Origin of the sequence: Flavobacterium zhairuonense (assembly GCF_004352915.1) — a bacterium.
Classification (GTDB): Bacteria; Bacteroidota; Bacteroidia; order Flavobacteriales; family Flavobacteriaceae; genus Flavobacterium; species Flavobacterium zhairuonense.
Map to the genome: position 1 here is coordinate 1 of NZ_SJSY01000065.1, position 57,671 is coordinate 57,671.

Annotated in this window: 40 protein-coding genes and 1 other RNA gene (1 of these 41 running past the window's edge); 15 read left to right on the forward strand and 26 right to left on the reverse strand. The window is 34.1% G+C overall.

The features are described from left to right. The 3 genes from EYY60_RS03530 to EYY60_RS03540 all read left to right on the forward strand — a co-directional run. On the forward strand, positions 1-3,686 hold a 3,686-nt coding region (locus tag EYY60_RS03530), incomplete at its 5' end, for a T9SS type B sorting domain-containing protein (RefSeq protein WP_132988025.1). A 154-nt stretch (positions 3,687-3,840) separates the two neighbouring features. Beyond that, entirely contained in the window at positions 3,841-4,758 is a 918-nt protein-coding gene (locus EYY60_RS03535) for a PorP/SprF family type IX secretion system membrane protein (protein WP_132988026.1), read from the forward strand. 11 nt (positions 4,759-4,769) lie between these two features. Next, the gene (locus tag EYY60_RS03540; protein ID WP_132988027.1) at positions 4,770-6,710 is read left to right on the forward strand and encodes an OmpA family protein; all 1,941 of its coding nucleotides are present in this window, start codon (positions 4,770-4,772) and stop codon (positions 6,708-6,710) included. A gap of 136 nt (positions 6,711-6,846) precedes the next feature. Here EYY60_RS03540 and EYY60_RS03545 read toward each other — a convergent pair whose 3' ends face one another. The 6 genes from EYY60_RS03545 to pyrR all read right to left on the reverse strand — a co-directional run bounded on the left by EYY60_RS03545 (position 6,847) and on the right by pyrR (position 11,421). Continuing rightward, positions 6,847-7,350 carry a CAP domain-containing protein gene (locus tag EYY60_RS03545; RefSeq protein WP_132988028.1) on the reverse strand — a complete coding sequence of 168 codons (504 nt, stop codon included), beginning with the start codon at positions 7,348-7,350 and terminating at the stop codon, positions 6,847-6,849. Between the two features lie 177 nt (positions 7,351-7,527). Further along, entirely contained in the window at positions 7,528-8,172 is a 645-nt protein-coding gene (gene pdxH, locus EYY60_RS03550) for a pyridoxamine 5'-phosphate oxidase (protein WP_132988029.1), read from the reverse strand. A 154-nt stretch (positions 8,173-8,326) separates the two neighbouring features. Continuing rightward, complete coding sequence (locus EYY60_RS03555; protein WP_132988030.1) at positions 8,327-9,232, reverse strand: ribonuclease Z; 906 nt, start codon at positions 9,230-9,232, stop codon at positions 8,327-8,329. Positions 9,233-9,336: 104 nt separating this feature from the next. Further along, positions 9,337-9,669, reverse strand: coding sequence for a ribonuclease Z (locus tag EYY60_RS03560; RefSeq protein ID WP_132988031.1), 333 nt, complete (start codon positions 9,667-9,669; stop codon positions 9,337-9,339). Positions 9,670-9,841: 172 nt separating this feature from the next. Continuing rightward, a complete protein-coding gene (locus EYY60_RS03565; RefSeq protein ID WP_132988032.1) occupies positions 9,842-10,771 on the reverse strand; it encodes an aspartate carbamoyltransferase catalytic subunit in 930 nt (309 codons plus the stop codon). Between the two features lie 110 nt (positions 10,772-10,881). Next, entirely contained in the window at positions 10,882-11,421 is a 540-nt protein-coding gene (gene pyrR / locus EYY60_RS03570) for a bifunctional pyr operon transcriptional regulator/uracil phosphoribosyltransferase PyrR (protein ID WP_008468864.1), read from the reverse strand. Positions 11,422-11,680: 259 nt separating this feature from the next. Between pyrR and EYY60_RS03575 the strand changes: the two genes are divergently transcribed. From EYY60_RS03575 to EYY60_RS22240, 3 genes are all read left to right on the forward strand, one after another. Then, positions 11,681-12,430, forward strand: coding sequence for a nucleotidyl transferase AbiEii/AbiGii toxin family protein (locus tag EYY60_RS03575; RefSeq protein ID WP_132988033.1), 750 nt, complete (start codon positions 11,681-11,683; stop codon positions 12,428-12,430). A gap of 120 nt (positions 12,431-12,550) precedes the next feature. Next, the gene (locus EYY60_RS03580; RefSeq protein ID WP_132988034.1) at positions 12,551-13,522 is read left to right on the forward strand and encodes a HEPN domain-containing protein; all 972 of its coding nucleotides are present in this window, start codon (positions 12,551-12,553) and stop codon (positions 13,520-13,522) included. A gap of 137 nt (positions 13,523-13,659) precedes the next feature. Further along, a complete protein-coding gene (locus EYY60_RS22240) occupies positions 13,660-13,833 on the forward strand; it encodes a hypothetical protein (protein ID WP_008468862.1) in 174 nt (57 codons plus the stop codon). A 202-nt stretch (positions 13,834-14,035) separates the two neighbouring features. On the opposite strand, the gene EYY60_RS03585 is transcribed toward EYY60_RS22240, so the two are convergent. From EYY60_RS03585 to EYY60_RS03630, 10 genes are all read right to left on the reverse strand, one after another. Then, positions 14,036-15,655, reverse strand: coding sequence for an ABC-F family ATP-binding cassette domain-containing protein (locus tag EYY60_RS03585; protein WP_132988035.1), 1,620 nt, complete (start codon positions 15,653-15,655; stop codon positions 14,036-14,038). Positions 15,656-15,974: 319 nt separating this feature from the next. Next, the gene (locus EYY60_RS03590; RefSeq protein WP_132988036.1) at positions 15,975-16,748 is read right to left on the reverse strand and encodes a TlpA family protein disulfide reductase; all 774 of its coding nucleotides are present in this window, start codon (positions 16,746-16,748) and stop codon (positions 15,975-15,977) included. Between the two features lie 334 nt (positions 16,749-17,082). Continuing rightward, complete coding sequence (gene chiA, locus EYY60_RS03595; RefSeq protein WP_132988037.1) at positions 17,083-21,819, reverse strand: T9SS-translocated chitinase ChiA; 4,737 nt, start codon at positions 21,817-21,819, stop codon at positions 17,083-17,085. A gap of 455 nt (positions 21,820-22,274) precedes the next feature. Further along, on the reverse strand, positions 22,275-24,341 hold the full coding sequence (locus tag EYY60_RS03600; protein ID WP_132988038.1) for a beta-N-acetylhexosaminidase: 2,067 nt from the start codon (positions 24,339-24,341) through the stop codon (positions 22,275-22,277). A gap of 136 nt (positions 24,342-24,477) precedes the next feature. After that, positions 24,478-26,415, reverse strand: a complete 1,938-nt coding sequence (gene nagB, locus EYY60_RS03605) for a glucosamine-6-phosphate deaminase (protein ID WP_132988039.1) — start codon at positions 26,413-26,415, stop codon at positions 24,478-24,480. A 119-nt stretch (positions 26,416-26,534) separates the two neighbouring features. Then, positions 26,535-28,115, reverse strand: a complete 1,581-nt coding sequence (locus tag EYY60_RS03610; RefSeq protein ID WP_132988040.1) for a RagB/SusD family nutrient uptake outer membrane protein — start codon at positions 28,113-28,115, stop codon at positions 26,535-26,537. Positions 28,116-28,271: 156 nt separating this feature from the next. After that, positions 28,272-31,310 (reverse strand): SusC/RagA family TonB-linked outer membrane protein, encoded by a 3,039-nt coding sequence (locus EYY60_RS03615; RefSeq protein WP_132988041.1) that lies wholly within the window; start codon positions 31,308-31,310, stop codon positions 28,272-28,274. Positions 31,311-31,669: 359 nt separating this feature from the next. Further along, the gene (locus EYY60_RS03620) at positions 31,670-32,692 is read right to left on the reverse strand and encodes a glycosyl hydrolase family 18 protein (RefSeq protein ID WP_132988042.1); all 1,023 of its coding nucleotides are present in this window, start codon (positions 32,690-32,692) and stop codon (positions 31,670-31,672) included. Between the two features lie 86 nt (positions 32,693-32,778). Next, entirely contained in the window at positions 32,779-34,293 is a 1,515-nt protein-coding gene (locus EYY60_RS03625) for a SusD/RagB family nutrient-binding outer membrane lipoprotein (protein ID WP_132988043.1), read from the reverse strand. Positions 34,294-34,304: 11 nt separating this feature from the next. Then, entirely contained in the window at positions 34,305-37,493 is a 3,189-nt protein-coding gene (locus EYY60_RS03630) for a SusC/RagA family TonB-linked outer membrane protein (RefSeq protein WP_132988044.1), read from the reverse strand. 521 nt (positions 37,494-38,014) lie between these two features. On the opposite strand from EYY60_RS03630, the gene EYY60_RS03635 reads away from it, so the two are divergent. The 3 genes from EYY60_RS03635 to EYY60_RS03645 all read left to right on the forward strand — a co-directional run bounded on the left by EYY60_RS03635 (position 38,015) and on the right by EYY60_RS03645 (position 41,153). Then, positions 38,015-38,809 (forward strand): sensor histidine kinase, encoded by a 795-nt coding sequence (locus EYY60_RS03635; RefSeq protein WP_235832284.1) that lies wholly within the window; start codon positions 38,015-38,017, stop codon positions 38,807-38,809. Beyond that, the gene (locus EYY60_RS03640) at positions 38,799-39,500 is read left to right on the forward strand and encodes a LytR/AlgR family response regulator transcription factor (protein ID WP_132988046.1); all 702 of its coding nucleotides are present in this window, start codon (positions 38,799-38,801) and stop codon (positions 39,498-39,500) included. Before EYY60_RS03635 ends, EYY60_RS03640 begins: the two co-directional genes overlap by 11 nt. A gap of 177 nt (positions 39,501-39,677) precedes the next feature. Then, a complete protein-coding gene (locus EYY60_RS03645) occupies positions 39,678-41,153 on the forward strand; it encodes an MFS transporter (protein WP_132988047.1) in 1,476 nt (491 codons plus the stop codon). 87 nt (positions 41,154-41,240) lie between these two features. Here EYY60_RS03645 and EYY60_RS03650 read toward each other — a convergent pair whose 3' ends face one another. From EYY60_RS03650 to ffs, 4 genes are all read right to left on the reverse strand, one after another. Further along, a complete protein-coding gene (locus EYY60_RS03650; protein WP_132988048.1) occupies positions 41,241-41,735 on the reverse strand; it encodes a hypothetical protein in 495 nt (164 codons plus the stop codon). A gap of 91 nt (positions 41,736-41,826) precedes the next feature. After that, positions 41,827-42,483 (reverse strand): fructose-6-phosphate aldolase, encoded by a 657-nt coding sequence (gene fsa / locus EYY60_RS03655; protein ID WP_132988049.1) that lies wholly within the window; start codon positions 42,481-42,483, stop codon positions 41,827-41,829. A gap of 128 nt (positions 42,484-42,611) precedes the next feature. Further along, on the reverse strand, positions 42,612-43,415 hold the full coding sequence (locus EYY60_RS03660; protein ID WP_132988050.1) for an SDR family oxidoreductase: 804 nt from the start codon (positions 43,413-43,415) through the stop codon (positions 42,612-42,614). A 188-nt stretch (positions 43,416-43,603) separates the two neighbouring features. Beyond that, positions 43,604-43,701, reverse strand: an RNA gene (gene ffs, locus EYY60_RS03665) — signal recognition particle sRNA small type. A gap of 88 nt (positions 43,702-43,789) precedes the next feature. On the opposite strand from ffs, the gene EYY60_RS03670 reads away from it, so the two are divergent. Continuing rightward, positions 43,790-44,842 carry a glutaminyl-peptide cyclotransferase gene (locus EYY60_RS03670; RefSeq protein WP_132988051.1) on the forward strand — a complete coding sequence of 351 codons (1,053 nt, stop codon included), beginning with the start codon at positions 43,790-43,792 and terminating at the stop codon, positions 44,840-44,842. Between the two features lie 92 nt (positions 44,843-44,934). Beyond that, complete coding sequence (hutI, locus tag EYY60_RS03675) at positions 44,935-46,173, forward strand: imidazolonepropionase (protein ID WP_132988052.1); 1,239 nt, start codon at positions 44,935-44,937, stop codon at positions 46,171-46,173. 76 nt (positions 46,174-46,249) lie between these two features. Here the strand turns inward: hutI and EYY60_RS03680 are convergent, their stop codons facing one another. Next, positions 46,250-47,128 (reverse strand): hypothetical protein, encoded by an 879-nt coding sequence (locus EYY60_RS03680; protein WP_132988053.1) that lies wholly within the window; start codon positions 47,126-47,128, stop codon positions 46,250-46,252. A 97-nt stretch (positions 47,129-47,225) separates the two neighbouring features. On the opposite strand from EYY60_RS03680, the gene EYY60_RS03685 reads away from it, so the two are divergent. Both EYY60_RS03685 and EYY60_RS03690 read left to right on the forward strand, forming a co-directional pair. Further along, the gene (locus EYY60_RS03685; protein WP_132988054.1) at positions 47,226-48,272 is read left to right on the forward strand and encodes a formimidoylglutamase; all 1,047 of its coding nucleotides are present in this window, start codon (positions 47,226-47,228) and stop codon (positions 48,270-48,272) included. Positions 48,273-48,397: 125 nt separating this feature from the next. Next, positions 48,398-49,645 (forward strand): DEAD/DEAH box helicase, encoded by a 1,248-nt coding sequence (locus EYY60_RS03690; RefSeq protein ID WP_132988055.1) that lies wholly within the window; start codon positions 48,398-48,400, stop codon positions 49,643-49,645. Here EYY60_RS03690 and EYY60_RS03695 read toward each other — a convergent pair. The 3 genes from EYY60_RS03695 to aroC all read right to left on the reverse strand — a co-directional run bounded on the left by EYY60_RS03695 (position 49,642) and on the right by aroC (position 54,356). After that, positions 49,642-51,819 carry a response regulator gene (locus EYY60_RS03695; RefSeq protein ID WP_235832285.1) on the reverse strand — a complete coding sequence of 726 codons (2,178 nt, stop codon included), beginning with the start codon at positions 51,817-51,819 and terminating at the stop codon, positions 49,642-49,644. The genes EYY60_RS03690 and EYY60_RS03695 overlap by 4 nt on opposite strands. Positions 51,820-51,961: 142 nt before the next feature. Continuing rightward, entirely contained in the window at positions 51,962-53,245 is a 1,284-nt protein-coding gene (locus EYY60_RS03700) for a dicarboxylate/amino acid:cation symporter (protein ID WP_132988057.1), read from the reverse strand. 52 nt (positions 53,246-53,297) lie between these two features. Next, positions 53,298-54,356 (reverse strand): chorismate synthase, encoded by a 1,059-nt coding sequence (aroC, locus tag EYY60_RS03705; protein ID WP_132988058.1) that lies wholly within the window; start codon positions 54,354-54,356, stop codon positions 53,298-53,300. A gap of 186 nt (positions 54,357-54,542) precedes the next feature. Here aroC and EYY60_RS03710 point away from each other — a divergent pair, with 186 nt between their 5' ends. Continuing rightward, positions 54,543-55,394, forward strand: a complete 852-nt coding sequence (locus EYY60_RS03710) for a UDP-2,3-diacylglucosamine diphosphatase (RefSeq protein ID WP_132988059.1) — start codon at positions 54,543-54,545, stop codon at positions 55,392-55,394. 133 nt (positions 55,395-55,527) lie between these two features. Continuing rightward, a complete protein-coding gene (locus tag EYY60_RS03715; protein ID WP_132988060.1) occupies positions 55,528-56,025 on the forward strand; it encodes a hypothetical protein in 498 nt (165 codons plus the stop codon). Between the two features lie 210 nt (positions 56,026-56,235). On the opposite strand, the gene EYY60_RS03720 is transcribed toward EYY60_RS03715, so the two are convergent. Both EYY60_RS03720 and bshA read right to left on the reverse strand, forming a co-directional pair. After that, positions 56,236-56,658: a protease complex subunit PrcB family protein gene (locus EYY60_RS03720; protein WP_132988061.1), complete on the reverse strand. Its 423-nt coding sequence runs from the start codon at positions 56,656-56,658 to the stop codon at positions 56,236-56,238. Between the two features lie 25 nt (positions 56,659-56,683). Then, positions 56,684-57,671, reverse strand: the 3' portion of a protein-coding gene (gene bshA / locus EYY60_RS03725; RefSeq protein ID WP_132988062.1) for an N-acetyl-alpha-D-glucosaminyl L-malate synthase BshA. It continues 149 nt past the right edge of the window; only the last 988 of its 1,137 coding nucleotides appear in the window; its start codon lies beyond the right edge, outside the window; its stop codon occupies positions 56,684-56,686.

The window sequence follows — 57,671 nt, forward strand, 5'->3', positions numbered from 1 at the left end:
GCAGCGATACAGAAGCTTTGGCATCGGCGCAAGCCTTATTCCCTACTGCTACTGACGCATGCGATAGTGACGTTACTAATATTGTAAAAGTAAGCGGCCAGTTTATAGCTTCTGAAGGTTGTTCAAATGCTGGAACTTATACTAATACTTGGACTATAAAAGATGATTGTGGTAATACTTCTGAAACTTTCACTCAAGTGATTACAATTCAAGATACTACTAAGCCAGTATTTAATGGTGAACTTCCATCTGATATAACAGTTTCTTGCGATGCGGTTCCAGAGCCAGCAAATATTCAGGCTACTGATAATTGTGGAGGTGGAGATCTACCAATTGTATTATCTGAAGTTAAAAGCGATATCAAAAATGAATGCGGAACTGAATATACCCTAACTCGTAAATGGACAACAAGTGACTGCAGTGGAAACACAGCTTCATTTACTCAAATCATTACAGTTAGAGACACTACTCCGCCAACAGGAACTGCTCCAGCGAATGTTGTAGACTTGCAAAGTACTGCTGAAATTCCAACTGGTAGTCCAGATGACATTACGGATGAAACTGACAATTGTAGCGGAAATGTAACCGTTACTGTAAGCGATTCTAACAATGGCGCAAGTGGTTGCGACGGAAATGCGTATATATTAACCAGAACCTATACATTGACAGATTGTGCAGGAAACAAAACAGAATTAGTTCAAACATTTACTGTTGATAACAAAGTATCTGTTTCTGGGGTTCCAACAAACGTAAGCTGTCTTGACGGAACTGACGGTTCGATTGCCGTAACTAGCAGTCCGGGTGCTACCGTTGTGATTACAAATGCTAACAATGAAGTTGTTGGAAATACTAACTTACCAGCAGGAACTTATACTCTTACTGCAACTGCTCCTGTAAACGGAGAAGGTCAGGTTTGTACAGCAACTGCTACTGTTACTATTACACAGCCAAATTATAAAGTTAAAATATCTGGTCAGATTATCAACGTAGATACTAACACTCCTATTGCGAATGTGCCGGTTACATTGATTCCTCAAGGAACCACTACTGGTCCAATTTTAATTCGCATTACTAATGCCAATGGAGAATATTCATTCTCTGGCATGGCTGCTGGAAGTTACTTAGTTCAAGTTCAAGATGCTAATTTAAATAGTGCATATCAATTATATCCTGTAGATTCAAGCTTGTTCTTTACAACTCTTGAAGAATGTAAATTCCTAGTACATGACTTCTTATATGGAAAATCAAAACTTCCAGTTTTAGGAGATTATGTTTGGTATGACACCAATAGCAACGGAATTCAGGACGAGTGGTATGATGCCAACAATGATGGCATTGTAACTAAAAATATCCCAGACAGCAATGGAGCTATTGATTATAGCTTATGGGAATGGCTTGATTTGAATGGAGATGGAAGCTATACTGGCCCTCAAAATGTAGGCGAATTAAATGCTGGAGGATTCGGAAATGATAAGAGCGCCAATGTTATTGTTGATGGTCCTAATGGATATCACGAAGAAGTAATCGTTGGAATTCAAGGTTTCTGGAGAGACAGACCAGAAAGTGAAAATCCTTACGGAGAATATAAAGTCAAACTGGTAAGAGATGCAAACTTAGATGCCGTAGCAACCGCTTTAGGAGTTACTGGATTAGTAAAAGTATTGCCATCATCAAATACAGCTAAAAAAGCTACATCTAAAACTGGCAAAGCGCAAATGCATACAGTTTGTACAACAACAAGTGCCGATGGATACATTGTAAATGTAACTCCAGAAGATTTAGTTCACTTAGATATTGACTTTGGAGTTAACTGTAAAGAATACCAAGATATTGTTGCTAATGATGATAATGGAGGTCCGTTCCCTGGAGTTAATACAACAACACCAAATGTATTGAATGTATTAACAAATGACACTCTTGAAGGACAACCAATAACAGCTTCAGATGTAGTGATTACAACAGTAACGCCAAATGAATTCTTGCAATTGAATCCTGACGGCTCTGTAGATATTCTGCCAAATGCTCCAGCTGGAACATTAACAATGGTGTATCAAATTTGTGAAGCCGATCAAACTTCAAATTGTGACACAGCAACTATAACAATTACAATTGAAGCTCCAGTTATGACTGTAACTGCAACTGCAATTTGTGTAAACGATGTTCCGTATCTTGATTATTCAGCAATACCTGTAAACTTTACACCTATAAATGGCGTAACTATTACATGGGCAGACAACAATAACAATGTGGTTACTACAATGACAAACTTACCGCTTAGCGGAAGAGTATTATGGCCAGGTGCTGTAGTAGATCAGAATGGTAATGGTATTGACTGGCCAGGATGGGTTTTCCAAGATAATAAATGGATTCAGGCTCCAGACGGATTTGAAAATCTTCGTCCGACTGCTACTGTAACAATATCTGTTAATCCAAGCGAAACGATAGTTGTAAATTATCCGCCAGCTGATCCTTACTGTATCGCAAGACCAACATTTGCAATTGTTGCCAATGACGATACTGCAGGGCCAATAAACGGTACAACTGGAGGAACAAATGTGATCAACATTTATACTAATGATACTTTAAATGGATCACCAGTAAATCCAAGCGACGTTACTTTGACTACTGTCACACCTGACCCAACGGGAGCATTAACGCTAAACCCTGACGGATCAATTACAGTAGCACCAAACACGCCTGCGGGAACTTACACATTGACCTATCAAATTTGCGAAAATGCTGATTTCGGAAACTGCGATACCGCAATTGTAACCGTGACAGTTTCTTCTTCTCCAATCGTTGCAAATGATGACAGCTATGTTGAAATTGGCTGTAACAAATTCGGACTAGTTGGAAATGTATTGAGCAATGATTTACTAAATCAGCTTCCAGCAACACTGCAGTTGGTAAACTTTAGTTTAGTACCACAAAGCGGAGAAGTTAAAACAGATCCAAACATTACTGTTGATGCTTCTGGAAATGTAAATGTTTCAAGCTTAACACCAGCCGGAACTTATACATACACCTACCAGATTTGTGAAAAACTAAATCCAAACAATTGTGATACAGGCACTATTACTATAACAGTTATTCCAAATGGTGTAACAACGCTTAGCAGTTCAGCTTGTAATGATGACTCAACATTAATCGACTTGCTTTCACTGCTTCCAGCAGAGACTCCAAGAAACGGAACTTGGGTTGACACAAACAATAGCAATGCATTACAAGGAAGCACATTGAACGCTTTTGGTTTAGCACTTGGCACTTATGCATTCGAGTACAAAATAGCCGATCAGCTTTGCCCTCGAAGCATCGTACTTAATATGGAAATCAATGATGACTGTAAAGTATTGCCATGTAAAAATATAGTGGTGCACAATGCTTTCTCTCCAAACGGAGACGGTATAAATGATGTATTTGTAATTGATGGTATTGGCGACTTGACCTGCTACCCAGGAAACACAGTCGAGATCTATAATCGTTGGGGAATATTAGTCTTTGAAACTACTGACTATAACAATACAACGAATGCGTTTGATGGAACTTCACGAGGAAGAACTACTGTTAACAAATCTGAAGGATTGCCAACAGGAACGTACTTCTACATTGTGACTTACAAATCTTTAGACGGAAATAATGTAATTCAATATAACAAAAAAGACGGATACCTATATCTTTCAAAATAAACCATATTTATAAGTTGCTGATTTTTAACTTTTTAAATCAGCAACTTACAAATATCAACAGGAAAAATTCATAAATTTGAATACTTTATTTTTTGTTTTTCCTGAGGGATTCCATTAATAATCAATAGTAAAATTGAAATAATAAATATCTACTATGAGAACAAAATTATTTTACTTCGTCATTCTGTTTGTAACTATTGCAAGTCACGCGCAGCAAGATGCTCAATATACGCAATACATGTACAACACAATAAACATAAATCCTGCTTATGCAGGTTCTCGTGGAGCCTTAAGCATTTTTGGACTATATCGTACCCAATGGGTTGGTCTTGATGGTGCACCAGAAACAAGCAGTTTCTCAATAAACACTCCTATTAACAACAGTAATTTAGGAATTGGAGGCTCACTCGTTAATGATAAAATTGGTCCAACAAATGAAAACAACATTTCTGTTGACGTTTCATATACAGTCCAAACATCAGCTAATTTCAAACTGTCATTTGGTATTAAAGGAACTGCCAATATATTCAATTTAGATGTCAACAAACTAAATCCAGAAATTTCTGGAGATCCACAATTTCAGGATCTGGACAATAAATTTTCTCCAAATGTGGGAGCGGGAGTTTATTGGCATTCTGACAAAGCTTACATTGGTTTTTCAATTCCAAACTTTATTGAAACGAATCGCTACGATGACAATGATATTGCCATTTTCAAAGACAAAATCAATTATTATTTAATGGCTGGTTATGTATTTGATTTAGACAAATACCAATACATCAAATTCAAACCAGCTGTACTTACTAAAATGGTTGAAGGTGCACCACTTCAAGTAGATCTTTCAGCGAACTTTATGTTCTTTGATAAGTTTGTTGCCGGTGTCGGTTACAGATGGAGTGCTTCATTAAGCGCCATGGTTGGGTTCCAAATCACTGACGGTCTTTATTTAGGTTACGGTTACGATCACGAAACCACAAACCTTAATAATTATAATTCAGGATCTCATGAGATATTCCTGCGTTATGAATTCTTTACTAAAAATGGTAAAATCACAACTCCTCGTTTCTTCTAAAAATAAGTACTATGAAAAATTATATTTTCCTTTGCCTAACATTTGTAAGCGTTTTTTCATTGGACAGTTATTCACAGCAGTCAAAAGTAAACGCTGGTGATAAAAAATACAATAATTACGCTTATGTTGACGCAATAAAAACGTATGAAAAAGTAGCAAACAAAGGTTATAAATCTGAAGAAATGTTCAAGAAACTTGGAAATTCTTATTACTTCAATTCAGATTTTGATGGTGCTGCTAAATGGTATGGTGAGTTGTTTGCAATGAATTCGAACATAGAACCTGAATACTACTACAGATACGCTCAGTCATTAAAATCAATAGGAGAAACTAAAAAAGCAAATAAAATTCTCGATGAATTTGATGCTAAAAACAAAAATGACAACAGGGCAAGACTGTACAAAGCAGATGTAAACTATCTGGATCAAATCAAAGCCAACTCAGGCCGATATAATATCGAAAATGCGGGAATAAATAGCAAATATTCTGATTATGGCTCATTTGTTTATAACAACAAGTTATACTTTGCATCTGCTAGAGATACCGGAAATTTTTCACAAAGAAAACACAAATGGACAGGCGAATATTTTACCAATATTTATGATGCCGATGTTGATCCTTCGACCTATACTGCTTCTAAAGTAAATAAATTCAAAAATGCTTTAAACAGTAAATTCAACGAAGCAACTCCCGTTTTTTCAAAAGATGGGAAAACTGCATACTTCACAAGAAACAATTTTGTAGATGGAAAAAAAGGAAAAGATGTTAACAAAATTACTTTAGTAAAATTATACAAAGCCACTCTTGACAGTAAAGGACAATGGACAAATATAGCACCACTTTCTTTTACAAGCGACAATTACAGCACTGCACATCCCGCGCTAAGTCCAGACGGAAAAACACTTTATTTTGCTTCTGATATGCCAGGTACAATTGGACAATCGGATATTTACAAAGTAAGTATCAACGGGGATGGAAGTTTTGGCAATCCAGAAAATTTAGGAAAAACGATAAATACCGAAGGAAAAGAAACTTTCCCATTTGTAACGGATGACAACGAAATCTATTTCGCTTCAGACGGGCATCCAGGACTTGGCGGATTAGACGTTTTTGTAGGTGATATCGATAGCGACGGAACTATCAGCAATATCCAGAATGTAGGCGCCGATGTGAATTCACCTAAAGATGATTTCGCTTATTTTATAGATTCTAAAAGCAGGCTTGGCTACTTCAGTTCCAATAAAGATGGCGGACTTGGCTCTGATGATATCTATAAATTTTTAGAAACTCGCAGCCTGAAATGCATCCAGGAATTAAGTGGTCTTATAACTGATATTGCTACAAATGAAATTTTGCCTGGAGCAAAAGTTACTTTATACGAAAATCAAGTTATCAAAAATACGACAACGGCCGATGCTACAGGATTATATAAATTTCCTGTTGATTGTAAAAAAACCTATAATGTTCGTGCTGAAAACCAAGATTATGAAACTAGAGAAGTTAGCGTAACAATTGATAAAGTAAGCGGAAAAACAGATTTACCAATTGCTCTTACCAAACGCATGTGCCGTGTAACGGTTGGTGATGATTTAGGAAAATGTTTTGGCATCAAAATGATTTATTTCGATTTGGATAAATCAAACATCAGACCTGAAGCTGCATTAGATTTAGAAAAAATATTGGCTGTATTAAACGATTATCCAGCCATGAAACTTGACATTCGTTCACACACAGACAGCCGTGCATCACATAAATACAATGAAGGTTTGTCTGATAGAAGAGCAAAATCTACTATTCAATGGTTAATCAAAAACGGCATCAAAGCCGATCGCTTAACCGGAAAAGGATATGGAGAAACGCAGCTTGTAAACAAATGTTCTGATGACGTTCCTTGTACCGAAGAAGAACATCAAATGAACAGACGAAGCGAATTTATAATTACAGCACTTTAGTTATTAGTTAGGATTACCATATTTTTAAAAAAAAGAAGCTGTCTGAAATAGACAGCTTCTTTTTTATGCAAAAAAAATCGTCACAGTTATAAAAACCGCAACGATCACTAAAAACCAACCAGTCTTAAGTTTATCTTTATATCCTAATAAAAATATTAGTATAATATTTTTTACCTGTTTTAGTATCAGTAGTAATTGCTATACCAAAATGAGTAAAATTACCTTCAATATTTTCTTTATGCCCAGGACTTTCCAACCAAGCATTTAAAGCAGCTTGAGAAGTCTTATAATTATAGGCAACATTCTCTCCTACTTTTTTTGCCCCAAGAACTTTTTCAAGATTTTCTGAACGCGCTACAAAGTCGTTATGATCAACAACATTTTTTTCAATCATATAATTGTTGTGTTCTTCGCATTTTGCAGAAATATGATTGATTGGCTCTAAAGCATTTAGACCAATACTAACACGGTAATCGTTAATCAATTTCATGGTTTCTAATTCTGAATCATTGTACGTGTAGTTCGTAATCAGAATTTCAGTTGAAGTACTGTCTTCAGTTCCCTCTGCAGTATCAGCAGAACATGCGTTCACTGCAATTAGTATTGCAATGAACGTCATGATGCGCATTATCTTCTTCATAATCATACAGTAGTTTAATGCCTAAAGGTAAATGTTGGGGCAAATCCTTTAAATTTTTATAATTTGAATAAATTGTTCCACTTTTCTTACGCCAAACGTATTCAAATTGTCGGTAAACTACAAAAATAATCGATGAAATACATTAAAATTTTAATTTAACATATAATTTTCTTACAATTAAGATGATAATCGCTCGATCTTCCATGAAAAATCAGATTGACTTGTATAACGAATTCTATCATGAAGTCTATTTGGTCTTCCTTGCCAAAATTCTACTTGTAAAGGAGTTACTAAATAACCTCCCCAATATTCGGGTCTCGGAATTTCTTTTCCTTCAAATTCTGCTTCCAATTTTTTTAAGTTTTCTTCCAAGAAAGCTCTCGACGGAATAACCTCACTTTGATTCGAAACTATTGCACCAAGCTTGCTTCCGTCCGGACGAGAACCAAAATAGCCATCTGAAATATTTTCAGAAGTTTTTTGCGCAATTCCTTTAATAATAACCTGACGCTCCATTTCCTGCCAAAAGAAAGATAAACAAACATTTGGATTATTCTCAATTGCTTTTCCTTTTTCCGAATTATAATTGGTATAAAATATAAATCCTTCTTCTGAGAATTTTTTCAAAAGAACGACACGAGATTTCGGAAAACCATCCAATCCGATTGTCGAAACCGTCATGGCATTCACTTCACCGCTTCCACCAAAATCTTCCACTTCATGAAACCAGCGGTTAAAAAGATTAATTGGATCTTCAGGAATGTTAGTTTCCAACAATTCGCTCTTTTCGTAAGATCTTCTATAGTTGCTTAAATCATTCATGACTTATTATTTTAGATTGTTGATTTTAGATTGTTGATTTTAGATTGTTGATTTTAGATTTCAGATTTTTTTTATTCAGCCTGACATCAGTATATTTAAGCTCCAAACCTTAGAACCTTAGAACCTTAGCATCTTAATATCTTAGTATCTTAGATTATAATTCAAAACTCAGGCCGTCATCTGCTAAAAGCACATTCGGAAAAACTTCCTCAGCTTCTTGTTTAAAACGTTCCAAACCATCATATCGTGTCGAATAATGCCCCAAAATTAATTGTTTAGCATTTGCTTTTAAGGCAATTCGTGCAGCTTCTTTTGCTGTTGAATGCAATGTTTTTTGCGCCAATGAAGCTTCCGATTCTAAAAAAGTAGATTCATGATACAAAACATCAACATTTTCAATAATCGGAATAACAGCTTCATGATAAACAGTATCAGAGCAAAACGCATAACTTTTTGGCGGGGCTGGATCAAAAGTCAATTTTTCGTTTTCGATTACAGTTCCATTATCCAATGTAATATCACCGCCGTTTTTTATCTTTTGATAATAAGCAACGTGAATATCGTATTTCTGAACAGCTTCAACATTCAGTTTTCTTTCATCTGGTTTTTCTTGAAACAAATAACCGTTTGTATAAACACGATGTTTCAGCGGAATTGTTTTTACTACAACTTTCTTGTCTTCAAAAACAACTTCACTTTCTTTTGATTCCAATTCATGAAAAAACAAATCATAAGTTGTCCATGATTCGGTCAATTTTAATTGAAGAAGAATTAATTCCTTAATTCCTTTCGGTCCGTAAATGTGCAAATCTGTAGTTCTTCCTAAAAGCGAAAAAGTCGAAATCGTTCCAATCAATCCATACAAATGATCGCCATGAAGATGCGAAATAAAAATGTGATTAATCTTTGAGAACTTAATCTTATTCTTTCGAAGCTGAACTTGAGTTCCTTCTCCGCAGTCAATCAAAAACAATCTGTTTTTAATTTCTAAAACCTGCGCAGTCGGATTCGTAATCGTTCTGGGAGTTGCGGCATAACAGCCAAGTATCGTTAGTTTCATTTTTGATTTTAGATTGTAGATTTTAGATTTTAGATTTTAGATTGACCAAATATTTTAGATTTAGTATTAAAAAAATCTAAAATCTAAAATCAGAACTCTAAAATCTAAAATCCTAGGTCTCTTTCGATTTCTTCCATTTCGATTATATCATGTGCTTCCAAAAGTGAAGGAACCACAACCAGTTTATCTGAAATAGCGTTAAAATCAAGATCAGTAGCCACAATTACAAATGATTTTTTTGCTTTTTTTTGTTGTTTTGAAAGCGGTAAAAAAAGCTTCAAATCATTTTCTGTCAAAGCCGAATCAGATGAAAGATCGATTATAATATTATGTTTTTCAAAAGTCTTAATTTGTTGCGTCACTTTTTCCAAGAAAGAATTTACATCTCCTTGTGTATCTTTAATGGTAACGGTATGTCCTTTTTGATCTACTTTCATTTTATAATTTATGGAGCTAAATATTTTATGCTAATTTACTAAGTTTTTTTATAGTTTTCAGTCACAGTCACAGTTTTCAGTTACTTGCTATGACTGCAAACCATCGGTTTAAAGAATTTTCAGTCTCAGTTTCTCTTATAACTGTGTACTGTGACTGTGACTGAAAACTAATTTATTGCTGAATCTTAGAAGCCAGCAAATAAATAATCGCCATTCTAATAGCAACTCCATTCTCCACCTGATTCAAAATCACAGAGTGATCAGAATCCGCCACTTCAGAAGTAATCTCTACTCCTCTATTGATTGGTCCTGGGTGCATGATTACGATTTCTTTTCCAAGCGAATCCAAAAGCGGTTTGTCTACTCCATATTGCTGAGCGTACTCGCGTGTTGATGGGAAGAAATTCACATCCATACGCTCGTTTTGTACACGAAGCATATTCGCAACATCGCACCATTCTAATGCTTTTCTTAAATTTGGTTCAACCGTAACACCAAGCGATTCAATATATCTCGGAATCAATGTTTTTGGTCCGCAAACTTTTACTTCAGCGCCTTGCATTTGCAAAGCATATATATTAGATAAGGCAACTCTCGAATGCAGAATATCGCCCACAATAACTACTTTTTTTCCAGCAACATCACCCAATTTTTCTCTTATAGAATAACTGTCCAATAAAGCCTGAGTTGGATGTTCATGCGCTCCGTCTCCTGCGTTTACGATGCTTGCTTTGACATTTTTAGATAAAAAATAAGCCGCTCCGGGATTAGAGTGGCGCATTACAACCATATCCACTTTCATCGAAAGGATATTATTTACAGTATCAATCAAGGTCTCTCCTTTTTTAACCGATGACTGAGCTGCAGAAAAACTGATTACATCAGCAGATAAACGTTTCTGCGCTAATTCAAAAGAGAGTTTAGTTCTGGTACTGTTTTCGAAGAAAATATTGGCAATAGTAATATCTCGTAATGAAGGAACTTTTTTAATCGGTCTGTTAATGACTTCTTTAAAATGATCTGCCGTTTCAAAAATCAGGTTAATATCATTCTCGTTGATATATTTAATTCCTAATAAATGATTTACGCTTAATTCTTTCATTTGTATTGTTTATTTGTTTAATCGTTGAATTGTTTAATCGTTTTTTTTTTGTCAAATCGCTTAGTCGGTGTTATTACCGATTAAACAATTAACCGGTTAACCGATTAAACTTAATTCGTCACTAGGTGAACAACATCTTCACCATCATTTTCTTTCCAGCTTACAATTACTTTTTCACCATTAATAGCATCTACCTGACGGCCTCTGTAATCGGGCTGAATTGGCAAATGACGGCTGAAACGTCTGTCAATTAAAACCAATAATTCAATTTCTGAAGGTCTTCCAAAAGATTGAATGGCAGTTAACGCAGAACGAATGCTTCTTCCTGTAAACAAAACGTCATCTATAAAAATGACTTTTTTGTCTTCGACTATAAAATTGATTTGGGTTTTATTGGCTTCAAGCGGTTTATCAGTACGACGGAAATCATCTCTAAAAAAAGTGATGTCCAGATATCCTAAAGAAATTTCAGGAACCTTGTATTCGTTTTCTAATATTTGTTTTAAACGTTCAGCTAAAAAAACGCCTCTTGGCTGAATTCCAACTAAAATAGTTTCAGAGAAATCAAGATGTTTTTCGATTAACTGACAAGCCAAACGATGGAGTATGATAGTAACTTCTTTCGAATTAAGTAATACTTTTTGACTCATAAGTGATTGTAATGTTTGGTTGCGCAAATATACGGAATCTGATTTTATTTGTTGGGGTGTTGAGTGGGGATTTTTTCTTGATTTCTTACAGACCTTCATCGATACAAAATTTTTCTAATCAACCAACAATTGATTTATTTTTCCAAATAAATCTAATTTTTCTTCTCAGTTTAATTTTTTAAAATTTATTTTAGCTTAATAATTTTATTAAAATATTTATTTTAATCCATTTCTCTTACTTACAAATAAAATCAAACACATGAAAGATATTCTAGAGGGAACAACAAAGTTACTGACTGAATCAATTAACTTAATCGGAGATAGTTTACTTGAAAAAGTAATATTTGTTGGAGGCTGGGGCCCATATCTTCGTCATCAAGATGTACATCCAGGAACAAAGGATGTTGATATACTGTTCCCAATGAATTATTCTCCCAAAGAAATTGAAAAAGTAATAGAAAATTTTCTTCAAAATAGTTTTTATATTAGTGCAAAACACGATTTCCAATTATGCAGAGCATATGAAATTGGAGAACGAACATATATTTTTAATGTAGATCTTTTGCATCCAACTGAAGGAAAAGTACAAAAGATAGATTTTATTGATATAATGAATTTAGATGTGACTGTTGATGGAGTAAAAGTAAAAACCGTTCTTACAATAAACATATTGCATGGAGATTTAATTCATTCTGAACAATTGGTTGACAAGATAAATTTTTCGGGGAAAATTATAAATGTATTGGATGGTGCAGGAATTGTAATTTCAAAACTTAGTGCATGTCATAATAAAAAAAGGCCTAGAGATATTTTTGATATTTACTTATCTCTTAAAGAACCAAATACAATTGAAAAGGTCAAATATTTATCAACTATTAGTTATTCAATTAATGAGGAGCTAGAAAATTATCGTGCTTTATTGAAAAAGAATTGGGCTGACTATGAAGCAAGTTTGCGACTCTTCAAAGTTGAAGACCCAAATGCTTTAAAATTCTTACTTATCGAATAATTAAATAATTATTATACAATTACCTATTGAAGTAGCTCACAAAGTTTTTTAAAGGTAAAATTTTCTTTTTTAAATTTAGATTTTCTACTAAAGAATTGAATATAAATAAAAACCTTATAAATGATAAAAACCAAAAGTTTTGCTACGATTTTTCACATACAAGTTGAAAAAAAACTTGATCAATTATTAATAAAAGACAATTTCAATCTTCGCATTTTAAGTGATAATAAAATCGTTAAAAACATTTTAGACATTAGGGACGTACGTAAAATAATTGGCCTAAACGAAGCTCAAGCTTTAGAAGAATCAAATTGTATTTTCTATAAAGAAGAAGATTATGATACAACACCAGAAAATTTTAATGACAGAGCATGTTTGATCGGAACATTACTTTTAATTGAAATGTTTTATCATGCGCTCTGGTTAATTAAGGATAACTCTGTACATTGCGAATTAGCGCATTTGTTTTATGAAGAAGAAAAACGTTATGCAATACATTCAAATTTTTGGAGTTCATCATACACCAATTCACTAGGAATAGTAGAAACTACAAGTTTTTCGAATGAAGAAATTGATGAAGCGATTAAACTTTACCCATTAATACTGATTACAAATCAACATGAAAATCCTCTATCGAACAACTCAATAAGAATAACTTCAAAAACATCAAGACTTTCAAGAGCCTTTTTCTTCATTCAATCAGCCAGAAGTACGATTGATATTGGAACAAAGATTTCTATCTACTGTTCAGTATTGGAGAGTATTTTTTCTGTCTCAACTTCTGAATTAAAACATCGTCTGTCTGAAACCATTGCATTTTTCCTTGAAAAAGATTATGAAAATAAAAAAAGAGTTTATAAAATTTTGCAAAATGCTTATGATGTTAGATCATCTGTTGTTCACGGAGACGGGATTCAATCTAAATTTTTAAAAAATGATGGTGAATTATTACTGCAAACGGCATTAAATACTGACGAAATTATTAGAAGATGTATGCGCAAAATCATTGAAGATTCAAATCTATATGATTTATTTACAGTTAAAACCCGAGATGAAGTTTCTGAATACTTACAAAATCTTATTTTCAATTAACTAAATAAAAATTTCTTTAATAGCTTGTAAATAATTAATATTGGACTCCAAATCCTAAAACATTTCCCAAAAATTCTATAACACATTTTCCTGATTCCTGAAGTAATTTTAAATATCAATTTAAAACATCAGAAGTCATGCAAAATAAAATACTAAGATTGTTAATGGTATTTGTAATACTGTTTTCATTTACAAGCTGTGAAGTTATTGGAGACATTTTTAAAGCCGGAATGGGATTCGGAATTTTTATCGTAATTTTTATTATTGCGATTATTATCTGGATTTTCGCTAAAATGTTCGGTAGTAAATAGTAGTAAAATAAACAAATAAAAAATCCCAAATTCCAATTTTTATAGCTGGGATTGTTTTTTTTTGCCACGAATTACACAAATTAGCACAAATTTAATTCGTGGAAATTCGTGCAATTAGTGGCTATATTTTTAAACATAAAAAAATCCCAAACTCCAGTCTAATTTGGAATTTGGGATTTTTAATATATTGGAATTTCAAAAATTAAAGATTGTACATCTTTTTTCTTTGCTCCTGAATTTTCTCATCATCAAGATATTCGTCAAATGTCATGTAACGATCGATAACTCCGTTTGGTGTCAATTCTACGATTCTGTTACCTACAGTTTGCGCGAACTCGTGGTCATGCGTTGTGAAGATTACAGAACCTTTAAAGTTTTTCAATGAGTTGTTGAAAGCCGTAATAGACTCCAAATCTAAGTGGTTTGTAGGTTCGTCTAACATTAAAACGTTAGCACGCTCCATCATCATTCTAGAAAGCATACAACGTACTTTTTCTCCTCCAGATAAAACTCTAGACGTTTTAAGAGCTTCTTCTCCAGAGAAAATCATTTTCCCTAAGAAACCTCTAATAAATACCTCATCACGCTCTTCTTCTGTTTTAGCGTATTGACGTAACCAGTCTACTAAAGTTAAGTCGTTTTCAAAATATTTATGGTTTTCAGCTGGTAAATAGGCTTGGTTGGTTGTAATTCCCCAATCAAAATTTCCAGCATCTGCTTTTTGCTCACCGTTTAAGATTTCATAGAAAGCAGTTGTTGCACGTGAATCTTTAGAGAAAAGAACGATTTTATCGCCTTTTGCCATATTCAGGTTAATATCTTTGAATAAAACTTCTCCGTCTACAGAAGCCGCTAAGTTTTCTACATTCAAAATCTGATCTCCAGCTTCACGATCCTGATCGAAAATAATTGCAGGATAACGACGGCTAGATGGTTTGATTTCGGCAATATTCAATTTCGAAATCATTTTTTTACGAGAAGTAGCTTGTTTCGATTTCGCAACGTTTGCACTAAAACGACGAATAAATTCTTCAAGTTCTTGTTTCTTCTCTTCTGCTTTTTTGTTTTGCTGTGCACGTTGTTTTGCCGCTAATTGGCTAGACTCGTACCAGAATGTATAGTTTCCTGAATAGTGATTGATTTTTCCGAAATCAATATCAGAAATATGTGTACAAACCGCATCTAAAAAGTGACGGTCGTGAGATACAACAATTACAGTGTTTTCATAGTTTGCCAAGAAGTTTTCTAACCAAGCGATTGTCTCGAAATCCAAATCGTTGGTAGGCTCATCCATAATCAATACATCAGGATTTCCAAAAAGAGCCTGCGCCAAAAGCACACGTACTTTCATTTTTCCTTCCATATCACTCATTAAAGTATAATGATCTGCTTCTGTGATTCCTAAGTTAGACAACATCGATGCGGCATCAGAGTCAGCGTTCCATCCGTTCATTTCTTCAAACTGAACTTGTAGCTCCCCTATTCTGTCTGCATTAGCGTCATTATAATCTAAATAAAGTTCATCCATTTCTTTTTTAACAGCATACAGCACTTTATTTCCCATTAAAACGGTTTCCAAAACAGTATGCTCGTCGAACATGTTGTGGTTCTGGTTTAAAACCGACATACGTTTTCCCGGCTCTAAATGGATATGCCCAGATGTTGGGTCCATATCGCCTGAAATGATTTTAAGGAAAGTAGATTTTCCAGCACCATTGGCTCCAATAACGCCGTAAATATTTCCGTGAGTAAACGTAGTATTTACTTCGTCGAATAAAATTCTTTTACCAAACTGAACTGATAAATTATTGACTGTTAACATGAATGTCTTTTTAATTAATTTGGTGCAAAAGTAGTGAAAAAGGTTCTAAGTTGCAAAGATGCAAAGGTGCTAAGGTTTTTTGTGCTGATGAAGGTTTCTCGCAAAGGCGCGAAGGCGCAGAGTTTTTTTTTCTAAGTTAATTACCACGTAGTCTTGTCATTTCGAGGAACGAGAAATCACACGCGGGATTCCGCATGCAAAATCACTAATCTTTGTAGAGTTTCTAGTGTGATTTCTCGTTCCTCGAAATGACAAACTGTATCTTAAAATAAATGAATAAAAACTTTGCGACTTCGCGACTTTGCGAGATTAATTTAACTTACAGCTTACTTTCTTTAGCCAAAGCCACTTCTAAACTTTCAAAATTTGGAAGCACTTTCGAAATAATTCCTTCTTTGTTGATAATAAAATGTGTTGGAAATGAATTCAACTGTAAAGATTCATTCATATAGTCTTTCATATCTGGAATTACAGAATAGGATAATGGTTTTCTCGCTAAAAACGTTTTTAACTGTTCTGGTGAATCTTCGGCTAAACTCATAAAAACAATGTCTTTTCTGTCTTTGTATTCGTCAACCAATTTATTGACTTGAGGAAATTCTCTAATGCAAGGCGTACAGTGAATGTACCAGCATTTTATAACAATGATTTTTCCTTTCATGGATTCATTTGTTACCAGATTTCCGTTTAAATCTTTAAATGAAAATTTTGGGAAAGCCGTTCCTTCCATTTTGTAGTTTTTAAAAGCATCAAAACCAATTTGGTTGATTGTCGCTTTTATGCTTGTATCCGTTTTTGGCTGAATTTTGAATAGTTTATAAACATAGATGCTTTCTTCGGATTTTAATCGAATTGGAATGAAATTTCCATTTGCCAATTGATCCAAAAAAGCTTCTTTTGAGATTTCTTTTGATTCAGCATCTAGCGCCGTAAAATCTCTAGAAAGCATTATTTTTTTACTTTGATAAGCTGACCAATCAGTAAAGTTTTTTTGAATTTGGATTGGATCAACTTCAGGATTTCCGAATTTATTTTGACTGAAAGTAGAAGTAAAAATGAAAAATGCGATTATAATTGTGAATATTTTTTTCATGAAGTTTTATGCGATAATTCTAAGATCAAAAATACTGATTTCTTTTTAACTGCAATGAAAGCAAAAGGTTTTCACTGGAGTTACAAAGGTATCGTCGTGTATTTGTCATCTCTCCTTCGCCGAGATGACAATATTGTGTTTAAATTTAGACATAAAAAAACCTGGCAATAGAGATTTGCCAGGTTCATAATGCGCTTGTCAAGGAGAAAACCAAATAACAAATCTCCTTAATTCACAGCATTTATTTGAAATAAAAATTAGATTAAAAAATAAATAACCAAACTCAATTTTAACCGTCCCAATTTTTTATTTCTAAATTTTCAACCATTTTATTCTAGTTTAAAAAGTTCATTACTTTATATGATTTTTTGTTTCCTGACTTATCTGTCACAACAACTATAAACAATTGTTTCGTTGAAAAACTTTGGTTATAAAGCACTATTTCTTTGTTGTTTTGAATATTCTTATGGCTTATAATAGTTTGTCCAATTGTGTTAAATACATCAACTTGAGCAATTTCTTCTACTTCATTTGAAACCGATAAAGCATCATTTTTAAAGTAAGTTACAGTATTGCCATTTTTCACTGAAATATCGCCAAGAGCTAAAGTTTTTGCTGCTGATTGCGATGCAAAATATGCTGCATAAGCATTAGATAATTCAGATGAATTTCCACAAGAAGAAGCATCCCAGTTTACAGACCAAGTCATTAAACCTCTTAAAGAAGGATATGGTCCGCCTGGTTGCATCGTGTATGTTCTTCCCGAAAAAGTAGTTCCGGTTCTTAAATAATGCATCGCATTAATTCCTTCTGTCGGTGTTAAATAACCGCTACCTGCTGCACTTGGACAAGCCGGTAGTGCAATAAGAACTTTTGAGGCTGGCAAACCATCAAAATGCATTCCTGTTGTAGCAATATTATAACCTTTTATTACCATATCAGTTAGAGCTGTAACCATGTTTGATTTCTTAGCTGTTCCATAATATTGGCCATCTAATCCGTTTTCTCCTCCTGTATTATACAATTGCACTGCTAATAAATCCAATTCATTACGCAAGTTTTGAATAATTGGCAAGAACGAACCGAAAGTATCGGTATAAGTCGAATATCCTCCTTGTACGTATTGTGTTTCTGGAGCTGCAGTTAATAAAAATCCAGGGCCATAGTACGCTTTTAATTCTTTGCAGGCATCTACTATATTTTTTAGTCTTGGATAAGCAGAAATCCCTGCATAAGAAATATCTCTTAATCCTCCTGCATTGAAATTCATCGATCCGCCTTCAAAATCCAAATCAACTCCATCAAATTGATACTCGTCAATAATTGCTTTTAGGCCATTAACAAAAATATTTTTCTGAGTTACATTGTCCAAAACAACATGTCCGTTTTGACCTCCAATAGAAACAATAACAGGAACGCCACTGTCTCTTAAGGACTTGATATCATTTTTCAACAATTGTTTATTAAAAACACCATTGGTCAAATATCTATTATCATTTGTAGTTAATACTGGCGTATAACCATCGCGATTAACGGTTTCTACGAAAGAATAATCCACTACGTTAAACTTCTTTCCTACCATTTGAGAAAAATATAAAAATGGTGCTGAAGTATTCTCCCAAGAATGTGCATACCCTAAAATAATTTTAGACGGAAGCGGGATGAATCTATTAGTGCTCACTGGAGCAATTTTAATAGTATTGTTTAGTGTAGTTACAGCAGCTTTATTATCAGTTGCTTTAATTACGACCGGATAATCCTGATAAGCAGATGGTGTGAAATTATACGTGTAAGTATTATTTGTACCTGCTGTCATATTAAATGTACCTCCGTTTATGGTAATAGTAACACCTGAAACTGATCCGTCACTATCAACAGCTGTAACGGAAATTGGCACAGCTTGAAAAGTACTTTGGGTTACAGTAGTATTCGATGGTGAAACCCAAGTAATTGTTGGTAGTGTATTTGGACAGTTTGCACCTGAACAAGTTAATGTAAAACTATATGTTTTTGAATCTGTTTGTCCATTTGATGCAGTAGCCGTTACAGTTAACGTATGGCTTTGAGAAAACTGATTTGCTACAGGAGTCCAAGTTGATGTATAAGTTCCCGAAGAATTTGTTGCACTTATGCTTTGTCCGTCTAAACTAAATACCACAGAAGAAATTGTAGTAGCATCAGAAGCACTTAATCCAACACTTGCAACAAAATTAATTGATACCCCTAAATTTATAGCAATCGTAGAAGCTGTTGGCGCTGTAATGGCAACTACTGGTTTAGTCTCAACTACCGCTTGTCTATTAAAATTATAAATCGTTGGCGTTGTTGGAACAGCAAAATTGGCTAAGTTATTTGGATAATAAGTCACTTCACCATTTTCCCATGTGTTTAATTTCAAACTTAAAATTTGAGTATAACCTGCTACAACTGAATTATCAAAGCTATAATTTCCTGATGCATCTGTTGTTGCTAAAACACTTTTCCAATTATGCGTGCTATCTGTCCAAGGCAAAACGATTTCGACTTTTGCACCAGAAACTGGAGTAGTTCCGTTTTTAACTGATCCACTTATTAAGTTTGTGGCTGCCGCCAATGCTGATTTAGCCGTTGAACTTGTATTAAAATTGTAAACCGTTGGATTTGCAGGAACTGCAAAATTTGCCAAGTTATTTGGATAGTAATTTACTTCCCCATTTTCCCAAGTATTCAATTTCAAACTTGTAACCGTTGTATAACCTGCTATTACAGAATTATCAAAACTGTATTTTCCTTGTGAATCAGTTGCAGCAATAACGCTTTTCCAATTGTGTGTGCTGTCTGTCCATGGTAAAACTATTTCAACTTTAGCACCAGCAACCGGAGTTGTTCCGTTTTTAACTGTTCCGCTGATTTTATTTGTGCTTACAACAACATCTTGTGCAAAGTTCAATGTTTTATTCGCATTCAAATTAGAATAAACCGTTGATGCTGGTGTAAATGTTTGTCCCGTTAAAGCTGCAGTTACTGTATAATTTCCGCCAGAAGCTAAAGTCAATGAATAAACTCCACTTGAATTAGTTGTTGTAGCAACATTTCCTGCTGTAGAAGACGCTGTAACTGTTACGCCAGAAACCGGAGTTGTTCCGTTAAGAACTGTTCCGCTTACGGTATAAGTTACAACTGCCGCTCCTTGAGTGAAATTCAACGTTTTGTTTGAATCAATTGCATTATAAACTGTTGAAGCCGGAGTATATGAGAATCCAGATTTTGCAGCAGTAACTGTATAATTTAATCCAGCTGTTAAACCTGCAACGCTGTAAACGCCACTTGCATTTGAAACTGCAGTTAATGTTGTGCTTCCTGAAACTGCAGAAATAGTTACGCCAGAAACTCCTGTGCTTCCGTTAAGAACTGTTCCGCTTACGGTATAAGTTGGTTGTGTTCCGTTAATAACAACTGAAGTTTGATTTACCGTGACGTTTGTTAAAGTTACAGGAGTAAATGTATAAGTCGCTTTTAAAGCAGTCAATGTATAATTTTGTCCCGAAGTTAAATTGTTGAATGCAAAATTTCCATTAGTTGAAACTACTGTTTGAATAACAGCATTACTTGCATTTCGTAATTCAACTGTAACATCTGCAACTAAAGCTGATCCGTTTTTTACAGAACCCGAAATACTTACTGTTCCCGGAACGACGCTTCCGAAAGAAGTATCAACCTGAGTTAAGAGTGAATTCGGAATTGAGCCTCTGGTATCCTGAGATAATTCCCAAATCATTCCTCCAGCTAAGTTTTTAGATTTTATATACTGCACTTTTAAATCCATTGATTGTTTATCTTCATAAGAAATAAACTCTTTTGTAGTCGCATTATATAAATAAGGAACTTTAGTAGTATTATCAAAATATCTTACCCATCCTGCTGCAGATGCAGATGCTGTTACCTGCATCGTACTTGGATCTAAATAAGCATGTGAATTTGTAACCGGATTTCCAACTAAATCACAAATCTCAATACTTCCCGAACGCTCACATGCTCCAGAGCCATCCCAAGTTCCGATAGGGTTTTGCGGATTTGTACATCCTCCAACTATATCTCTTGGAGCTGAAACGAATAATCCGTTTGTTGAGTTAGTAGCAACGTGATCGAATTTTTTTCCGTAAAAAGGCAATCCCATGATTAATTTATTTGCAGGGAAACCGATTACGTTTAAATATTGATTTGTCAATTCATCCAATGATTCGGATTGTGTTGCACCATATAACGGGTCATTAGGATTTCCGCTTGCATATAAAGGAGCATTGTAGCATGTTTTGTCATACCAGTTTCCTCCAAAATCATATCCAAAATAAGTGATATAATCGCAATATGTAGAAATATCTTCAGTCATTCCGTATTGTGATCTGTTGTTTGGGCCTAAATATTGCTTCGCTACATTTCGAACATTGTTTCCAGCAGCGATTGTAATCAGCTTATTTGGCATTGCCTGACGCATTGCTTTTAATAAAAGCACTAAATTTTTATTGTCATCAGGACTGTATTTTTGTGGAGGAACAGGCGCTCCATTCACTACTTCTGTACCATCAGTTCCGCCTGAAAGAGGATATTCCCAATCGATGTCGAAACCATCAATAAACGGATAAGTAACAATGAAGTTTGCCATATCTGCCGCTAGAGCAGCTCTTGCCACTGGACTTGCAGCAATTGGCGAAAGATCTTGGCCTTTTGTCCATCCTCCAACAGAAATTAAAACTTTTAAATGAGGATACTTTTGCTTAAGCTTCATTAAGTCATAAAAGTTTCCTTTTACTGGAGCATCCCAAGGGATTCCACCTTCCATATGCTCATAATCAGCATAGGTATCCAAGCATTTTAATTTTGTATTCTCCGGATGTGCCGGATCATACGTTGTACCATAAAAAGAATAATTTAAATGCGTCAACTTACTTCCATCAATTTTCGGAACGTTGAAATCCCGGGCATAAATAGACCATTGCGCATAATACCCTACTACTTTTTTTCCGTGGGCTGGTTGGGCCAACGCAAGTAAGGGAAACAATAACAAAAAGAGCAATCTGTAATAATGTTTCATAATTAATAGATATTGGTTAATAGAAAATAAATAATTGGGCCAAAGCAGTTTTGCTGCTGGGTTTCGCTCAACACAGGTTGGAAGGCTGCGTCGATTGGAAATAACTCAAATTAAATTCTATAGATAAATATTACTATTACTGATTTTTCATAATCATTAGCAAATAGTAGTGATTGATATTTATTTATAATTTTTAAAAAATTAATCTTAAATACAAATGATAAATTTGGGACTAATCATCAATCTATACTCATTTTTGTCATGTTTTATGCTATTCTCTCTATTTGGTTTTTTAAATGTTAATACTCCGTTAGTGGTTATTTTTTTATTTGGAAGGTTTAATAGTATCATTCAAGCTCAATTTTAATTACCTCTGCCAGATCGTTCTGGCAGAGACAATCAAACCTTTTTAAACAATAGAGGCAACTCAAAAAAATACTAATTCAAACCAAATTTTATATCAATTTCTTTAATCCTGTGTAAACTGCCAACTCAACATCGGCGAAATCTTTTGTATTACAATCTTCAATCAATTTCTTCAAATCTTCTGCTTTCAAAGTCGATTTATTATCAAGAGACAACAAAACTTGTTCTGACGCATCGCTTAATCTTTTAGCCAAAGGAAGAATCGATTGTATTAAAGGTGCATTTGCACTTAATTCATTTAACCCGTTATTCAAAGCAATCCACTTTGTTAAAAATGCGGTAACTTTTGCTTTATTTTCTGGAGTTTTATTCGTTGCATATTGTGTTGCAGCTTCATTAAAACTGATTGCATCTTTAGCATCAGCCGCACATGCATCTGCAAAAAGTGTCAATGGAGAATACATTTGATATTCTGTTCCGCCTTTATTTCTTGTGTAACCTTTTAGCGGTTCGCAAACATTTGAGAATTCATTTAAGATATTGATATCTTGATTGTTTGCAATATTTCTAAGAATTACTCCTTTATTACGAATATGTGTCAGTCCAACTTCCTCAAGTCTGAACGAAACCACATTAAGACGTTTGCGCATATTTGCAACATCAACAACATCTGCTGCTGACCAAAGCCTTTCTGCAATTGCAGCTGTTCTTGGCCAAACTCTCGAATCAATTGTTTCAGGAGTTACAAGTTCTGTCCACATGGTTGCTTCACCTCCTAAGATTCTTGCTTTTTCATCAGCTGTCAAATTAGCTCCTTTTGGCATTGGATCATTCAAATAATGACTTTCAACTGGGTACATCAAATCAATATAAAAGCCATTTGACAATACTGTTTTATAGCCTTTTTTCACCGCATCAACCAAAGATTGTCCAGCAGCCATCCCTTCGTTTGCTCCTCTCCAAGAATGAACAATTGCTTCTTTCGAAAGATCTTTAGTTAAAATTTCTTCCCAACCCATTAATTGTTTTCCATGTTTTTTAAGCATTGGAGCCAATTGCATTGTGAAATAAGTCTGCAATTCGTGGTTTGTGGCTAAATTGTGTTTTTTCTTGAATTCTTGAATTTTTGGGTTTGCATCCCAGTCTTTTCCTTCATTCTCATCTCCCCCAATATGAAAATAAGCGCCTGGGAATAGTGGGCAAACCTCATCAAAAATTTCACTTAACAATTGATATGTTTTAGGATTTGAAGGATCTAATGTTGGTGAAAAAATACCCGCATTTCTTTCAATTCCATAGGTAGCGATTGCTGTACCTTGAATATTTTTTTCGGAAGTTCCGCCAGTCACCGTAATTACTTTGCTGCCAATTTCTGGATAAGCAGTAAGTATTGACGAACCATGACCCGGAACATCTATTTCTGGAACTATTAAAATACCGCGCTCATCAGCATATTTTACGATATTTCTAATTTCCTCTTGTGTATAATACAATCCATCTGATGCTTTTTCAATCAGTTTTGGATGTTTTTTCATTTCGATTCTCCAGCCTTGATCATCGACCAAATGCCAATGAAAAACATTCATTTTCATAGCTGCCAATCCATCGATATTTCTTTTGATAACATCAATTGGCTGAAAATGTCTTGAAGCATCAATCATCAATCCTCTCCATGTAAAACGAGGAAAATCAGAAATCTGCGAATTCGGAAAATAAAATGATGTATTGTTATTCTGCAACATTTGCAATAAAGTCTCAAGACCATGCAAAGCTCCTAAATCGCTTGTTGCGTTTATTGTAATCTTATTTTGTTTGATATCTAAATGATAGCTTTCATCTTCATACAAACCAATTTTTCCGCTTTTAGTGCAATTGATTTGAAGTTCTGCTGACGGAACCTCATTTAATTTTGTAATAAAACCTTGAGAGAAAAACATACCAGTCCGTCCATCCAAACGACGCAAAAAACGAGTAACTCCTCCAAAAATTCTTGGATTTGGGTTTCCAGTAATATTTACTTTAAAGTTTTTGTTTAAAGCAAAATTGCCATCATTTAAAACAACACTTTGAGGCCAAGGCATTAAATTTAGTTGCTCTTTTTGAACTTGAGCACTAGATGTTAAACCTGCAAATAGTAAGACTAATAAATATTTCATTTTATTCTTTTTGAAAAATGTTACCGCTGAGATAACAATAAATTGATAATAGAAACAAAACTCAGAGTGATTTCTATTGAACCTCACTAATCGCTATAAGATCATTCTGAATTCTGTAATTGATTTGGTTTTGAATCTAATAATCGAAGCGTTTAAAGGCTTCAATTGCTTCATATTCTGCCAAACCTAGTTCATCATATAGAACTGCTGTGTTTTTATTTCGGTCTTCTGCCCTAACCCAGAATTCTCTTGAGTCGTTCCCTTGAAACATAACTCGGTCTTTTTGAGATTGATGGTACAAAATAGCATGACGCTTTAATAAAACTTCTGATGGGCTTAACGGAACTGCCATGTCAATTTCATGTATATCCCATTCGTGCCAAGCTCCTCTATAAAGCCACAACCAGCAGTCATCCATGTATTTTTCAGACTTTAATTCTTTCATTGCTGCAAAAATTGCATTCAAGCAAACCTCATGTGTCCCATGCGGATCGGCAAGATCTCCAGCAGCAAATACTTGGTGTGGTTTTATTTTGGCAATAATATCTTTTACGATATCAATGTCTATTTGACCAAGCGGATTCTTTTTAACCTGCCCAGTTTCATAAAAAGGAAGATCTAAGAAATGCGTATTTTCGTCTTTTAAACCAATATATCTTGTTGCTCCATAAGATTCTCTTCTTCTAATAAGTCCTTTTAATTTTCGAACTTCAAGAGAGTCTATTTGGTTTTCCGATTTATTGTTTAGAAAATCAATTACCGCTTTGAAATTGATATCTGATTTGCCTTCTCCAACAAAATCACTAGCTACTTCAGCAAATTTTAGTGCTTCATCATCTGTAACGGCAATATTTCCTGAGGTTTGATACACAACATGCACATCATGACCTTGTTTTATCAATTTTGAAAAAGTTCCACCCATTGAAATCACGTCATCATCTGGATGCGGACTGAAAAGAATAACTCTTTTTTTGGCTGGATTTGCTCTTTCCGGACGATGTGAATCATCTGTATTTGGTTTTCCTCCAGGCCATCCTGTAATCGTGTGCTGCAATACATTGAACATATTGATATTCAAATCATAAGCAGAACCTTCTTGCGCCAAAAGATCAGACATTCCGTTGTTGTTGTAATCACGGTCTGTCAATTTCAATATCGATTGTTTTGTTTTTTGGCACAACCAAACAATTGCTTTACTTTTTAATTCTTGTGTCCAAATACATTCACCAACAAGCCAAGGTGTCTTGAAACGAGTCAATTCTGATGCTGCCGACTGATCTAAAACAAAAGTAGCGTTTGGATGATTCTGCAAAAATGTAGCAGGAACTTCTGAGCTAATATCACCTTGAACAGTTCTTTTAATAATATCAGCCTTGTTTTGTCCCCATGCCATCAATACAATACGTTTTGATCTCATAATGGTTGAAACTCCCATCGTGATTGCACGTTTTGGAACGTTGTCTATACCATTAAAATCTGACGATGCATCAACTCTGGTAATATGATCCAAAGTAATAATACGTGTTCCCGAATTGACGTGTGAACCCGGTTCATTAAAACCAACGTGACCAGTTCGTCCAATTCCTAATAACTGAAAATCAAGACCTCCAGCCTGTTTGATATTCATTTCATAATCGATACAGTATTGATTCAATTCATCGATTGCAACTGTACCATCCGGAATATTAACATTTTCAGGTTTAATATCAATATGATTAAAAAGATGCTGATGCATGAAATAATGGTAGCTCTGATTGTTTTCTTTTGACATTGGATAATACTCATCCAAATTAAAAGAAATCACATTACTAAAGCTTAATCCTTCTTCTCTGTGCATTCTCACTAGTTCCTCATATACTTTTATAGGAGAAGAACCTGTTGCCAAACCAAGTACACAAGATTTATTTTTTTCTTGCTTAGATCTGATTAACTGAGCGATTTCCTGCGCTACAATTATTGAAGCTTCTGCTGAACTTTTGAAGATTTCGTTATGAATTTTCTCAAATCTCGTTTCTTCAAATTTACCGGCGCTTTTATAACTGATATCAGGTTTTATTTCTAAAGCACTTTTCATTTTTTTTCTTTTTTTGGTATGTACAATTTTGGCTTTTTAAAATGGTATAAGTAACTCTCATTACTTATACCATTTTCAATTACTAACCAAACTTAAATCCTTTTAATCTTTATGTCTTTTTAGAACTTGTTAACTCCAGTATCCCACCAAAGTCTTGTTGCTCCGGTATCAGGGCCACCTAAAAGCTGAACACCTTGCGCATAACCTGTTGGGTTAGAAGTTTTCTCATTCACATAGAAATTCAATCTTCTCACGAATGTTCCAACTGGAATTTTCCCTCCTGAGAAATTATTTGCTGGCAAGAATAATTTTGGATATCCAGTTCTTCTTGTTTCAGCCCAAGCTTCTTGACCATCAGGGAAACCAGCGATCCATTTTTGAGTAATGATTTTTTGAAGTTTCACTTCGTTAGACGCTGCATCAGACCATTTTACAGTTACTAAGTTTTGTGCTGCAATGTTGTTAGCCGCATTTAATGGATCTGTAAAATTTGCTGGCATTGAAGTATCGTCAGCAATGTAAGCAGAAGCGCTTCCTGCACCTAATTGAGCAAAAGAAGTTGCAATTCCTGCCTCATAGAATGACTGAGCAGTACCGCCACCAACATTCCATCCTTTTAATGCTGCTTCAGCTTTTAAGAAATAAGATTCAGATGCATTAAACCAAGGAATCAAATTGTTTTCAACAATTGGTCCAACTTTAGAGAATAAATCTGCTTTAGCAGTTCTGTAATTAGCATCAACAATAGTTCCCATTCTGATACCTTGATAAATACCACCTGTACCTGTATAGAAGAATGTAGCTCTTCTTGGATCATTATAACCATTCATGATAGAAGTAATAGCACCACCTGCATTAATATCTGCCCAAGGACCAGTATATGTTTTAACAGGATGCTCAGCAATGTAAGCCATGTTATCAGCATTAGAAGTGATTACTCCTAAACCAGCCAATGCCGCTTCACCTTCTGTTTTTGCTTTTGCAGGATCAATATTAGAAATACGCAATGCTAAACGTAATCTTAAAGAGTTAGCAAATTTTACCCATTTCTGAATATTTCCAGCTGCTGTAGTTCCATCTGTAGCATCTCCTGAAGGGAAAAATGTAGCAGAAGCATCTGCAGCTTTTGGAGTTAAAATATCGATTGCAGTTTTTAACTCTGCAAAAAATTGATTGTAAACTGCTTGTTGTGAATCATACGGAGTTGTTCCATCAGGATTTCCAAAACCTGAATATACGATTGGCCCGTAATAATCTGTTGTTTTATGCATTGCATAAACTTTCAAAATAAGAGACCAAGCATAAAATTGAGGATATTTATCTTTTGTTAATTTCTCAAGATTATATGCATTAACCATCTCTTTTTGATACTTCTGAACCCATTCAGCACCATTCCATCCATCTAAAAGAGCGTAAGTTGAATTGTTTGCATTACCTTCAAAATCGTGAGGCGTTCCCATATATCCTGAAAAGATATCAGCATTTAAGTTAAACTGAATATCACCCTGCCAATCATCAGCAACCAAGATATACATTCCTCTCTGCATTGTTTTAAGAGGTGCTTTTACTTGGTTAAAATCTTGTTCTAACTGTGTATTGCTAAAACCAGTCTCGTTGGTATTTATATCTTCAAAGTCACCTGTACAGCTACTTAATGAAAGAGCTAAAACTGAACCTAATATTAATAATTTATTTTTCATCTGTGAATTTTTATCGTTAATTAAAATCATTTTTACTGATTTATAAGCCAACCCATTTAAGGGTTTCATTGTTTGTTATTTTACATTATTTTCATTCAATCAACAAACAAGGATCTTACAACAACCAAAAGGTTTTGTCCTTTTATTAAAATTATTTTAGAAAGTTAAATTTAAATTAACACCTATACTTCTTGTTGAAGGCAATCCAAAAATGTCAACACCTTGCAATCCTTCTCCTGAACTTAATGTTACGTTTGGATCAAACGGAGCATCTTTGTAGAAGAAAAATAAGTTTTTACCAACAAGAGAAACATTCACTGCATTGAAAATTGAAGTTTTGCTGAAATCAAAAGTGTAACCTAACGAAAGTTCTCCTAGTTTAATATTTGTAGCTTTGTACATATATTCTCCTGTAGCTCCTGCTCTGTCACCTACTTGGCTGTAGTAATCTTGTGCATTCATTGTCGTTACAGCTGTTCCGTCAGGTTTTACAGCATTAACTTTAACACCTCCAGCGTCTCTTGCATCACCACTTGCTTTAGATACTCCATAAGAATCAAGCATTGCTTCAGTCATACTCATTACATTTCCACCAAATCTTCCGTCAATAAGCACATTTAAGAATATTTTTTTGTATTTGAATGAGTTTGAGAAACCTAACATAAAATCAGGATTTGAACTTCCCATATCTACCCAATCCGTTTTTTGAATACGTCCAGCATCATCAAGCAAGATTTGACCTTGTGCATTTCTTACAATATCTTTTCCTTGAATTGTTCCGAATGGTTGTCCTTCTTTCATAACGTATCTGTAACTATTTGGATCTCCGTTAGTCAAGATAACTGTATTAACCTCTCCATTTGCACCTGAACCTAGATCAAGTACTGTATTTTTATTTGAAGCATAGTTCAATCCTAGATCCCAAGAAAAGTTATCATTTTGAACTGCTTTACCAGTTACAGTAATCTCAAAACCTTTATTTCTGATACTTCCTGCATTAAACGCATAGTTAGTATATCCTGTAGTATTTGGAATTGGAGCTGGAGAAGTGATTAATTGATTTTTAGTTTCGTTATGGTAGTATGTAAAATCAAATCCTAATCTGTTGTTCAAGAATCTCCATTCTGTACCAAACTCATAAGAGTTTTGCATTTCTGGTTTCAATGAAGTTCCAGGTTGTGGTCCAACAATTGGAGCCGTTACAATACCTCCAACCAAAGTATTTACTGGTGAAGTCAAGAAAGGAGAGATATCATTACCCACTTGAGCAAATGAAGCTCTAACTTTTGCATAGCTAATTGACTCTGGCAATGTTACCATTTGGCTCAAAACAGCTGATAAACCTACAGATGGATAGAAGAAACTTAAATTATCTGTATTTACTAAAGTAGATGACCAGTCATTTCTTCCTGTCAAGTCAAGATAGATCATGTCTTTATAACCAATTGTCGCGCTTGCGAAAAGAGACTGAACTTCTTTTTTACCTCCAATTGTATGTGCGTTTCTTTCTGCAGATACAAAGTTTCCTGTATTAAACCAGTTTGCATTCACAAGTCCATTTTTTTGACCTGAATCACTTATGTAAGCATCGTTGATTGTAGATTTTGTGATACTTGTACCAATGTTAGCGCTGAATGAGAAATCATCACTGAATTTTGTATTGATAGTAGCAATCAAATCTCCATATAACTGAGAGCTTTCGCTATCTGAATAAATGTATCTTCCTGTAGATGGTGCCAATGTTTCATTTGTACCAGCATACATTTTTTTGTCAAAAATATTGTCAAATTTATTATATCCTCCTCTTGCTTTAATACTCAACCATTCGTTAGCTTTATAAGTAATAGCTGCAGAAGTAATTAAAGATTGATTTTTATCAATAGATTGGTTTCTGTTTAAAATCCAACCTGGGTTTTGAATAATATCCGATGTTGCAGATGGCCATCTTTGAGTCATCAAGTTTCTTGCAGGATCGAATACTTCAAAGTTTCTATAATAATCGTTAAAATCATTTCCTCTTGGAAATAAATAAACTCCAGTCAATGGATTGAAATACAATCCGTTTGTAGCCTTGTTTATGATTTTTTGCTCAGTATATGAGATCGCACCATCAACAGTTACTTTATCATCAAATAATTTAACGCTTTGACGAAGTGCAATATTGTTTTTCTTGAACTCATTTGTTGGAATTACTCCATCAACTTTTGTATTAGCATAAGTAAGGCTTGTTGACATTTTATCAGATCCACCATTTACAGATACAGAGTTGATCATAGTAAGACCTGTATTGTAAAAATCTTTTACATGGTCTGGAGAGCTTTTAGCAGGACCCCAAGTTTTGTCAGATGATGGCGCTGCTGCATAATTAGTTTGAAACTCAGGTAAAGAAACTACATTATCAACAAAAACACTCGCATTATAAGCTGCAGTTACTTTTCCTTCTTTTCCTTTTTTAGTTGTTACAACGATTACACCATTTGCTCCTTGAGAACCGTACAAAGCAGCTGCAGAAGCTCCTTTAAGAACTGTCATAGATTCAATGTCATCAGGGTTCATCATTGAGATTGCATCTCCACCGTCTCTGTTTCCTCCAGCTGTATCTCCAAAAACTTGATTCGCTTGAGCAGAATTAGAGTTCAACATTGGAATTCCATCAATAACATATAAAGGCTGATTGTTTGTTGCAGAAGAGTTACCACGAATAGTTACTTTTACAGCTCCACCAGCTCCAGCAGAACTTTTTCCAACAATTAAACCTGCAACTTTTCCAGATAAGCTGTTCATTAAGTTGGCATCTTTAACTCTTGTTACCTCATCACCTTTTACCTCTTGCGCTGCATAAGTAAGCGTCTTTTTTGATCTTTTTAAACCTAATGAAGTTACTACAACTTCACTTAAAGCATTTGAAGATGCATTAACCATTTTTACGTTAATAGTAGTAGCATCGCCAACCACTATACTTTGTGTTTCAAGACCTACATAGCTAAAAACCAATGTCTGTCCTTTTTGTGTTTCGATCGTGTACAATCCGTCAAAATCGGTAGTAGTTCCTTTTTGACTTCCTTGTACCAAAACAGATGCCCCAGGCAACGGCATTCCGTTAGAATCTGTAATCACACCTTTAACATTTTTTACCTGAGCAAGCGAAACTTGCGCCGTAAAAACAATCATAAAGATTAAGAAAATTTTTTTCATGTTTATTTATTTTGTTAGTTATGACGTAAAATTATTCTTAAGGCATTGTTAAAAAAAATAAATTATACAAACAACCCAAAACTTTAAACAAACGACATAAAACATTCAATAATGCGTTTTGCGAAAACGTTTTCAAACCAAAATATCTCTGTATTTTAAGTATTAGACAGCATTATATTCAACATATTAGCTTATTTAATAAAAAATATAAAAATTTCACAACTATTTAAAAAACAATAACTTAAATCAAAAAAAAGCAACCTAAAATCTTTTTCAGACCTTTGCTTTAACAAAATTTTAAGTTTTGTGCCGTTTTTTTTATTTTACAGATTATCTGAAAAATAGTGTTGTTAGTATATTTAGTTATTACAAAGACTTGTAGTTTTAATTTTTAAACTACTGAGCTTCTTATGAACAACATCTAATAAAGAATATTCGTCAAAAGAATCTTGAGAAAGTTCCCAAATCATAATTCCGCCCGTGTTTTGAGCAGCATATTCTACTTTTTTGAGAATAGTTGGTCTTCCATTATAATATATCTTTCCTAATTCATCAAGATCTGCAAATTGTTTTCCTGCCTCAACAATTTGGCCGTAAGTAGAACTTGTAACATTAGAATAGGTGAAATTATAACCATAAAAAGGTACGCCAAGTGTCAATTTTTCGCTTGGAACGTTTTGTTGCTTATGCCAAAATTCAATTCCGCTTTTGGCAAAATCAAAAGAACTATGCTGACCAGGATTATTTGGAGTCCAAGGACCAGTACTGTCATAAGCCATAATATTCAAAAAATCGAATGCATTTAAAGCTGCATTGCTGATGTATTCAAAACGAGTATTATTTGGCAATGCGGCTGTCATTAATTTTTTATGCTCTGTAAGACTCTTTTTTAATTCTATAACAAATCCACTGTAACCAGTTGTTACAGCATCCCATTCGAGATCAACATCAACGCCATCTAAATGATGAAGCTCTACAAAATTTATTATGCTTTGAATTAAAGCTGGCCTGTTTTCGGATTTATCAATAAGCCAAGACCAATTTGAAGCCTGTTCTGCTGAAATGACGCCTCCTCCTAAAGAAATACTAATAACAATATTAGGATTAACAGATTTAGCATATTTAATAAGAGCATCAATATCACCTGTAAAAATGATATTTCCGTCTCTATCAGGATTTGCAAAGGCAACATTCAGATGTGTTAATTTGCAAAACTGAATTGAAGTCATTTTGTTAATGTTATCTGAGGATAAATAACCAATAACTCTAGCTGTTTTTGATTGTTTATCATCATCTGATTCCTTTTGAGAAGTACAGCTGTAAACCGAAGCAAACGAAGTTATAAAGAAAAGAATGCCTAATAAGGCTTTATTATTGATCATAATTTTTAATTTAAACAGATTGTTTTTAATTTTAATTAGATTGAAATAATACCTTATTAGGCATAACTCTATTTTGAGATTTTAACTTAGTTTACATCCCACCAAACTTTGTTTGTCCATTCATTTTTGCCGCCCATTCTAGCCACAGCTTCTTGGAAATTCACACCATTTTTCTGCGCTTCGTCATTTGGATAATACAAACGCGTTGGCACAACGCCACCCGTTTCAGAATCTGGGTTTGTAATAGGCAATAATTTTGGAAATCCAGTTCTTCTCCAGTTTGAATACGCTTCAATACTATTTAATAAATAAGTCACCCAAAGTTGTGTTGCAATTTGCTCCTTCTCTTTTCCTGCAACCAAAGGTTTATTAGTTAAGTAAGTATCTATCGCTGCTTGAGTTGGCAAAGTAGCTCCATACATTGCAAGATGTCTAATACCAGCCTCAACTCCTTTTTTATAATAATCAGAAGCAGCGCCTGTAACCCAACCTCTATAAGCGGCTTCGGCCAATAATAACTGTGATTCTGAATAACTAACATGTAAAAAAGGAGTTGTTTTTAATTTTAGATAAGGCTGAATTCCTGAAATTGCATTAGATCCACCTGGCATTTCCCATTGAAAAACTCCTGGCGTATTACCAACATAAAGTTCTTCGCCTGGACCTGGAGGTCCCCAATTTGAACTTCCTGTTTTAGGAGTAGCAAGCATTGTCAATCTTGGATCACCATTGTTTCTTAAAAAATCAATCATTAATGAACTAAAGTGATCTCCGTTTTCATTTCCAATGAAAGCATATGAAAGTCCGTTTCCTCTAAAATCAAGTGCACCTGGTGTATCATTAAAAGGGTAATCCAAACATTTCATGAAACAGTTATCGGCATTGCTTTGGAAAACGCCATTTGCAAACGCCGCTTTTGCTTGTTTTTCAGCTTCCGCAGGACTTACTTCTGAAATCCTCATTGCCAAACGCAAACGCATTGTATTAGCAAGTTTTTTCCATTTTGAAACATCACCATTATAAAATTGATCGCCTTTTATGGCACCTCCACCATCATTCAACTGTACAAATGCTTCTTCTAATTGTTTAAAAAACGCATTGTAAATATCTTGTTGCTTATCATATTTAGGCGTAACTATTCCCTTCGAGAAACCCAAACCAGCTTCTGAATAAGGACAATCACCATAAAGATCTGTAACACGCTGCATAATCATTACTCTCATAATTTTTGCTACAGCATTCATATTTACTAAAGTTGGATCACTAGAAGTTTTCTCAATAATATCTACAACTCCTTTTAATTCGTTGGCGTAACCATTTCTCCATAAAGCAGTAGCATAATCATCATTTTTCTTGAATTTACTTCCAAACTCTGTTACGTTCCATGCACCTGCATAATGTTGTACAAATCCTCCTGAATAAATCAAGTTGGCTCTCCATTGGTAATAACCGTCACCAGACATACACAATTGTGCAAACGTAAGTTGTCCTGCAGGATTTGCAGATAACGCCACCGGATCTTTTTCCAGTTCGTCAAAATTTTCTGTACAGCCAACCAGCGTAAATATTGCCAATAAAGCTATTATTTGTTTAAATTTCATAATTTCTTTTTTTAGAATGTAACTTTAAGATTAAAACCATACGATCTTCTGAATGGCAATGAACCATATTCAAAACCTTGTCCATTTCCTGAAGTGTACATAGACTCTGGATCAATGTTCGGCAAGTCTTTATTGAAAGTGAATAAATTTCTTGCGAAAGCCGAAACATAAATTGAGTTGATTTTTGCTCCGCCAAAAACACTTCTTGGAATTTGGTAACCTAAACTTACCTCTCTTAATTTCACATAAGAAGCATCATAAATAAATGGCGCTGGCGTGTTGTTGAAAACTGAGTTCCAGTAATCTTGCGGATTTACAGGAGTTGTATTTTTCACATAAACAGGATTAGCTTCTGTTCCAGTATTTACTACCCCGTTTGCAACATAACCTGCTGTAGGAATCCAAGTTGCTTGGCTAAAGTTAGGGTCATTTGCAACTGCTTGTGCTCTTGCTGCATTATAAGCATCTCTTCCTTCTGTCGTAACATCAAGAAGTCCTTTTTGTGCCGCAAGTGAGTTTGTCATTGAGTAAACATCCATTCCAAATTTCATATCAATTAAAAATTGGAACGTAAATCCTTTATAAGAAAAACGGTTTGTCAAACCTGCTGCCCAGTCTGGAAGCCCTTTTCCTAAAGCAACTTTAGTATCTGTGTAAACCGGAAGACCATTTGCCCCTATTATATTTTCTCCAGTAGGTGTTTTTTGGAAATCTTTACCTATAATAGTTCCGTATTGACCTCCAACTTGCGCAACAATCGCGGCACCAGCCCAACGAGCTTCAGAAATAGTATAAGTGTCAATATCTGGATGTAAAGAAACAATTGAGTTTTTGTTTTTAGAAAAGTTCAAATCAATTCCCCATTCAAAATCTTTAGTTTTGATTGGTGTTCCTGATAAGAAAATCTCAATACCTTCATTACGAAGTTTACCCGCATTTACTGAAATGTACTCATAACCAGAAGTCGCAGAAGAAGGCAAATCAATTGTTTGATCTGAAGTATCCTCACGGTAAACTGTAATATCAGCTTTTAATCTGTTTTTGAAGAAAGCCGTTTCAAGTCCAAACTCAATTCCAGTTTTAGATTGATATGTCAAATTAGGATTTGGTGCCGAAGTATTTTTAATATTTACAACACTACCTCCGTTATAAGCAGAATATGTAGTATAATTTAAAGCATTTTTATAAGCTCCTGGCGCATTTGAAACCTGTGCCCAAGATGCTCTGAATTTTCCGTAAGAGAAAGCATCACTCTTAATATCAAACGCATCAGAGAAAACAAAACCTAATGAAGCTGCTGGATAAAAAGCATCTTTGTTGATTACGCTGAACCAATCATTTCTTCCTGTAAACTCAGCATACAAATATCCTTTGTAATCGAATTTAGCAGAACCGTAAATTGAATTTGTTCTCGTTTTTGTGTCCTGTGGTGCATTCTCTGTCTGATTAGAGAAATTGCTGATATATTCTGTACCCGGCTCAATAATATTTGTTCCGAATCTAGAATTTTGCTGTCTTCTGAAATCTCTTCTTCCTGTTCCTAAAATTCCAGAAAGCGTCAAATCTGTAGCTAATTTTATGTTGCTGAACGTTGCTATAAAGTCAGTATTTTGTTCAGAAACTGTAATATTTTCTAATCCAAGATAACCTAAATCTCTTCCTGGCCAAGTACTTCCTTTAGCCATAAAATCTTTAGAATTAAAGTTATAAGTATCCAAACCTGTTCTGAATGTTAATGCTAACCAATTTTTAACCTGATAAGTTCCTGTAACATTACCAATAAAACGGTTTTTTACCGTAGCATTATGATTTTCATTTACAACCCAATACGGATTCAACAAATACACATTATTATTCCACTGATACATTGAACCGTCTACTGGATTTACCGAATTTTTAAGCCAAGCCTGATCAATATTTGGTGCTAAACCGCTTAATGAATATCCAACGTTATTTGGTGAATCTCCCAAACCTGGTCTGTTATTCGTATTTTCAGCAATATAATTTACATTGGCATCCAAAGTAAATTTATCGGATTTGATAGTACCATTCAAAGTCGCGTTGTTTCTTTCTAAACCAGATTCTGGAATTACGTCGTCATTTTTAAGACTATTGAATCCGAAACGAACAAAAGCATTATCACTTCCTGCTGAAAGCGCAATTCCATTTGATGTTGTAACTCCCGTCTTAAAGAAATCCTGAATATTGTTATCTACTTTAGCGTAAGGTCGCATTGAACCATCAAATATTTTAACTTGTTGTCCTACTGTTTCAGAGAATTTAGGTCCCCACGCGTTTGTAGTATATCCGTAAATTTCAGTAGGAGCTTTATTTGGATCTGGTAAAATTCCGTTTGAACCAGTACCGTATTCCGTTTGATAGTCACTGTATTTAGCATTTACTCGGTCAAAACTCACACCACTTGTTAATTCAACTTGCAGTTTTCCTTTGCTACCTTTTTTAGTAGTAATTAAAATTACTCCATTTAACGCTCTAGAACCATAAAGCGCCGCTGCTGCTGCACCTTTAAGAACCGTCAAGCTTTCAATATCATTTGGATTGATGCTCGAAATACCGTCTCCACTATCTCTTCCATCAAACCATTTACTTGTAGCTGCTTGATCATTATTCAAACCAGAGTTATCAATTGGAACACCATCAACAACATAAAGTGGCTGATTACTCTCACCTATGCTAGATATACCTCTAATAATAACTCTTGTACTTCCTCCCACACCAGTAGCAGGAATAGATACATCAACACCGGCTACTTTACCTGAAAGCGCTGTAGCAACGTTTGTTGTAATTACTTTGTTTAATTGTTCTCCTTTGACATCCTGAACTGCATAACCCAATTCTTTCTTTTGTCTCTTGATCCCTAATGCAGTTACAACTACCTCATTTAAATTTTGTGCATCAGGAGTCAGTACAACGTTAATTGTGTTAGCTCCTGCAACAGTAACACTTTTAGTTTTAATTCCGATATACGAAAACACAAGAACATCTCCTGTAGATGCCTGAATCGTATAGACTCCGTCAAAATCCGATTGAGTTACGTTTTTTGTACCTTGAACTAATACAGTTACTCCAGGCAACGGCAATCCGCTCTCATCGCTTACCAAACCTTTGATAGTTTTCGCCTGTGCATTCGCAAATTGCGAGGCGAGAAAAATCACAAAGATTAATACAAATTGTTTCATTTTTTCATGGTTTTTTTTAGTTATGCGATAAATTTATTGTTAATTTTAACATAAATAAAACAATTTATACAAACAGCAAAAAACCTTAAACAAACAACACAAATCATTCAACATTATGTTTTACGAAAACGTTATCTCATTGAAATTAAGCATGATTTCACTTTTTTTACGTTTTTTTATTCAAAAGAATTGCGTTTTAGCTACTAATTGTTTAAAGTTGCACTATATTTAGATATTTGCACAAAAAGCTAACCCAAGTAAAGTTGAAGGAAATTCAAAAACTAAAGTTCAATATCAAGATTCAAAATCATATCTGGTTTTGGAGCATTTATTTCACTTTAAATTTTTTAAGATGGGGAGCATACTTTAATGATTATCCTTATGCTTTCAAATCAAATTCGATTGAGTTTGCGTTAGTCATACCTTTAGTATATTTCAATCTCTTTGTTTTGGTGCCGCGATTTGTCTTAAAACAAAAATACATCCTATATACTTTTTTACTTCTGCTGAGTTTATTTGCAATGTATTTATGCAAAACTGCCCTTACCTATTATATAATATCCGAAAATATTTGGCCAGAAGCTAATCGCGAATATCATCCGTTTGAACTCAACCATATTGTAGCGGTTTGTATTGGAGAATTGTATGTTCTGGCAATGGCGTCATCTGTATATCTGACTTTAACCTGGCTTCGAGAACGTGAAAGAAACAGATCTTTAAGAGAAAATCAATTCAAGATCAAATTAAAATATCTTGAAAATCAAATACAACCGCATTTCTTCTTTAATACGCTGAATAATTTATATGCATTGTCTCTAGAATCTTCAGATAAAGTTCCAGATGTGATCATCAAATTATCCAACTTGATGGAATATGTTTTATATGATGTAAAAGGAACCAAGTTTGTGCCTTTAATTAAAGAGATCGACTACATCCAAAATTACATCGAAATCGAAAAGCTCCGATTTGAAAATGTGGAAGTTACCATTAATCTGGAATCAAATATTGAAGATGTTGTTGTGCCTCCGCTAATCTTCATATCATTAGTTGAAAACGCTTTTAAACATGGCGCCTTAAACAATCCAAACCTTAAAATCAAGATCAATTGTAAAGTTATCGACAACAAATTGTTAGATTTTGAAATCCTAAATAATTTTGTAATTTCACAAAATCTTAATCCAAAAGGAGGAATTGGATTAATCAATACCAAAAAGAGATTGAAATTAATTTACAAGAATAATTTCAGCTTAAAACAGGCTACAAAACTGAACTACTATATAATACGTTTGCAAATACCTATTCGTAATGAAGATTAAATGCGTTTTGATCGACGATGAACCATTAGCTATCAAAGTTCTGCAAAATTACTTTACTAATTTTCCAGATTTTGAAGTTGTTGCTACATTCAATAATTCACTTGAGGCACTTGACTTTTTAAACAGCACGCCTGTTGATGCTGTTTTTTTAGATATCAATATGCCAATGATGACTGGATTTGAATTGATCAGCCTCATCGAAAACAAAACCAAAGTCATTATTACAACCGCTTTTAGGGAATTTGCCGCCGAGAGTTATGATCTTGATGTTTTAGATTATTTAGTAAAACCAATTCCGTTGCCAAGATTCATAAAATGCATCAACAAAATCACTACCGAATACAATCTAAAAAACAATATTAAAGTTGAAGCAACAAAAGGCGATTCTCATATTTTCATCAAAGTCGATAAAAAAATGATGAAAATCAATATTGAAGAAATCCTTTTTGTCGAAGGAATGAAGGAATACATAAAAGTAGTTACTCCAGACAAAACCTATATTACGCATAAATCCCTAACATCTTTATCAGAAGAATTGCCTGCTGATCGCTTTTTGCGCATACATAAATCATACGTAATTGCACTAAACAAGGTAAAATCGATCGAAGGAAACCGCATTCAAATCCAATCTTACACCATTCCTATTGGTAGAAACTACAGTAAGGACGTAAAAAACAAAATTCTGGAATAAATCTGATTACATTTTTCATTTTCTAACTAAGTTAAAACTAACACATTGTTGAAAAAATGATGTTGTTTGTTTAAATTTAACATTATTTGTGCCTTTTTATTTTTTTTTGCTATTCGTAACAAATATATTTACGGTCTTCAAAAAACACTATAATAAAAAATTAACCTTATTACAATTATGAGTTCAGAAAATGTACAGACCAAGTGGGGACAATTTATCTCATTGATAATCGTCTTCTTCTTTTGGGGTTTTGTTGGTTCTGCCAATGACATCCTGATACCAGTTTTCAAAAAAGTATTTACTTTATCGCAAGTACAATCGCAATTAGTAGCCTGGGCTTTCTATGCCGCTTACTTTGTTGGATCAATTATCTTCTTTTTAGTATCTCTAAAAAGAGATGTTTTACAGCAATTCGGGTACAAAAAAACCTTAGCTGCAGGATTAATCCTTTCTGCTGTTGGTTCATTCTTATTCGTTCCTGCAGCAACAATGCAAAGTTTCCCTTTCTTCTTAACGGCACTGTTTACGGTAGGTTTAGGATTTTCTATCCAACAAATTGTTGCAAATCCGCTTGCTATTAAAATGGGAAGCCCAGAAACTGGAGCACACCGTTTGACATTAGCAGGAGGTATCAACTCTTTCGGAACAACAATTGGAGCAATCTTATTAGGAATTGCGCTTTTCGGAATGGGTGACAACAAAAAAACAAACCTTTCTTTAGAAGACATCAAATTACCATTTATCATTTTAGGTCTTGCTTTTATCGTAGTGGCAGTTTTCATGTATTTTTCAAAAATTGAAGATCCAGCAAAAGTTGACGAAGAGGAAGCAATAATCGAGCACAAACACGCTAAATTCAACATCCTTGATTATCCACAATTATATCTTGGAATGCTTGGAATTTTCATTTATGTAGGTACTGAGGTAACTATCATTAGTAATTTGCCAGCTTTATTGCACACAAAAGAATTTGGAAATATTTTAGAAGATGCTATTGCACCATTTATCGCCTTATATTGGGGAAGTTTAATGATTGGACGCTGGAATGGTGGTGTAAACGTTTTCAACACTTCTAACCTTGTAAATACAGCTTTAAAATTCATCGTTCCTGCTTTGGCATTTGGAGTTATTATTGGAGCTAACATTTTTGCTGCTCATGATGTTTCTACATTCTATATTTACCCAATCTGGATTTTATTGTTTATTGCAGTAAGTTTCGTAGGAGGAAAAAATGCAGGAAAAACTTTGATGCTTTTCGGATTGTCAGGAATCACAATGATGATTGCTGGATTAGTTTGGCCAGATCCATCAATTGCAAAATTCTTCTTTATCTCTGGAGGTTTATTCTTATCTATCATGTGGCCATCGATCTTCGATTTAGCGATTGCAGGTTTAGGAAAAAACACAGGAAAAGCTTCATCTTTCTTGATTATGATGATTCTTGGAGGAGGAGTTATTCCATTAATCCAAGGTAGCATTTGTGATTTAGACATTACAAACCCAGGTGGGATTTTCGGAATTTCATATACACACTTCTCTTATGTAGTGCCACTTCTGGGCTTTGCATATCTAGCATTTTATGGCTTCTATTGTCCTAAAATATTAAAAAGACAAGGCATTAACCACGTTGAAGGTAGCGGTGGCGGACACTAAAATTCAAAAACACCAATAAAAAAATCCAAATTCCAGTTAAATGGAATTTGGATTTTTTTTTTTTGATAAAAGAAAAGCCCTAGAAGCTTACTTAGCATCAATAATATTACTCAAATTCTTCTTGAAAATTGCTCTGCTTTGTTCAGAAATCTTATAAACAACATCTTTGTCAGCATGAACAATAACCTTGTCTATATTAGCCGCTAAAAGCGCTTTAGGATCTTTTATTCTTAAAGTACAGGCTCCATCAAAAAAACCGTCATCTTCTATTATCTTTTTTGCTTCAACAACAGTACCATCCGTTAAAACTGCTGAAATAGTCATTTCCTTATTTGGGGTTTTCAAATAAAAACCATCCATTACCAACATTAAACGATAACTGTTTTTAAGTTCTGGCCCTTTAAACTCATGTCGGGTAATATTATAACGAAGACCTTTTGCCAAAGACTGAAACTTGATTGTACAATCTAGCTCATAAGTAGCCACATCGCCTGCATCGTTAACACTGGTTAAAACCTTGGCTTGCGCATTTATCGATACTGTCGCAACAAAAAACGAAACTAAAACTAAGATGATTTTCATAAATATTTCTTTTTACGTTTACATAAAAGTAAAAAAAAATCGTCTTTTTTATTAAAAAAGACGATTTAAATATTTTATAAAAACCTGATTATTACTTATTTCCTTTTTCAAAGTCAGCAACAAACTGTGCTAAACCTATATCAGTCAAAGGATGCTTCAACAATCCAGTGATTGCAGATAATGGTCCAGTCATAACATCAGCACCAATTTTTGCACAGTTAACAATATGCATTGTGTGACGTACTGAAGCTGCTAAAATTTGAGTTTCGTAACCATAGTTATCGTAGATCTCTCTAATTTCCTGAATCAAGTTCAAACCGTCAGTTGAAATATCATCTAAACGCCCTACGAACGGAGAAACATAAGTCGCACCCGCTTTTGCAGCTAATAAAGCTTGTCCAGCAGAAAACACAAGAGTTACGTTTGTTTTGATTCCTTTATCAGAAAAATATTTTGCCGCCATAACACCTTCTTTGGTCATAGGCAATTTTACAACGATTTGATCGTGCAATTCAGCTAACTCTTCACCTTCTTTGATCATTCCATCATAATCAAGCGCATTTACTTCTGCACTTACATCACCTTCAACAAGATTACAGATATCAACATAATGCTTCAAAATGTTGTTTTTTCCGGTAATTCCTTCTTTTGCCATCAATGATGGATTAGTGGTTACACCATCTAAAACACCTAAAGCCTGCGCTTCTTTAATTTGAGCTAAATTAGCTGTATCAATAAAAAATTTCATAATCTATATATTTATAATTGTGTGTTGAAAAATTCGGTGCAAAATTACGAAATCAATGCCAATAACGGTTTTAAAATTTAAAGCAATTTGACAATTATGTTTGAAATCTTACTATTTGCCTCATTTTTTTAAAGTTTATAATGATTCATCAGCATTTTTTCATAGACTTTATCCGGAAGTGCGCGTTTCAAAACAATCGAAAACTTTTGCATAAAAACACCAACTTTATAATGCACATTTGGCTTTTTAGTCTGAATGATTTTAAAAATTGCCTCAGCCATTTCATTCGGATTGCTTCCTGCATCAACATGCTCATTCATTGTTGCTAAAGTATCACCATACACTTTTTCATAAGCCGAGCCTTTTATTACTGGCGCATGAAAACGTCCTGCAGCAATATTTGTAGCAAAATCGCCTGGAGCAACATTTGTAATTTCGATTCCAAATTGCTTTACTTCCATTCTCAATCCTTCGGTAATCAATTCCAAAGCACCTTTTGAAGCCGAATAAACGCTTCTATATGGCAATCCCATATAGGCAGCAATAGAAGTAATATTAATAATAAGCCCAGATTTTTGCTCACGCATTTGTGGCAAAACAGCTTTCATCACTTCGATTGGACCAAAAAAATTCGTTTCAAAATTATTTTTGATTTCTTCCATCGGAATTTCTTCCAAAGGCCCGGTAATTCCAACTCCAGCATTATTGATCACAATATCCAATCTTCCTGAAATCTCTAAAATTTTAGCCACCGCACTTTTTATTGAATCCGAATTTCTAACATCTAAAGCAACAAGCGGAAAAATAGAATTAAGTACTTTTTCTGGATTTCGGCTCGTTCCATAAACGACATAGCCTTTTTTATGCAAAAATTCACCAATTGATTTTCCAATCCCTGACGATCCTCCGGTAATCAAAACAACTTTATTCATTTTTCTTGTTAGATGTTAAATGTTATAAGTTAAAAGTATTTTTAGAGTCAAAAATTAGTCACGCAGCAAACGATGATAACTTTTGCTAAATGATTTCATTCCCAAAAAGTCCAAAAATAAAAAAATCTCCCCGAAGGAAGATTAGATTTATATGAATTCTAAAAAGAATCTTTATAACGAAAAAAAAAAAAAGGCAAGCGACCTACATCGCACCGCTCAACCACGTACCCTTGCTATGTTCCCATCCTGGGGGAGTCTGCAGGAGCTGGTCGTGTAGGACTTGCCGGTGCAAATATACAATCTTTTTATATTTTTGCAAGAGCTTTGTTGCTATAAAAATATCGTTGTATATTGGCTTATTCAAATTTTAAACTATGAAAAAATATAACTTCCTAGCTGTCATTTTATTAGGAATAACATTTGTTGGATGTGGCGAAAAAAATAAAGGTGAAAATTCTTTATTTAATATTGATGATGCTGCTTTTCCGGCTCATTTTACACAAAAAGAAGCAGTTTCTATTGGAGTTTTGAATCCAAAATCGATAGAAATCGACAGTATTGCCTACTTTGTTAATGACAAAAGAGTAGGAAGTACAAAAGGCGCTGAAAAATTCAAATTTGAATTAAAAGATCAAAAACTGGGTTATCAATATTTGAAAGCGACTGTTTATTTTGGCGGAGATTCTTCTGATGCTACGAAAAGAGTTGAATTAGTTTCTGATATCCAACCTAAATTATTAAAGTATAAAGTCATCAATTCTTATCCGCACGACACTACTTCTTTTACAGAAGGTTTCGAGTTTTACAAAGACACTTTATATGAAAGTACAGGACAAAACGGAACTTCATATTTAAGAAAATATGACTATAAAACAGGAAAAGTTTTCAAACAAATTGATCTTGATAAAAAGTATTTTGGAGAAGGAATTACTTTCATTAATGGAAAATTATTCCAGCTTACATGGCAGGAAAAAACAGGCTTTATTTATGATGCCAATACTTTAAAACTTGAAAAAACTTTTGCCTACGATAAAGATATTGAAGGTTGGGGAATGACTAATGACGGAAAATACATTTACCAAACAGATAAAACAGAAAAAATCTGGAAAATGGATCCAGCTACACAAAAAATGATTGACTACATCAATGTTTATTCTGGCGAATCTAAAATAAAAGCTATTAATGAATTGGAATGGATTGACGGAAAAATCTATACAAACGTTTGGCTAAAAGATGCTATTGCAGTTGTAAATCCAACTTCTGGAGCAGTTGAAGGAATCTTAGACATGTCTGGCTTACGCAAATTTATGAGCGACATTACTAAAGATGATGTTTTAAACGGAATTGCTTACAATCCTAAAACTAAAACCATTTTTGTAACTGGCAAAAACTGGAGCAAAATGTTTGAAATAACAGTTTCTGAATAATTTCGAAACAAATAATTTTACGAATTTCACAAGTTTTCACATATAAATACGTGAGAATTTGTGAAATTTGTGTTTTATAACAATCCACATTGATGATCACATTAATCAAAAACATCCAAGAATTATTACAAGTTCGTGAAACTTCAATCGCTAAAGTTTCAGGTCCTGAAATGGCAATACTGCCGTCGATAAAAAATGCTTTTTTAATTATAAAAGACAGCCTTATCGAAGATTTTGGGCCAATGGAAAATTTGCCTCAAATAAGCGCCGATAAAATTGTTGACGCTACAGGAAAAGTAATTCTGCCAACTTGGTGCGACAGCCACACTCATATTGTTTATGCAGGAAACCGCGAACAAGAATTCGTAGATCGCATTAACGGACTTACTTATGAAGAAATTGCTAATCGTGGCGGTGGGATTTTAAATTCGGCTAAAAAACTAAATGAAACTTCAGAAGAAGAAATCTACGAACAATCAAAAGTTCGTTTGGAAGAAGTAATGTACTTAGGAACCGGCGCTGTTGAAATAAAATCAGGTTACGGATTAACGATTGAAGGCGAAATAAAAATGCTTCGTGTAATTAAAAAGTTGGCCGAAAATTATCCAATTGCCATTAAAGCTACATTTTTGGGCGCCCATGCTTTTCCAACACATTATAAAGAAAACAAAGCTGGCTATATCGATGAAATCATTACTAAAATGCTTCCAGAAATTGCCCAAAACAAATTAGCCGAATATATTGATGTTTTCTGCGAAAGTGGTTATTTTTCAGTCGAAGAAACAGAAAAAATCATGCAGGCCGGAATTGATTTTGGCTTAAAACCAAAAATTCACGTTAATCAATTCAACTCAATTGGCGGCATTCAGTCTGGCGTTAAATTTAATGCGCTTTCTGTTGATCATCTTGAAATAATGAATCCAGAAGACATTGATGCTTTAAAAGGGTCGGAAACAATGCCAGTTGCCCTTCCTTCTTGTTCTTATTTTCTAAGCATTCCGTATACACCTGCGCGTGAAATGATTAAAGCTGGCCTACCATTGGCTTTAGCGACAGATTTCAATCCAGGCTCTACTCCATCTGGGAATATGAATTTTGTCGTGGCAACAGCGTGCATCAAAATGAAAATGACACCAGAAGAAGCGATTAATGCAGCAACAATCAATGGCTCTTATGCAATGGGACTTTCAGAAACTCACGGAAGTATCACAAAAGGAAAAAAAGCAAATTTAATTCTGACTAAACCAATTTCTTCTTACTACCAAATTCCATACGCTTTTGGAAGCAATTTAATTGAATCTGTTTTCTTGGAAGGAAAAATTTTAGAATAAAAACTCCATAAAAAAAGGTCTGTGAAAATTCACAGACCTTTAATATCAAAGTGGTATTATTATCCCTGACGGCAGATTATCTTAAACTGAAACTTGTTTTAGAAACTAACTCGTCATTATCAAAAACATTGATAAAATAAGTTCCTTTTGCAAAATCTTTACCTGGAAGATCTTCAGTTACATTTACAGTTTTATTTTCATACTTAACTGTAGTTTTAAAACTGTAAGTTAAAGAGTTATCACCAAAACTTTCTGTTTTCTTTTCTCCTAAAACATTGTTTTTAGCATCAATAACTTGAACATAATATGTTTTATCTCCAGATTTTGCAATTGAATTTTCAGCAATTGTAAAACTTACTTTCAACACATCAGCACGGCTTGCTTTATCTGTCTCAATTTGTTTTCCAGAGCTTTTCAATTTGTAAGCTGCAGTTTTTGTGTTTAAAATAGATAATTTAGAACCTTTTTCAACCGTTTTTGCAAGCTCTTCGTTTTGACCAACTAATACTTCATTGTATTTTTTAGACTCTCCCAAAACTACGATAGTACTGTCTCTTTGAGTAGTTAAAACACCATTTTGTTTTTTCAGCTCATCATTTTCAGCAACTAAAGTTTTCATTTTAGCCTGCATCGCTTGAACTTGAGATTTATATTTAGAAACATCTCCTTTTGATTTATTTAAATCATCCATAAGAGCTACTACTTTATCTCTTTCCTGAATCAATTCGTCAGACATTGAAGTATTCTCAGCGATTGCAGCATCATAAGTTGCTTTTAATTCTTGTAAATCCTTCATAACAGATTCTTTTTCTGTCATTGTAGTGGTAAGCTCAGTTTTAACCACTTCTGTATCAGAAGATAATTTAAAAATATACACTAAACTACCAATCAGTAGGACTGCTAAAACTGCGATTACCGCTTTTAGACTTGAGTTGTTGTTCTTTGGGTTTTCCATATTTAATAATTTTCTTTATTAACAAATTTAAGAATTAATATATCTTAATAACGTATGTTGACACAATTATATTATTTTTGGACAATATTTTTTTTATATGGAGAAATTAATTCCTTTTACTGTTAATGATTTAGCTAAAGTCACAAATCACCGAAGCGGCGAAATTAAATTCGGCGAAAAAATGATTGTCATTCCCAAAGAGGCTGACAAAGTAAAATTCTTGACTGAAAGTGAGGCTAAATATGTACTTTTAGGAATTCCTGAAGATATTGGCGTGCGCGCAAATTATGGCCGTCCGGGTACAGCATCGGCATGGGAAAATGCTATAAAAAGTATTGCCAATATCCAACATAATCGTTTTTCAAAAGGAAGCCAGATCATTGTTTTAGGACAAATCAATGTTTCGCAAGAAATGCGAGATGTCGAAAATCTAGACTTTAATGACATCGATGATCGATCAAAATTGAGTCAGCTTGTTGAAAAAATTGACAAAGAGGTTTCTCATATTATTTTCACCATTATCAAAGCAGGAAAAACTCCAATCATCATTGGCGGAGGCCATAATAATGCTTATGGAAATATAAAAGGTTCTGCTCTTGCCAAAGGAAAACCTATAAACGCAATCAACTTTGACGCACATTCTGATTTTAGGATCCTAGAAGGCCGTCACAGTGGAAATGGCTTCTCTTATGCTTACGAAGAAGGTTTTCTGAAAAAATACTTCATTTTCGGACTGCACGAAAATTATACTTCAAAAAGTGTTTTGGATATCATCAAAAAACTAGAAGATCGTGTGCGATATAATACTTATGACAGCGTGAATATCCGAAAAGAAAAAGATTTTAATCGAGAAATGGCTTTGGCTTTAGGGTTTATTCAAAATGATTCTTTTGGAATTGAAATTGATTTGGATGCTATTCCGAATATCGCCAGCAGCGCCATGACTATTAGCGGTTTTTCTGTAGAAGAACTGCGCCAGTTTGTTTCTTTCTTCGGACAACATAGAAACGCTACTTACTTGCATATTTGCGAAGGAGCGCCAGATTTAGCCGATTCTCCAAACAACAATTTGATTGGAAAATTAATTGGTTATTTAATTACTGATTTCATAAAAGCAAACAATGAAAAAGAAAAATCCAACTGAACTTCAACCGGCTTAAAACCACACATTTCCCAAATAATACAAGAATCAAATAAACGTTTGATCGAATAAACCTATCTTTGCACAGAATTTTTAGTGTTTTAAACTAAATTCTTAACACCTAAGATATGTTATTCGAAGATTTATCACTTTCAAAAAGTATACAAAGAGCCGTATTTGAAGAAGGCTACCTAAACCCCACTCCAATTCAGGAACAATCTATTCCGATCATTTTATCAGGAAGAGATTTAATTGGATGTGCGCAAACAGGTACAGGAAAAACAGCAGCATTTGCAATCCCAATCATACATCAGTTACACCGAATTGTAGGTTCATCAAAAAAAGCCAAACAAATTCGCGCACTTGTGGTTACGCCTACTCGCGAACTTGCCGTGCAAATTGGAGAAAGTTTTGACACTTACGGCAAATACACCAATTTAACACAATTAACAATCTTTGGAGGCGTTTCGCAAAATCCACAAGTTGAAACCTTAAAAAACGGAGTCGATATCTTGGTTGCAACTCCGGGAAGATTGCTTGATTTACACAAACAAGGCTTTCTTGATTTTGACCATTTGCATACTTTGGTTTTGGACGAAGCCGATCAAATGCTGGACATGGGATTCATAAACGATGTGAAAAAAATTGTAAAGCTTACGCCAAAAAATCGCCAGACTTTATTATTCTCTGCAACAATGCCGATAGCTATTCGCGAATTGGCAGAAATGTTTTTGAAAGATCCTGAAAAAGTTGAAGTTTCGCCTGTTTCATCAACCGCAGAAAATGTAGAACAACGCATTTATTTCGTTGACAAAACCGAAAAAAGAAATTTGCTTTACCATTTAATTAAAGAAGAAAACTTATCAAATGTTTTAGTTTTTTCACGAACTAAACATGGCGCTGATAATGTTGTAAAAGCACTTCGCAAAAAAGATATTCCGGCAGAAGCAATTCACGGAGATAAATCGCAAAATGCAAGACAGCGCGTTTTGGATGCATTTAAAAACAAAGAAGTTGGCGTTTTGGTCGCTACCGATATTGCGGCGCGAGGAATTGATATTGAACAACTTCCTTATGTAATCAATTTTGATTTGCCTAATATCCCTGAAACCTATGTGCACCGAATTGGGCGTACAGGACGTGCAGGAAATGGCGGAATTGCGATTTCATTTTGTGGAAAAGACGAAGAACCTTACTGGAAAGACATTAAAAAACTAATAAAAGTTGATGTCAAAATAATTAGTGAGCATCCTTATCAATGGCATTCTGGAAGTCCTGGAGCCGGCGAAAAACCAAAAAACTCCAACAGAAGCGGAGGCGCTCACAAATCAAGAAAATCAAATACTTCTAAGAAAAATAAAAAACGCTGGTACTAACCAGCGTTTTTTGCTTCTTCAATCAAATAACTTATAATCTTAAAAAGCTTGACAGGCTCAAAAGGTTTGATTATAATATCGTTTATTCCAGATGAAATTGCCTCATCTGTTATTTCATCTTTATCAAAAGCTGTCAAAGCAACAATTGGTGTTTTGATACCCTGCAAACGAATTCTTTTACTGGTTTCAAATCCGTTCATTAATGGCATATTAATATCCATTAAAATAAGATCGAAAGTTTCTTTTTGCAAAATTTCCAATGCGCCAAAACCATCATCTGCGACTTTACAGTCATAATTATTCTTCTCAATAATTTTCTTCGTTACCAGCTGATTAATGCGGTTATCTTCGACAATCAAAATTTTATGAACTTCATTTGAGGTCAGATCTACTTCAATTTCATTGATAATTTTTATCGTTTTTTCTGGATCATGCTCAAACGGAATTACAAATGAAAATGAAGTCCCTTGTCCCAAATCACTTTCTAAAGTAATTGTACTTCCAAACAATCCCAATAAACGTTTTACGATACTCAAACCAAGTCCCGTCCCTTGATAATCTTCATCTTTTCGGCCAACCTGAACAAATTTTTCAAAAATCTTGCTTTGATCAACAGTTGCAATCCCGATACCGTTATCTTTTATGAGAAAATCTAAGAAATGATTTTTTCCGTCTGTCTTCAAAAGATCAACCTTTACTTCAACTTCTCCATTTTTGGTGAACTTCAAAGCATTGCTGACCAAGTTCATCAAAATTTGTGCAAGTCTTAACTTATCGCCTATCAAATATTCAGGAATATTGGGGTCTATATAAACATTTATCTTGTTATTGTTTTTCTGAGATAAAAAAGAAAGCGAATTTTTGATCATCATAATTTCATCAGAAATATTAAATGTCAAGTTCTCCAACACTACCTTATTTTCTTCAATTTTGTTTATCTGCAAAATATCATTTACAAGAGAAAGCAAATATCGGGCAGAGAATTTCAGCGAACTTAAATGCTGGCTTCTTGACAATTCCTTATGTTCTTCTAAAAGCATGTTAGTAATACCAACTACACCATACAGCGGCGTACGCAATTCATGGCTTATAGTCGAAATAAATTGTGTTTTGAGCAAAGAGGCTTCCTCAGCAATTTCTTTAGCTTTAAGAAGCTCCAAATTGTGTTTCTTTTTAAATCTGATATTTTTGATCAACGTAACAATCAAAACAAGTAAGATCAACGAGATCAGCACAAACAAAATCACAATAATACGCGATTTTTTAAGGCTTTGATATTGCGAGATTTTCTCGTTTTCGATTTTATCAATCTGCCTTTTATATTCATCAAGTTCAAGATTGAAACCTGCAGTAGAGGCTTTTTTTATTTTCTCCTGGTTGTATAATTCTTCCGTTATTTGATTATAAAGCGTAAGATTTTCATAAGCTTCCTTATATTTATTGATTTTGAGCAAAAACTTGGAATACTCTAAATGCGCATATGACAAATCTGATTTTTCGTTGCCGTTTTTTCCTGCCGCAATTGCGCTCAAAAAATAGGCATTTGCAGTATCATTTTCATTCTTGAAAGATGAATACATTCCGTTGAGCATATTTACCACAATCTCTGTCGATTCATCGCCGTATTTCTCAATATTATTGCCTACGAATTTTAAATAAGGATAACCTTCTTTAAATTTTCCGACATCAAAATAAGCCCAGGCAATATTGACGTTGGTAAAATATACTTGGTCAATATCATTTATTTTTAAACTGTATGCTATTGATTTTTTATAATATGAAATCCCCTTATCAAATTGTTTTTTTTCAAAACAATAAAGATTTCCTAAGTTATTGTGCAAACTGTATTTTATCGAATCATTGTTTGTTTTATTAGCGTAAAACAAACTTTTATTGTAGAAAAAAATAGCTTTATCAAATTCAGACAATTCACTGTAATTGCCAGCAATTATTTTATACGACTTCGCTATTAAGACATTGTTTTTTATAGTTGTTGCATAATTTAATGCAACTCGAGAAGTAATCAATGATTTTTCAAAATTTGAATCTTTAAAATCATCCCATGCTTGTTTAACAAGCTTATTTACCTTAGCCTCAGAAATTGCTTCAGACTGCGTGAATGCCGAACTGCAAACACAATTCAGAAAAAAGATTAGAAGGAAAAAAATCCGCATTCGGGGCATAAATGGCTAATTTTCCCAAATATACACTTAAAAATAAAAAAAAGCTGTATTTAAAATAAAAATACAGCTTTCTTAATTTTTGTTTATGCTTTAATCTGATAAAAACCAGACAAATAAATCTGAACCTTGGGCTCTATTCCTCTAAACCAGCATTTATTTCTTTATTACTTTCCCATTGTCCAACAACAGAAGTTGCTAATGCATTACCTAGTACGTTAGTTGCACTTCTGAACATATCGCAGAAGTGGTCAATCGGCAAAATTAATGCAATTCCCTCAACAGGAATATCAAACATTCCACATGTAGCGGCAACTACCACCAAACTTGCTCTTGGCACACCTGCAATTCCTTTACTAGTAAGCATTAAAACCAAAAGCATTACCATTTGCGTTGGAATATCTAAATGAACGCCATAAAACTGAGCAATAAAGATACTGGCAAACGTCATGTACATCATACTTCCGTCTAAGTTGAATGAATAACCAAGCGGCAACATGAAAGAAACGATTTTATCTTTTACACCAAAATCCTCCAATTCTTCAGTTAATTTTGGAAAAACCGCTTCACTACTAGTTGTTCCAAAAGCAATTGCCAATGGCCCAACAATACGTCTTAGCAATTCAGTCATTCTTCCTTTTAAGAAAATATAACCAACTCCAATCAAGACAACCCACAAAGTGCTGATACCAACTAAAAATGACCCAAAAAATTTGAAATAGGTAATTACTAATTCTTCAGCATCTCTAATGGCAAAAACCCCTGCAATGGCACCAAACACACCAATTGGAGCAAAGTTCATTACATAATTCACCATTTTCAAAACGATATGTGAAGCTTTGTCTAATGCATTAATCACGGGTTTTACAGGACTTCCGATAGACGCCGCAGCCAATCCGAAAAAAATCGAAAATATTACAATCTGAAGGATTTCATTAGTTGCCATTGCCTCAAAAAGACTTTTTGGAACGATATGCTCAACAAAATTCTCAACAGAAAGTGTTTTAGTTTTTCCAGTTACTTCTGCCGCAGCTGTCATATCAACATGACCTAATTTCAAACCTACTCCTGGCTCAAGAATATTTACATAAAATAAACCAATAAGCAATGATATAAATGATGCTGTAAAAAACCATCCCAGAGCTTTTCCGCCCACTCTTCCAACTGTTTTGATATCACCAAGCTTAGCAATTCCCACTACCAAAGTAGTAAATACTAAAGGCGAAATAATCATTTGAACCAATCGAATGAAAATAGTTGCCAGCATTTTAATTTTGCTGCTGAAAGATTGTGCGCCTTCAGGAGAAAGTGTTCCATGCAATATAATCCCCAAAGTGGCACCTAAGACCATTGCGACAATAATCTGACCTGTTAATCCTGAAAGAAATGATTTTTTTTTAGTTTCTGTAACTTGTTGCATTAATTATTTGTTTTAAATTAAAATATTAAGACCCTCACTGTCTTAACTTTTATTAATATGTTTTGTTGATTAAGTAAAAATCAGCCAAAACAATTGCAGCCATTGCCTCAACAATTGGCACCGCACGAGGTACAACACAAGGATCATGGCGTCCTTTGCCAGTCATTGGTGTGATATTTCCTTTATTATCTAATGAATCTTGAGTTTGCATAATTGTCGCAACTGGCTTGAAAGCTACTCTGAAATAGATATCCATTCCGTTGCTTATTCCTCCCTGAATTCCTCCAGAAAGATTTGTTTTTGTAGTTCCGTCAGGATTGTACAAATCGTTGTGTTCGCTTCCTTTCATCTCTGATCCAGAAAAACCGCTTCCGTATTCAAATCCTTTTACGGCATTTATAGAAAGCATTGCTTTTCCTAATTCGGCATGCAATTTATCAAAAACAGGTTCTCCCAATCCAACAGGAACATTTTGAATCACACATGAAACAACACCTCCAACAGTATCACCTTGTTTGCGGATATCACGAATATACTCTTCCATAATTGCTGCAGATTTCTCATCTGGACAACGAACTGGATTGCTTTCAATTTTCGAAAAATCTAAATCTTGATAAGGAGTATCTAAATGAATTGGGCCTACAGAAGAAACGTAAGCATTAATTTTAATTTCAGGAAGCATCTGTTTTGCAATCGCTCCAGCAACTACACGGCTTGCAGTTTCACGTGCAGAACTTCTTCCGCCACCTCTGTAATCACGAAAACCATATTTTTGGTCATATACATAATCAGCATGGCTTGGTCTATAATTATCTTTAATATGAGAGTAATCGTCCGATTTTTGGTTGGTATTCGGAATAATAAAACCGATTGGAGTTCCTGTTGTTTTTCCTTCAAAAATTCCAGATAAAAACTGAACCGCATCTGGTTCTTTTCTTTGTGTAACAATTGCTGATTGTCCAGGTTTTCTTCGCGCCATTTCAACTTCAATTGCTTCAAAATCCAATTGAATTCCTGATGGACAACCATCAATAATACCGCCCAAAGCTTCACCGTGCGATTCTCCAAATGTTGTAACTCTATATAATGTGCCGTAGCTATTTCCTGCCATGTTTTTAGTTTTAGCAAATGTAAGTTTTATGAATTAAATTAAAAAATATAAAATTGTGATTATTAATTAAAGGTTAAGGACTTTAAAAATCATAATTTATTAAAATTGACCCCAAATTGGTAACCTTTTGATAAAATAAATCCAGCAGTAGTTTCTTTTATTTGCTAAACTTCAAATCACGAAAAATTGAAAAAACGAAATGTCGAATTGGTCATTATTTCTGATGTCCATTTGGGAACTTACGGAAGCCACGCTAAGGAATTAAACAACTATCTATCAAGCATTAAACCTAAAACATTAGTTTTAAACGGAGATATTATCGATGCTTGGCAATTTCGAAAATCTTATTTCCCGAAAGCACATTTAAGAGTGATTCAGCGCATTATCGGGATGGCTTCCAAAGGAACAAAAGTGTATTATATCACCGGAAATCACGATGAAATTCTTCGAAAATTCAGTGATATGAATATGGGAAATTTTTCTTTGCTTGACAAACTAGTTCTTGAATTAGATGATAAAAAAGCGTGGATTTTTCACGGAGACGTTTTTGATGCTTCAGTACAACACTCAAAATGGATCGCAAAACTTGGCGGATTGGGCTACGACTATTTAATTCTTTCTAACCGATTTGCAAACTGGTGCCTGACCAAATTAGGCCGAGAACCTTATTCCTTTTCTAAAAAAATAAAAGCTAGTGTAAAAAAAGCTGTAAAATTCATCTCTGATTTTGAAACGACAGCAACTGATTTGGCAATTGAAAAAAAATATGACTACGTTATCTGCGGGCATATTCATGAACCCAAAATAGCAACTATAGAAAACAAACACGGCTCTACTTTATACCTAAATTCAGGCGATTGGGTTGAAAATCTTACTGCTTTAGAATATCATAAAAAACGTTGGAAATTATACACTTACGAAAAAAACAATTTTATAGAAGAAGAAAATTTATTTGAAATGGAAGACAACCTAACTTCTCAGTTGCTGACTTCTATAATTGAAAAACAAGCCAGTAAGCTAAAAAAAGACAACATTTAATCCATTTTACAACTTATATTACAAAAGATAGTTTTCACGAAAATGTAAATTATATAACAATTTTCAAAAATTTTATACGTTCTCTACATAGTTGTAGTTATACATTTGAAAAAAAATTAATTGAATCATTTTTATGAAAAAAATCATTTTATCAGCCATTATGTTATTAGGCTTAGCATTTACGGCTCATTCACAAGACATTGCAAAAAACGCGCTAGGTTTGCGTTTGGGAGACAATAACGGTTTTGGAGGAGAAGTATCTTATCAAAGAGGATTAAATCAAAAAAACAGACTAGAATTTGATTTAGGATGGAGAAACAGCAGTGACGTTGATGCTATCAAAGGTGTAGCACTTTATCAATGGGTTTGGAATATAGACGGAGGCTTCAACTGGTACGCAGGTGTTGGTGGAGGACTTGCAGCTTGGGATCACGATTATTATAACGGAAACACAAAATATAATGACAGCGGAACGTATGTTTTTGCTGCAGGAGATATAGGAATTGAATATGGTTTTAAAGAAGTGCCAATTCTTTTATCATTAGACGCAAGACCAGAAATTGGTTCTGGATATTACGATGATGATAACTTTGGATTTGATGTTGGTTTAGGAATCAAATTCAAATTCTAAATAAAAATAAAAAATAATTGTAAAAGAAAACCTGCCGTTTTATTACGACAGGTTTTTTTTATGTTTAAATCGTCAATTGATTATCACTCTGAAAAAAGTCGAAGAGCAAGCGAAGTAATAGGGCTTCGACTACACTCAGCCCAACATCTGCCCCTAACTTTTCACTAATAACTAATTACTAATAACTAATTACTAATAACTAATAGCTAATTACTTAATAATAATCTCTTTTTTAGAATGAATTTTCACTACTGTATAAGGATATGAAACCACCTGCATTAACATTGCATCTGGTGCCGGATTATTTTCTTTAACCGTAATAATAATATTTTTATCCGTCTCCTCTACTTTTTCAACTCCAATAGAATAACCGCTGGTATTTTTTTCGCCCATATTCAAAATAACATAATTTGAATTGTTAATATCAGCCTGCTTCATCTTACCGGCCAAAAGCGGATCATTTTGAAGCATTTTAATTTCATTTGGCTCGGTCAAAATTTCAAAAAATTTGATGTTTCCTCCGCCATTCGATTGCTCGGTCAAAACTTCATACAAAGCCGTCGAACCCGAAGTTTTTTTTGCCCCACACGAAATCAAAACAAAAACTGCTAAAACTGAAATTACCTTTTTCATTCATTAAATTATTTAGATTGCTTTCTTACTCTTTATAATCATCAATTGCTTTTTGATACAATGCTTCGTATTTTGGAAGTATATTTTTGATGTCAAATTTCTTCGCAACTTCCAATGCATTCTTTTTAAACTCTTTCAAAGTTACGTCATCTTTTAAAATCTTAATTGCATTCTCAGCCATTTGTTCAACATCTCCAACATTGCTCAAATACCCCGAAACGCCATCAAAATTAACTTCAGGCAAACCTCCTGAATTACTAGAAATCACAGGAACACCTAGAGCCATAGCTTCTAAAGCTGCCAAACCAAAACTTTCAGTCTCTGAAGGAAGCAAAAACAAATCGGTCATACATAAAATCTTATCGATCTCGTTACTATTTCCAAAGAAAATTACTTTGTCGTAAATTCCTAATTCCATACATAAAACTTCCGCTTTTTCCTTTTCAGGACCATCACCCACCATCATCAATTTAGCAGGCATTTCTTTCTGAATATTATAGAAAATCTTAATGATATCTGGAATTCTTTTCACCTTTCTAAAGTTACTGATATGCGTCACAATACGCTCATTTTCCTTCGCCATTACATAACGATGGCAAGGCGCATCTGGATCTTTTACTACTTTGTCCAATTCAATGAAATTCGGAATCACCTTAATTTTATTCTTGATTTTGAACAATTTTAAAGTATCATCTTTCAAACTTTGCGAAACCGAAGTCACATAATCTGATTTATTGATACTGAAAGTCACCGCAGGCTTATAAAACGGATGATTTCCAACAAGCGTAATATCAGTTCCGTGAAGCGTTGTAATCATCGGAAGATTAATCCCTTCATTTTTCAGCATTTGCTTTGCCATATAACCCGCATAAGCATGTGGAATAGCATAATGTACGTGCAAAACTTCAATCTTGTATAATTTCACCATATCGACAAGTTTGCTCGATAAAGCTAATTCATAAGGCTGATAATGAAACAATGGATATTCCGGAACATTTACTTCATGATAATGA

Coding starts and splice junctions, on each gene's coding strand:
- EYY60_RS03535 (WP_132988026.1), top strand. CDS start 3,841: ATGAGAACAAAATTATTTTACTTCGTCATTCTGTTTGTAACTATTGCA.
- EYY60_RS03540 (WP_132988027.1), top strand. CDS start 4,770: ATGAAAAATTATATTTTCCTTTGCCTAACATTTGTAAGCGTTTTTTCA.
- EYY60_RS03545 (WP_132988028.1), bottom strand. CDS start 7,350: ATGAAGAAGATAATGCGCATCATGACGTTCATTGCAATACTAATTGCA.
- pdxH (WP_132988029.1), bottom strand. CDS start 8,172: ATGAATGATTTAAGCAACTATAGAAGATCTTACGAAAAGAGCGAATTG.
- EYY60_RS03555 (WP_132988030.1), bottom strand. CDS start 9,232: ATGAAACTAACGATACTTGGCTGTTATGCCGCAACTCCCAGAACGATT.
- EYY60_RS03560 (WP_132988031.1), bottom strand. CDS start 9,669: ATGAAAGTAGATCAAAAAGGACATACCGTTACCATTAAAGATACACAA.
- EYY60_RS03565 (WP_132988032.1), bottom strand. CDS start 10,771: ATGAAAGAATTAAGCGTAAATCATTTATTAGGAATTAAATATATCAAC.
- pyrR (WP_008468864.1), bottom strand. CDS start 11,421: ATGAGTCAAAAAGTATTACTTAATTCGAAAGAAGTTACTATCATACTC.
- EYY60_RS03575 (WP_132988033.1), top strand. CDS start 11,681: ATGAAAGATATTCTAGAGGGAACAACAAAGTTACTGACTGAATCAATT.
- EYY60_RS03580 (WP_132988034.1), top strand. CDS start 12,551: ATGATAAAAACCAAAAGTTTTGCTACGATTTTTCACATACAAGTTGAA.
- EYY60_RS22240 (WP_008468862.1), top strand. CDS start 13,660: ATGCAAAATAAAATACTAAGATTGTTAATGGTATTTGTAATACTGTTT.
- EYY60_RS03585 (WP_132988035.1), bottom strand. CDS start 15,655: ATGTTAACAGTCAATAATTTATCAGTTCAGTTTGGTAAAAGAATTTTA.
- EYY60_RS03590 (WP_132988036.1), bottom strand. CDS start 16,748: ATGAAAAAAATATTCACAATTATAATCGCATTTTTCATTTTTACTTCT.
- chiA (WP_132988037.1), bottom strand. CDS start 21,819: ATGAAACATTATTACAGATTGCTCTTTTTGTTATTGTTTCCCTTACTT.
- EYY60_RS03600 (WP_132988038.1), bottom strand. CDS start 24,341: ATGAAATATTTATTAGTCTTACTATTTGCAGGTTTAACATCTAGTGCT.
- nagB (WP_132988039.1), bottom strand. CDS start 26,415: ATGAAAAGTGCTTTAGAAATAAAACCTGATATCAGTTATAAAAGCGCC.
- EYY60_RS03610 (WP_132988040.1), bottom strand. CDS start 28,115: ATGAAAAATAAATTATTAATATTAGGTTCAGTTTTAGCTCTTTCATTA.
- EYY60_RS03615 (WP_132988041.1), bottom strand. CDS start 31,310: ATGAAAAAAATTTTCTTAATCTTTATGATTGTTTTTACGGCGCAAGTT.
- EYY60_RS03620 (WP_132988042.1), bottom strand. CDS start 32,692: ATGATCAATAATAAAGCCTTATTAGGCATTCTTTTCTTTATAACTTCG.
- EYY60_RS03625 (WP_132988043.1), bottom strand. CDS start 34,293: ATGAAATTTAAACAAATAATAGCTTTATTGGCAATATTTACGCTGGTT.
- EYY60_RS03630 (WP_132988044.1), bottom strand. CDS start 37,493: ATGAAACAATTTGTATTAATCTTTGTGATTTTTCTCGCCTCGCAATTT.
- EYY60_RS03635 (WP_235832284.1), top strand. CDS start 38,015: ATGTATTTATGCAAAACTGCCCTTACCTATTATATAATATCCGAAAAT.
- EYY60_RS03640 (WP_132988046.1), top strand. CDS start 38,799: ATGAAGATTAAATGCGTTTTGATCGACGATGAACCATTAGCTATCAAA.
- EYY60_RS03645 (WP_132988047.1), top strand. CDS start 39,678: ATGAGTTCAGAAAATGTACAGACCAAGTGGGGACAATTTATCTCATTG.
- EYY60_RS03650 (WP_132988048.1), bottom strand. CDS start 41,735: ATGAAAATCATCTTAGTTTTAGTTTCGTTTTTTGTTGCGACAGTATCG.
- fsa (WP_132988049.1), bottom strand. CDS start 42,483: ATGAAATTTTTTATTGATACAGCTAATTTAGCTCAAATTAAAGAAGCG.
- EYY60_RS03660 (WP_132988050.1), bottom strand. CDS start 43,415: ATGAATAAAGTTGTTTTGATTACCGGAGGATCGTCAGGGATTGGAAAA.
- EYY60_RS03670 (WP_132988051.1), top strand. CDS start 43,790: ATGAAAAAATATAACTTCCTAGCTGTCATTTTATTAGGAATAACATTT.
- hutI (WP_132988052.1), top strand. CDS start 44,935: ATGATCACATTAATCAAAAACATCCAAGAATTATTACAAGTTCGTGAA.
- EYY60_RS03680 (WP_132988053.1), bottom strand. CDS start 47,128: ATGGAAAACCCAAAGAACAACAACTCAAGTCTAAAAGCGGTAATCGCA.
- EYY60_RS03685 (WP_132988054.1), top strand. CDS start 47,226: ATGGAGAAATTAATTCCTTTTACTGTTAATGATTTAGCTAAAGTCACA.
- EYY60_RS03690 (WP_132988055.1), top strand. CDS start 48,398: ATGTTATTCGAAGATTTATCACTTTCAAAAAGTATACAAAGAGCCGTA.
- EYY60_RS03695 (WP_235832285.1), bottom strand. CDS start 51,819: ATGCGGATTTTTTTCCTTCTAATCTTTTTTCTGAATTGTGTTTGCAGT.
- EYY60_RS03700 (WP_132988057.1), bottom strand. CDS start 53,245: ATGCAACAAGTTACAGAAACTAAAAAAAAATCATTTCTTTCAGGATTA.
- aroC (WP_132988058.1), bottom strand. CDS start 54,356: ATGGCAGGAAATAGCTACGGCACATTATATAGAGTTACAACATTTGGA.
- EYY60_RS03715 (WP_132988060.1), top strand. CDS start 55,528: ATGAAAAAAATCATTTTATCAGCCATTATGTTATTAGGCTTAGCATTT.
- EYY60_RS03720 (WP_132988061.1), bottom strand. CDS start 56,658: ATGAAAAAGGTAATTTCAGTTTTAGCAGTTTTTGTTTTGATTTCGTGT.